Origin of the sequence: Gordonia asplenii (genome assembly GCF_012933505.1) — a bacterium.
GTDB classification, from domain to species: domain Bacteria; phylum Actinomycetota; class Actinomycetes; order Mycobacteriales; family Mycobacteriaceae; genus Gordonia; species Gordonia asplenii.
The window spans coordinates 54,888-112,558 of the sequence record NZ_JABBNB010000017.1 but is presented as its reverse complement, the minus strand read 5'-3'; the positions used below and the strand labels follow the sequence as shown (position 1 = coordinate 112,558).

General features: G+C 65.5%; 45 protein-coding genes and 1 pseudogene (2 of these 46 cut by a window edge). 21 read left to right on the top strand and 25 right to left on the bottom strand.

The features are described from left to right. The 3 genes in view from HH308_RS16895 to HH308_RS16885 are tightly spaced (at most 2 nt apart) and all read right to left on the bottom strand, a layout consistent with a single transcriptional unit that may run on beyond the window. On the bottom strand, positions 1 to 506 hold the beginning of the coding sequence (locus HH308_RS16895) for a glycoside hydrolase family 2 protein (protein ID WP_170195396.1). 1,906 nt of this gene lie to the left of the window's left edge; 506 of the gene's 2,412 nt are visible here — the first part of the coding sequence; its start codon is at positions 504 to 506; its stop codon lies off the left edge, out of view. 2 nt (positions 507 to 508) lie between these two features. After that, entirely contained in the window at positions 509 to 1,492 is a 984-nt protein-coding gene (locus tag HH308_RS16890; protein WP_170195395.1) for a DUF1839 family protein, read from the bottom strand. Next, positions 1,489 to 1,737, bottom strand: a complete 249-nt coding sequence (locus HH308_RS16885) for an acyl carrier protein (protein ID WP_170195394.1) — start codon at positions 1,735 to 1,737, stop codon at positions 1,489 to 1,491. The genes HH308_RS16890 and HH308_RS16885 overlap by 4 nt, the downstream gene beginning before the upstream one ends. Positions 1,738 to 1,856: 119 nt before the next feature. On the opposite strand from HH308_RS16885, the gene HH308_RS16880 reads away from it, so the two are divergent. The 3 genes from HH308_RS16880 to HH308_RS16870 are packed head-to-tail and all read left to right on the top strand — an operon-like array spanning position 1,857 to position 5,832. Beyond that, the gene (locus HH308_RS16880; RefSeq protein ID WP_170195393.1) at positions 1,857 to 3,047 is read left to right on the top strand and encodes an acyl-CoA dehydrogenase family protein; all 1,191 of its coding nucleotides are present in this window, start codon (positions 1,857 to 1,859) and stop codon (positions 3,045 to 3,047) included. Positions 3,048 to 3,100: 53 nt separating this feature from the next. After that, positions 3,101 to 4,078: an amino acid--[acyl-carrier-protein] ligase gene (locus tag HH308_RS16875; RefSeq protein ID WP_170195392.1), complete on the top strand. Its 978-nt coding sequence runs from the start codon at positions 3,101 to 3,103 to the stop codon at positions 4,076 to 4,078. Beyond that, positions 4,075 to 5,832 (top strand): alpha/beta hydrolase family protein, encoded by a 1,758-nt coding sequence (locus HH308_RS16870; RefSeq protein ID WP_170195391.1) that lies wholly within the window; start codon positions 4,075 to 4,077, stop codon positions 5,830 to 5,832. Before HH308_RS16875 ends, HH308_RS16870 begins: the two co-directional genes overlap by 4 nt. 795 nt (positions 5,833 to 6,627) lie before the next feature. On the opposite strand, the gene HH308_RS16865 is transcribed toward HH308_RS16870, so the two are convergent. Then, a complete protein-coding gene (locus HH308_RS16865) occupies positions 6,628 to 8,139 on the bottom strand; it encodes a sugar transferase (RefSeq protein WP_170195390.1) in 1,512 nt (503 codons plus the stop codon). Between the two features lie 240 nt (positions 8,140 to 8,379). Between HH308_RS16865 and HH308_RS16860 the strand changes: the two genes are divergently transcribed. Next, entirely contained in the window at positions 8,380 to 9,300 is a 921-nt protein-coding gene (locus tag HH308_RS16860) for a LysR family transcriptional regulator (protein ID WP_170195389.1), read from the top strand. A 104-nt stretch (positions 9,301 to 9,404) separates the two neighbouring features. On the opposite strand, the gene HH308_RS16855 is transcribed toward HH308_RS16860, so the two are convergent. The 5 genes from HH308_RS16855 to HH308_RS16835 all read right to left on the bottom strand — a co-directional run bounded on the left by HH308_RS16855 (position 9,405) and on the right by HH308_RS16835 (position 17,665). After that, entirely contained in the window at positions 9,405 to 10,655 is a 1,251-nt protein-coding gene (locus HH308_RS16855) for a pyridoxal phosphate-dependent aminotransferase (RefSeq protein WP_170195388.1), read from the bottom strand. After that, entirely contained in the window at positions 10,652 to 11,296 is a 645-nt protein-coding gene (locus tag HH308_RS16850; protein ID WP_170195387.1) for a nucleotidyltransferase domain-containing protein, read from the bottom strand. Before HH308_RS16850 ends, HH308_RS16855 begins: the two co-directional genes overlap by 4 nt. An 83-nt stretch (positions 11,297 to 11,379) precedes the next feature. Continuing rightward, on the bottom strand, positions 11,380 to 12,222 hold the full coding sequence (locus HH308_RS16845) for a type IV toxin-antitoxin system AbiEi family antitoxin (RefSeq protein ID WP_512698889.1): 843 nt from the start codon (positions 12,220 to 12,222) through the stop codon (positions 11,380 to 11,382). A gap of 148 nt (positions 12,223 to 12,370) precedes the next feature. Beyond that, entirely contained in the window at positions 12,371 to 16,039 is a 3,669-nt protein-coding gene (locus HH308_RS16840) for a (Fe-S)-binding protein (protein ID WP_170195385.1), read from the bottom strand. Positions 16,040 to 16,279: 240 nt separating this feature from the next. Further along, entirely contained in the window at positions 16,280 to 17,665 is a 1,386-nt protein-coding gene (locus HH308_RS16835) for a WS/DGAT/MGAT family O-acyltransferase (RefSeq protein ID WP_170195384.1), read from the bottom strand. Between the two features lie 115 nt (positions 17,666 to 17,780). Between HH308_RS16835 and HH308_RS16830 the strand changes: the two genes are divergently transcribed. Beyond that, entirely contained in the window at positions 17,781 to 18,452 is a 672-nt protein-coding gene (locus HH308_RS16830; protein WP_246284660.1) for a SanA/YdcF family protein, read from the top strand. Here HH308_RS16830 and HH308_RS16825 read toward each other — a convergent pair. Then, positions 18,419 to 19,630, bottom strand: a pseudogene (locus HH308_RS16825) (acyltransferase); the annotation flags it as partial. The gene HH308_RS16830 and the pseudogene HH308_RS16825 sit on opposite strands and share 34 nt — an antisense overlap. 151 nt (positions 19,631 to 19,781) lie before the next feature. Beyond that, positions 19,782 to 21,875 (bottom strand): acyltransferase family protein, encoded by a 2,094-nt coding sequence (locus HH308_RS16820; RefSeq protein WP_312870649.1) that lies wholly within the window; start codon positions 21,873 to 21,875, stop codon positions 19,782 to 19,784. 215 nt (positions 21,876 to 22,090) lie between these two features. Here HH308_RS16820 and HH308_RS16815 point away from each other — a divergent pair, with 215 nt between their 5' ends. The 4 genes from HH308_RS16815 (at position 22,091) to HH308_RS30215 (ending at position 27,588) form a co-directional block, all read left to right on the top strand. Beyond that, positions 22,091 to 23,449, top strand: a complete 1,359-nt coding sequence (locus tag HH308_RS16815; protein ID WP_170195382.1) for a styrene monooxygenase/indole monooxygenase family protein — start codon at positions 22,091 to 22,093, stop codon at positions 23,447 to 23,449. A gap of 44 nt (positions 23,450 to 23,493) precedes the next feature. Continuing rightward, positions 23,494 to 25,167, top strand: coding sequence for a sigma-54-dependent Fis family transcriptional regulator (locus HH308_RS30465; protein WP_170195381.1), 1,674 nt, complete (start codon positions 23,494 to 23,496; stop codon positions 25,165 to 25,167). Between the two features lie 521 nt (positions 25,168 to 25,688). Next, a complete protein-coding gene (locus tag HH308_RS16805) occupies positions 25,689 to 27,164 on the top strand; it encodes an aldehyde dehydrogenase (RefSeq protein WP_170195380.1) in 1,476 nt (491 codons plus the stop codon). A gap of 10 nt (positions 27,165 to 27,174) precedes the next feature. Further along, positions 27,175 to 27,588, top strand: coding sequence for a cupin domain-containing protein (locus HH308_RS30215; protein WP_170195379.1), 414 nt, complete (start codon positions 27,175 to 27,177; stop codon positions 27,586 to 27,588). Between the two features lie 84 nt (positions 27,589 to 27,672). Here the strand turns inward: HH308_RS30215 and HH308_RS16795 are convergent, their stop codons facing one another. The 8 genes from HH308_RS16795 to HH308_RS16760 form a co-directional block, all read right to left on the bottom strand. Beyond that, complete coding sequence (locus HH308_RS16795; RefSeq protein ID WP_170195378.1) at positions 27,673 to 28,482, bottom strand: CbtA family protein; 810 nt, start codon at positions 28,480 to 28,482, stop codon at positions 27,673 to 27,675. Between the two features lie 28 nt (positions 28,483 to 28,510). Next, complete coding sequence (locus HH308_RS16790) at positions 28,511 to 28,735, bottom strand: CbtB domain-containing protein (RefSeq protein WP_170195377.1); 225 nt, start codon at positions 28,733 to 28,735, stop codon at positions 28,511 to 28,513. 1 nt (position 28,736) lies between these two features. Then, positions 28,737 to 29,180 (bottom strand): nitrile hydratase accessory protein, encoded by a 444-nt coding sequence (locus tag HH308_RS16785; RefSeq protein WP_170195376.1) that lies wholly within the window; start codon positions 29,178 to 29,180, stop codon positions 28,737 to 28,739. Further along, entirely contained in the window at positions 29,177 to 29,776 is a 600-nt protein-coding gene (gene nthA / locus HH308_RS16780; protein WP_170195375.1) for a nitrile hydratase subunit alpha, read from the bottom strand. Before nthA ends, HH308_RS16785 begins: the two co-directional genes overlap by 4 nt. Further along, a complete protein-coding gene (nthB, locus tag HH308_RS16775; RefSeq protein WP_170195374.1) occupies positions 29,773 to 30,480 on the bottom strand; it encodes a nitrile hydratase subunit beta in 708 nt (235 codons plus the stop codon). Before nthB ends, nthA begins: the two co-directional genes overlap by 4 nt. Then, positions 30,477 to 32,021: an amidase gene (locus HH308_RS16770; protein ID WP_170195373.1), complete on the bottom strand. Its 1,545-nt coding sequence runs from the start codon at positions 32,019 to 32,021 to the stop codon at positions 30,477 to 30,479. The genes nthB and HH308_RS16770 overlap by 4 nt, the downstream gene beginning before the upstream one ends. A gap of 125 nt (positions 32,022 to 32,146) precedes the next feature. Then, positions 32,147 to 33,526 carry an ABC transporter substrate-binding protein gene (locus HH308_RS16765; protein WP_312870648.1) on the bottom strand — a complete coding sequence of 460 codons (1,380 nt, stop codon included), beginning with the start codon at positions 33,524 to 33,526 and terminating at the stop codon, positions 32,147 to 32,149. Between the two features lie 53 nt (positions 33,527 to 33,579). After that, the gene (locus HH308_RS16760; protein WP_170195371.1) at positions 33,580 to 33,948 is read right to left on the bottom strand and encodes an ArsR/SmtB family transcription factor; all 369 of its coding nucleotides are present in this window, start codon (positions 33,946 to 33,948) and stop codon (positions 33,580 to 33,582) included. 223 nt (positions 33,949 to 34,171) lie between these two features. Between HH308_RS16760 and HH308_RS16755 the strand changes: the two genes are divergently transcribed. The 5 genes from HH308_RS16755 to catA all read left to right on the top strand — a co-directional run bounded on the left by HH308_RS16755 (position 34,172) and on the right by catA (position 38,866). Beyond that, positions 34,172 to 35,125, top strand: a complete 954-nt coding sequence (locus HH308_RS16755; protein WP_170195370.1) for a helix-turn-helix domain-containing protein — start codon at positions 34,172 to 34,174, stop codon at positions 35,123 to 35,125. A gap of 111 nt (positions 35,126 to 35,236) precedes the next feature. After that, positions 35,237 to 36,289 carry an aliphatic aldoxime dehydratase gene (oxdA, locus tag HH308_RS16750; RefSeq protein WP_170195369.1) on the top strand — a complete coding sequence of 351 codons (1,053 nt, stop codon included), beginning with the start codon at positions 35,237 to 35,239 and terminating at the stop codon, positions 36,287 to 36,289. Positions 36,290 to 36,496: 207 nt separating this feature from the next. Next, a complete protein-coding gene (locus HH308_RS16745; RefSeq protein WP_170195368.1) occupies positions 36,497 to 37,600 on the top strand; it encodes a mandelate racemase/muconate lactonizing enzyme family protein in 1,104 nt (367 codons plus the stop codon). 28 nt (positions 37,601 to 37,628) lie between these two features. Then, a complete protein-coding gene (gene catC / locus HH308_RS16740) occupies positions 37,629 to 37,913 on the top strand; it encodes a muconolactone Delta-isomerase (RefSeq protein ID WP_170195367.1) in 285 nt (94 codons plus the stop codon). 77 nt (positions 37,914 to 37,990) lie between these two features. Beyond that, positions 37,991 to 38,866 carry a catechol 1,2-dioxygenase gene (gene catA, locus HH308_RS16735; RefSeq protein ID WP_170195366.1) on the top strand — a complete coding sequence of 292 codons (876 nt, stop codon included), beginning with the start codon at positions 37,991 to 37,993 and terminating at the stop codon, positions 38,864 to 38,866. Positions 38,867 to 39,408: 542 nt separating this feature from the next. Here the strand turns inward: catA and HH308_RS16730 are convergent. Together HH308_RS16730 and HH308_RS16725 are read right to left on the bottom strand one after the other, a co-directional pair. Next, positions 39,409 to 41,019, bottom strand: coding sequence for an AAA family ATPase (locus tag HH308_RS16730; RefSeq protein ID WP_170195365.1), 1,611 nt, complete (start codon positions 41,017 to 41,019; stop codon positions 39,409 to 39,411). Positions 41,020 to 41,047: 28 nt separating this feature from the next. Next, on the bottom strand, positions 41,048 to 41,950 hold the full coding sequence (locus HH308_RS16725; protein ID WP_170195364.1) for a LysR family transcriptional regulator: 903 nt from the start codon (positions 41,948 to 41,950) through the stop codon (positions 41,048 to 41,050). A 201-nt stretch (positions 41,951 to 42,151) separates the two neighbouring features. Between HH308_RS16725 and benA the strand changes: the two genes are divergently transcribed. The 4 genes from benA to HH308_RS16705 all read left to right on the top strand — a co-directional run bounded on the left by benA (position 42,152) and on the right by HH308_RS16705 (position 50,148). Continuing rightward, complete coding sequence (gene benA / locus HH308_RS16720) at positions 42,152 to 43,570, top strand: benzoate 1,2-dioxygenase large subunit (protein ID WP_170195363.1); 1,419 nt, start codon at positions 42,152 to 42,154, stop codon at positions 43,568 to 43,570. Between the two features lie 13 nt (positions 43,571 to 43,583). Next, a complete protein-coding gene (benB, locus tag HH308_RS16715; RefSeq protein WP_170195362.1) occupies positions 43,584 to 44,108 on the top strand; it encodes a benzoate 1,2-dioxygenase small subunit in 525 nt (174 codons plus the stop codon). A gap of 13 nt (positions 44,109 to 44,121) precedes the next feature. Continuing rightward, the gene (gene benC, locus HH308_RS16710; RefSeq protein WP_170195361.1) at positions 44,122 to 46,881 is read left to right on the top strand and encodes a benzoate 1,2-dioxygenase electron transfer component BenC; all 2,760 of its coding nucleotides are present in this window, start codon (positions 44,122 to 44,124) and stop codon (positions 46,879 to 46,881) included. Positions 46,882 to 47,484: 603 nt separating this feature from the next. After that, on the top strand, positions 47,485 to 50,148 hold the full coding sequence (locus tag HH308_RS16705) for a helix-turn-helix transcriptional regulator (protein ID WP_170195360.1): 2,664 nt from the start codon (positions 47,485 to 47,487) through the stop codon (positions 50,146 to 50,148). 931 nt (positions 50,149 to 51,079) lie between these two features. Here the strand turns inward: HH308_RS16705 and HH308_RS16700 are convergent. The 4 genes from HH308_RS16700 to HH308_RS16685 are packed head-to-tail and all read right to left on the bottom strand — an operon-like array spanning position 51,080 to position 54,504. Further along, entirely contained in the window at positions 51,080 to 51,709 is a 630-nt protein-coding gene (locus tag HH308_RS16700; RefSeq protein WP_170195359.1) for a CoA transferase subunit B, read from the bottom strand. Further along, positions 51,706 to 52,491 carry a CoA transferase subunit A gene (locus HH308_RS16695; RefSeq protein ID WP_170195358.1) on the bottom strand — a complete coding sequence of 262 codons (786 nt, stop codon included), beginning with the start codon at positions 52,489 to 52,491 and terminating at the stop codon, positions 51,706 to 51,708. Before HH308_RS16695 ends, HH308_RS16700 begins: the two co-directional genes overlap by 4 nt. Before the next feature lie 10 nt (positions 52,492 to 52,501). Further along, a complete protein-coding gene (gene pcaD, locus HH308_RS16690) occupies positions 52,502 to 53,284 on the bottom strand; it encodes a 3-oxoadipate enol-lactonase (RefSeq protein WP_170195357.1) in 783 nt (260 codons plus the stop codon). Continuing rightward, the gene (locus HH308_RS16685; RefSeq protein ID WP_170195356.1) at positions 53,281 to 54,504 is read right to left on the bottom strand and encodes an acetyl-CoA C-acetyltransferase; all 1,224 of its coding nucleotides are present in this window, start codon (positions 54,502 to 54,504) and stop codon (positions 53,281 to 53,283) included. The genes pcaD and HH308_RS16685 overlap by 4 nt, the downstream gene beginning before the upstream one ends. Before the next feature lie 77 nt (positions 54,505 to 54,581). On the opposite strand from HH308_RS16685, the gene HH308_RS16680 reads away from it, so the two are divergent. From HH308_RS16680 to HH308_RS16670, 3 genes are all read left to right on the top strand, one after another. After that, positions 54,582 to 55,655, top strand: a complete 1,074-nt coding sequence (locus HH308_RS16680; RefSeq protein ID WP_170195355.1) for a LysR family transcriptional regulator — start codon at positions 54,582 to 54,584, stop codon at positions 55,653 to 55,655. A gap of 107 nt (positions 55,656 to 55,762) precedes the next feature. Next, positions 55,763 to 56,881 carry an NDMA-dependent alcohol dehydrogenase gene (locus HH308_RS16675; RefSeq protein WP_170195354.1) on the top strand — a complete coding sequence of 373 codons (1,119 nt, stop codon included), beginning with the start codon at positions 55,763 to 55,765 and terminating at the stop codon, positions 56,879 to 56,881. Positions 56,882 to 57,017: 136 nt separating this feature from the next. Continuing rightward, positions 57,018 to 57,671 carry the 5' portion of an NDMA-dependent alcohol dehydrogenase gene (locus tag HH308_RS16670; protein ID WP_170195353.1) on the top strand. The gene runs 462 nt beyond the window's last position, so only the first 654 of its 1,116 coding nucleotides appear in the window; its start codon is at positions 57,018 to 57,020; its stop codon lies off the right edge, out of view.

Genomic DNA, 57,671 nt, shown 5'->3' with positions numbered 1-57,671 from the left:
CGCCACAGCCCGACGGGCGCTGGTAGGATGCCGCCGCCGTACACCGGCGCGCGGCCCAGCAGAGTCGTGCGTGCCCACCGGAGTCCTTGTGCGGCAACAAGAGTCGAGCGCCACCGGCCGCGGCCTCGACGCTTGCGCAGCCACTGGTTGAGTGCGGGACACCGGATGTGGAGGGTGTGCGAGCCGGCCGGCACGTCGACACCGACCGGCAGAAACATCGACACGACGTCGGCGATCGCGGCGCCATCGAGGAAAACCGTTGCGGGAAAAGTGATTCCGCCGAACGTCAGCCGCAGATCGGTCGATGATTCGACGGTCGCCGAGTACCACCAGTCGTGGTCGTCGAGCGACGACGCCGGCCACGGCGCGTCGTCGAGCAGAACGCCGATCGGAGCGGGCCCGGCGATCGGATGCCAGACCGCGCCGGAGTCGGCCATCTCGGCCGGACTGCCGAACGCGTCGGGAGCGGTCCGCGTGATCGTCCAGTCGGTGAGGCTCGCGCTCATGATCAGCGTTGTGGCACAGCGTGATCGACGCCGTCGATGCCGCGCTGCCAGGATTCGGTGAGGGTGCCCAGCAGGTCGTCGACGTCGACGTTGCGCCCGCGTGCGGCGCGCGCCATCTTGAACTGGACAGTCTTCGCCGTCGACGCCGCGACCCGGAACTCGGCGGCGGCGTCGGCGGTGGCGTATCCGTCGGCGGCGAGCCGGTCGGCGAGATCGGCCGCGATCTCCGCGGTCGCACCGAACTGGCGCAGCGTGGCGAAGGACCACAGATGAAAAGTCTCCATCCCGGCGTCGGCCAGCCATCCGACCGCGCCGCGGACCGAATCAGCCAGTCGCACAGCAGGATTGCCGGGCGCGCGCCGATCGAGATGGGCCCGCGCGGCGGCCACGACCGCGGCGGAGGAGATGGTTGCGCCGGGGTCGTCGCCGAGGCGCCGGACCTGTTCGACGTACGGCGGCAGTTCGGGCACGGCGAAGATGCCGGCGAAGTCGTCACCGGAGAGTTCGAAGACTCCGGCGTTGTGCACGTAGGTCATCGTGGCGGAGTCGGCGTCGACCGCGATGGGGACGATGGTGGTCTTCACGTGATTGGTCCGATAGTCGGTGCCCGCGGTGTCGGGCAGCCACCAGCTGTCGACCTCGACGGTGTGCAGCAGCCCGCGGCTCGGACCGCTGAGAACGGTGTCGAGTACGGGTCGCCAGAGGGTCTCCTCGGTGACCTCCAGACCGTACAGGCGTCGCAGGTCTTCGGGAGCGGGCTTGACGAACGTCCACTGCGCCCCGTCGTGGTCGGCAGACAGCGCGCACGCGAACGCGGGTACCGGGTCGTGGCCCAGGCCGTGCAGCAATTCGATCCACAAATCGAGATAGCAGTTGGTCTCCTGCCAGATCCGCTCCGGTGAATGTGTGCGATGCGAAAGATATTCCGCGGCGGTCACGTCGACGCTGAGCGCGACGCCGGGGCGCGCAGCTGAATCGGTGCTCATGCCGCGTCGTCGAGCAGTTTCGTGATGACTGCCGAAAGATTGTCAATCGAGGCGAAGGTGGCTTTCTTGAGGTCTTCGTCGGGGAATTCGATATCGAAATCGTCTTCGAGCGCCAGCATCACATTGACGCTCGCGTGCGAGGTCAGGCCCGCTTCGAATAGGTCTGCCGAGGTATCGATGGTCCAGGCGTCGACGGCGAGCTTGCCGTGTTGGGCGAGGGCATCACGAATCTTCTGAGTGTCCATCAACATTCTTTCGGTTCAGCGCTCCGGAATTCATTATGAACCCGTCGCAGTGCGTACATTAGTTGTAACTTACGGTTCAAGATACAGCAGATTATCCGAACAGAACCGAAGTGTAAAACATGACTTTCGTGCAGGACCGGCAGGAGTATTCGGTGATTGATGCGTCGCTCGAACGGGTCGAGTTGGAACATGGCGCGGCGGTGGCCGCGGCGGCGGAACATGCCGCCGACGTAGACGCCAAAGCGCGCTTCCCGCAGGAGGCGGTAGACGCGATGCGTGCGGCCGGGCTGCTCTCGGCGTCGCTGCCGCGCGCTCTCGGCGGGCGTGATGCGTCCATCACCGAACTCGCCGTGGTCGCTCGCGCGCTCGGTGCGGCGTGCAGTTCGGCGGCGATGGTGTTCGCGATGCATCACACCCAGGCGCTGAGTCTGCGCTTCCATGCCGACGCCGGTCCGATCGCCGACCTCACCCGGCACATCGCGGAGACCGAAGCGCTGTTGGCGTCGTCGACCACGGAGATCACCACCGGCGGCGACACCGGGTCGTCGACCTGCGCGGTGGTCCCCGACGGGGACGGCGTCGTGTTGGAGAAGAACGCGCCGGTGATCTCCTACGGCGCCTACGCCGACTACATCTGCACCACCGCCCGCCGGTCCCCGGACAGCCTGCCCACCGATCAGGTCCTCGTGGTGTGCCCCGCCGACGACACCCAACTCACCCAGACGTCGCAGTGGGACACCCTCGGCTTCCGCGGAACCTGCAGCCCGGGCTTTCAGCTGGCCGCGCGCACCGCGTCGACAAACGTTGTGCCGGTGGCCTATTCGTCGATCTCAGCGCACACCATGCTGCCCGCCTCGCACACGCTGTGGGCCTCGGTGTGGCTGGGTATGGCCGACGCCGCGATCGACAAGGCGCGGGGACAGGTGCGCTCGGCGGCCCGGCGCAGCGGCGGCGCGACGACCCCGCAGGCGGCCAAGTTCGCCGACCTGCTGGTGATCCACCAGCGCTTCGAATCGGCTGTGGCCACCGAGATCGCGCGATACGAGGAATTCCTGGCCTCCGGCGAGGACGAGCCGACCATCGGTTTCGCCATCGCGATGAACAACCTGAAACTCGACACCTCGATCGCCGTCGTCGATGTGGTCGCGGGCGCGCTGGCGATCTGCGGTATCAACGGCTATCGCGAAGATCACGCCGCATCCCTGGGGCGGCTGCTGCGTGACGCCTACGGCCCGCAGGTGATGGTCTCCAACGACCGGATCCGCGCCAACAACGCGCAACTGGTACTCGCTTACCGACCCGGCCGCTGAGCCGCTCGCCGCCCGAACAGACCACACTCGCAGCAGAATACGAGGAACTTCCCATGTCGAACACCACCGTGTCCGAGGCTCGGACCGAACTCGACGATCAGACCGAACTCGAGGCCCGGCGTCGGGAATTCGGTCGGCAGCTCATTGCCGCCGGCCTGTTGATCCCCACCGGCATCGACGGATTGTACGGCCGCGGAGGAGATTTCGAGGCCATCATCGACGGCATCGACTTCGCGGTGCGCGCCGCGGCCGCCGCAGCCTACGACACCGCGCCCCGCGTGCTGCGCTTCCCGCCGGTGTTCCCGCGAGCGAATTTCGAGAAGACCGACTACATCGCCTCGTTCCCCAACCTGACCGGTGCGATCAACACGTTCACCGGCGACAACAAGGCGCACCGTGCGCTACTCGCCGACCGGGAGAACGGCGTCGACTGGGACGGACATCTGGAGTCGGCCGGCACGATGCTCGTGTCGGCGGCCTGTCACCCCGCCTACGCGGGACTGACCGGAGTCCTCGACGAACCGGTCCTGCTCGACGTCTACGGGTACTGCTTCCGCCACGAGCCCTCCCTCGATCCCGCCCGCATGCAGGCCTTCCGGATGCACGAGTATGTGTACGTCGGCGACGCCGAAGGTGCTGCGCAACACCGTAACTCGTGGGTGCAACGAGGTTTGGATGTGCTCGCCGGCCTGGGCCTCGACGCTCAGGCGGTGGCGGCCAATGACCCGTTCTTCGGTCGGGCCGGCCGAATGCTGGCCGCCAATCAGCGTGAGGAGAACCTGAAGACCGAGCTCGTGGTGCCCCTCTACGGAGGGCTCGGTGAGCCGACGGCGATCGTTTCCGCCAATTGCCATCAGGAACACTTCGGTGAGAACTTCGCGATCACCGCGCCCGACGGCAGCGTCGCGCACAGCGCCTGCGTCGGGTTCGGAATGGAACGAATTGCGCTGGCGCTGTTGCGCACTCACGGACTCGTGATCAACGGATGGCCGTCGTCGGTGCGCGCTGCGCTCGGCATGCCGCAAGGATGACCGAGCTGGCCGCCGACCCGACGGTCAGCGCGCCGATCTTCTTCGGTCCCGCGGACCGGTCGCTGTTCGGGGTGCTCAGCACCCCGCAGGCCGCCGCGGTCCGGGGCGGGGTCGTCGTGTGTCCCTCCCTCGGCAAGGAACAGGCGGAAACCACGCGGTGGCTCAAACTTTTCGCCGAACGATTGGCGGCGCGCGGCTTCGCGGTGCTGCGCTTCGACTATCCCAACACCGGTGAATCCGCGGGAGCGCAGGACGCACCCGACGCCGCACACAACTGGACCGAGGGCATCGGCCAAGCAATCGACTATCTGCGGTCCGGCGGCGCCGAGCAGATCGTCGTCGTCGGCCATCGTGCCGGAGCCTTGCTGGCGTCGCAGGTGATCGCCGGGTCGGGCGTGCGATACGCGGTCGCCTGGGATCCCATTCGCAAAGGGCGACAATACCTTCGAACCAAGACCGTGCTCTACAACATGGTCAGCGAATACTCCGACGACGTCGCGGCGCGCGTCCCGGCGTCGGCGATCGCGGCGTCGACCGTCGACGAGCGCATCCATTCGGCGGGACAGACGCTGCACGCCGACGCGGCGTCGGAGCTGCGTTCCCTCACCCTGGACCCAGGCGCCTTCGACGGTGTGCGGACCCTGCTGCTCTCCGGCGACGACGGTCTGGTCACGTCGTTCGGCGACGTCGGGGCCGACGTCGTGCGGATCGACGATCAGGAATCCTATCTGGCGCCGAATCATCCTGCGCTGCTGGACTTTCCACTGACAGATATCGGAGTCGTCGTCGACTGGATCGACGGCGCCATCGGGCCCGAGCGGACCCCGTTCGACGTCGAGCGGCGCACGTCGGCCGTTGTCGCACATGCCGACGACGGGCGGCCGATCACCACCGATGTGTACCGCACATCGGCTGGAATCATGGTGTGGGACACCGCGATAGGTGATCGGCACGACGTCGGGAAGGTGTTCGTCGCGCACTCGCTCGGACAATATGTGCGGACCGGACCGTCGCGGCTGTGGTTCGAGATCGCCGTCGCCGTTGCGGCTCGCGGTGGCCGCGCGATCCGTTTCGACCGGATGGGTGTCGGCGAATCCGGCGTCGCCGACGCCGCCGATGGCCGACTGGCCCTGTACACCCACGACTACGTCGACGACGGCCTCGGGGTTCTCGCCGACCTGCGGCCGCGCGCCGGTGCGCGCATCGTGCATGCCGGAATCTGTGTGGGGTCCTGGATGGCGGCGCACGGAGCGCGGCGCACGGCACAGCTACCCGGAGTGAAATCCTCTGTGGTACTGGTGAATCCGCTGATGTGGCGGCTGCGTCCGCAACGTCGGTTCCGGGTCACCGACTACGGCTCCGACGTCGCAGTGGCGGGCACCGGCCGTACCGACGAAGTGGATACGTCGTTTCGCGGGCGGCTCCGTCGGAAGCTCATCTGGGTCGGTGGACGCAGCGCGCGACGGGTGCGTCGCCTGCCGCGGCGCTGGTGGTCGATCGTCGGGCGGATCCCCGCCATGTCGGTACCCGACTCGTTCTTCGCCGAGTTCGACGCCGCCGGTGTCGACGTCCACGTCGCATTCGCTCCCGGCGATTACGTGTACTTCGACGACGCGTCGGGAGCGGCCGACGCCGTCGCCGCCGCGGGCGACCACGTGCACGTCGTAGTGTCCGCCGCGGGCGACCACACGTCGTATCACGCGGCGATGCGGCAGGTCGTCGGAGACACCGTGCTGCGCGCTTTCGAAGGCTGAATCTGGGCAGGGGGTTTCGCGAACCTCCACCGCTCCCCGAGTGCCGAACCTGGATTCACCGACGGCAGGTCCTATCCGCTGGTTGAGCCGGCTGAGCCTGTATCCACCGGACGAACGCCCCTCTGCTGGTTGAGCCGGACGAGGCGCTAGCCGAGTCCGTGTCGAAACCTCTCAGCCACAACGACTTTCGACGGTCCGCGCCAATATCGTCGATGTCACCCGGCAAGTGAGGCGTGTGCACCCTACGGGTGCACACGCCTCGATGTTCGATTCACATCACAGTTCGACACGTGCGCTACCATCAAATGCATTGTGGTACAGGGGTTTCGACACGCTCGTCGCTAGCGCTCCTCGCGGCTCAACCAGCAGATGGAGTGTCCCCGACCGGCTCAACCAGCGAAATGGGTCCACCATCGGTGGATCCAGGCCGAGTGCCGAAGCGTTGGGTCTGGCGAGTCGAAAATCTTTCTGGGAAAAGGTCTTCGGGACGGAAAGCCTCCACCGTGCCGGCCCATCCGCACCGTTAGTCACAACGGATCGTTACCACGCGTCGTCGGCTGGATCGCCCGTGATCCGCATACAGCAGATTGCAATCGGCACCCTCATCGACGCCGAGGTGGATCATCCCTCGCCGAATCTCAAGTGCCAGTTTCGAATCCGACCACCGCCACCGTCGGCCAGACTCCGCCGGGCGACTTCAACAGGCCGGCCATCGTGCCAGATGCGGCGAAAGGCAAAGCGCCGCTGGGCGGGACGATTCACTGTCCCGCCCAGCGGCGCCGGTGGCCGAGTCGCTCAGTAGGCGCCGTCGCTGGAGGTGACGGCCTTGAGAGTCTTGGCGAGGATGTACATGTCGAGCAGGATGGACCAGTTCTCCACGTAGTAGAGGTCGAGGCCGATCGACTCGTCCCAGGACAGATCCGAGCGTCCGCTGACCTGCCACAGACCGGTCAGCCCCGGGCGAACCAGCATCCGACGTTCGCTCTCGGTGGTGTACAGCGCCACTTCCTGCTCCAGATGCGGGCGCGGTCCGACGAGGCTCATCTGACCGGCCAGGACGTTGAACAACTGGGGCAGCTCGTCGAGCGAGAACCGGCGGATGACCTTGCCGACGGCGGTGACCCGCGGATCATCGCGCATCTTGAACAGCGGGCCGTCGGCCTCGTTCTGGGCGGCGAGTTCGGTCTTGCGCTTGTCGGCGTCGACGTACATCGAGCGGAACTTGACCATCGGGAAGGCGATGCCCGATGCGCCGATGCGATCGGCGGTGTAGAAGATCGGACCGCGGCTGGTGAACTTGACGGCGGCGGCCACGGCGACCAGCACCGGAGCCAAGAAGATCAGCAGTGCGATTGCAGCGGTGCGGTCGAACGCGGTCTTGAGGACCGACGCGCTCTTGCGGTACTGCGGGCGTTCCACGTGAATCAACGACGTGCCGACCGTCGTGCTGGTGACGCGCAGACGGTTGTCGGCGATGTCGAGCAGGCCGGGGGCGAGGACCAGGCGGGTGTCGGTGCCGTCGAGCTCCCAGGTCAATTCCTTCAGGCGGCCGCTGTCGAGCGCTTCGGAGGCGGTGACTGCGACGACGTCGGCGCCGGTGGCGCGCACTGCCTCGACCAGTTGGGTCTCGTCGCCGAGGATCGGGATCTCGGTGGTGGACAGCCGCAAGGTGGCCCCCGGTGCGCCGAGATAGCCGGGGATGCAGGCTCCGACGACCTCCATGCCGGCGTGATGGTCGTGCGACAGGCTCTCGGCGAGGGCGATGGTCGCCGAGTCGGCGCCCAGCACGATGGTTCGGGTGGTGCTGTGGCCGGCAGCGCGGTGGCGCCACAGCGACCGGCGCCACGCATAGCGGCCGACGTTGATCAGCGCGAAACCGACCAGCAGTGCCAGCATCACGAAGATGCGGGCGAAGTCGGCCTTGAGCCACAACTCGGCGGCGGCGAACAGGAAGAACGGAAGGATCGACGCGTTGCGCACCCGACGGAACTCCTCAATACCCGAGCCGATGACAAACGGGTCACGCGAGTTGTTGGAGCCGAGTGCGACGAACCAGACGAAGCCGAGGCAGATGGTGAGGACGGCGCGGGCGACATCGTGCGGCACGCCGAAGCCGAAGCGCAGCAGGTGCGCCGACACCAGTGCCACCGTGATCGCTGCGGCGTCGGTGACGGCGATGTTGCGGGCGAGCCTGGCCTGCCACGAGACCACGCCGTCGCGTCCGACACCGGCTACGACGGCGGCCGGTGACGCGGGTACCGCGGGGGCGTTGGCGACGCGTACCGGGCTGCTGCTGAGAGGGCGCATCTAGTTAGTTCCTAACCCCCGACGGGCTCTGATTGTGGACTGGCGGTCACTGACGAGAAGGGATTTGTCAGCGGTGATGTTGTTTACGATCACAGCTGTTACCTGATTGAGGCAAGGGTGCCGATCAGGCCTTTCACGGGCAGGAATAACAATTCTTATAGCTCGCTCAGGAGCAGATATTCATGCTGGTAAATCGCATGTGGTGACAGCGCCTCAAAGTTCACCTGGCAGAATTGTGATGTGACCAACAGTCGTAAGCCGTCGCTCGATCAGCTCCGTACGTTCCTTGCGGTGTACCGCTCCGGTTCATTCAGCGACGCCGCGCGGCAGATCTCGATGTCGCAGCCGACCGTTACCAATCACATCGGCTCGCTGGAACGCTGGTTCGGCACCCCGCTGTTCATCCGGTCCGCGAACGGCGTGGAACCGACTCCATTCGCACACGAGACCGCCGCGACGCTGGGCGATCAACTCGATCGCATCGACCGCTTCATCTCCGGCGAGGTGGTGCCCGGCAAGCCGGTGCGGTCAGTGTCGATCGGCGGCCCGTTCGACTTCATGACCAGCTGCGTGATCCCGGCGCTCGGACCCGTCGCCGCCGACCTTCCACAGCTGTCGGTGGCGTTCGGCCAGTCGAGCCGGTTACTGGAAGACCTCGAGTCCGACAAGCTCGATCTGGCGATCTCAACCATTCGACCGCGCGGCCGCGACATCCGGGCGTGGCCGCTGGCCGACGAGGAATTCTGGCTCGTCGGCAGGCCCGGATCCGTGGATCGCCACGCATCCTTGTCGACCTTGTCGAAGGCGTCGTTCGTCGCATACAACCGCGAACTGTCGATCATCCGGCGCTACTGGAACACCGTGATGAACGCGGAACCGATCTTCGACGCGACGCTGCTGGTACCCGACCTGTTGTCGGTGAAAGCCGCCGTCCGCAGCGGATTCGGGATCAGCGTGCTGCCGAGCTACCTGGTGGCGAATGAGGTGGCAACCGGTGAACTCGTGAAGCTCGTCGATCCGCCCGAGCCGCCGATCAACACCGTGTTCCTGTGCGCGCAGTCACGTGCGCTGCGCTCCCGGGACCAGATCCACGAGCTGGCCGAACTCATCTTGAAGCAGGTCAAGGATCATATGCACCGGCAGCCGAGCCCGGTGTCCTGACTCGGCAACTACTCAGACGACGAGGGCGTGTCTCCCAATTCCCGGTTGAGATTGGGAGACACGCCCTCAAGCTGGACCGTCGCCCGTCGGTGCGACGATGCGCGTCACTGACGATATGACGCGAGGAAGTTGCCGATGCGTTCCACGGCGTCGATCAGATCGCGGGCATAGGGAAGCGTCACGATCCGGAAATGCCGATGGTCGGGCATGTTGAAGCCGGTTCCCTGCACGATCAGGATCTTCTCTTTCAGCAGGAGATCCTGCACGAAGAGTTCGTCGTTATGGATCTCGTGGACCTCGGGGTCGAGACTTGGGAACGCGTACAGCGCGCCCATCGGCTTCACGCAGTTGACGCCGGGGATCTCGTTGAGCTTCTCCCAAGTGACATTGCGCTGCTCGAGCAGCCGACCGCCGGGTTGCACCAGGGCGTCGATGCTCTGATACCCGCCGAGAGCCACCTGAATGGCGTGCTGGCCCGGAACGTTGGAGCACAGGCGCGTCGACGCGAGTATGTTGAGGCCCTCGATGAAACCCTTCGCGTGGTCCTTCGGCCCGGTGATCGCCAGCCAGCCCGCGCGGTACCCGCAGACGCGATACGCCTTCGACAGACCGTTGAACGTCAGACACAGCAGGTCCGGGGCGAGCGAGGCGATCGAGATGTGCTCGGCATCGTCGTAGAGGATCTTGTCGTAGATCTCGTCGGCGAGCAGCAGCAGCGAATGCTTGCGCGCCACCTCGGTGATCTTCTCCAACACCTCGCGCGAGTAGACGGCGCCGGTCGGATTGTTGGGGTTGATGACCAGCAGTGCCTTGGTGCGCGGAGTGATCTTGGCTTCGATATCGGCGACGTCGGGGTTCCAGTCGTTGGCCTCGTCGCAGTTGTAGTACACCGGCGTTCCGCCCGACAGCGTGGTCATGGCCGTCCACAGCGGATAGTCGGGCGCGGGAATCAGCACTTCGTCGCCGTCGTTGAGCAACGCCTGCATCGTCATGGTGATCAGCTCGGACACACCGTTGCCGAGCAATACGTCGTTGACGTCGAAGTAGGGGAAGTCGATGGTTTCGTAGCGTGTCACGACGGCGCGTCGAGCCGACAGCACGCCCGCCGAATCGCTGTACCCCTGCGAGTACGGCAGGGCGTGAATCATGTCGCGCATGATGACGTCGGGCGCCTCGAAGCCGAACAGGGCCGGGTTGCCGATATTCAGCTTCAGGATGCGATGCCCTTCGGCCTCCAACTGCGCCGCGTGTGCATGTACCGGTCCGCGGATCTCGTAGCAGACGTTCTGCAGCTTGAGGGACTGCTCCAACGGCTTGAGGTTCTGGTTCAGGTGCGATACATGCGGTCTACTCACGAGTTCAATTGTGACAGCCCGGGCAAATCTATTGTTCGGTGCTCTGGATTGCGGCGTATCCAGTCCCCGAGTCTGCGACGCTGGGTGCCCGACAGGTGGGGTAGGACTGCGGCGAAGTCCTGCCGATCCTTCGGGCGGGGCGCACGAGACTTGAACAGCAGCACCACTTCTGGTGTCGCGTAGGGGATGCCGTGGCGGGTGAATCGGATCAAGTCGTCGTACGGCAGCGTTATCGACGGGTCGAATCGGCAGATCCAGGTGTCGTCGTCATGTGGCTCGCGGAAAACGTCGAGGTGATAGGCGCCCGACGTCGGGTCGCATAACCACGTCTGATGCAGGCGCTCGTCGTCGCCGACCTCGTCGAACGACCAACGAAGTCCCGATCCGACGACGTCCCACCGAGCGTCGCCGAAGTGTGCGGCCAGCGCATCGAATTGTCCACGGGGAACGGCGATTTCGACGTCGTCGTGCGGTCGGGTGGACGCCCCGAGGAACATGTCGATCGCCCACCCGCCGACGACGCACCACGACGCGGCGCATCCGTCGAGGCGGGTGGCGATCTCGTTGGGAGTCCACGGCTGCCAGCGCCGGTCGCAGTCGTCGGGGTCGACGGGAATGCCGCCCGCGGGGAGATCGGTCACCGGTCCAGCGTCGCATCCGAAACTTTCTCGACGTTGTTGCGATTGTTCGACGGCGTGTCGGCGCAACAACGTCGATAAAGTTGCTAACCGGGCCACCCCCTGCGTCGCAATGCGTTGCGGACTCGGTGGAGAAGCTGATCACCGTGGTAGGCGATCGTCGTCTTGCACGCCGGGATCAGTTCCCAGTCAGCGTCTTGCTGGAGCGCGTTCCACCGGTCGATGTCGCGTGCGTGCTGGGGCCCATCGCGGTGGTGGGCGCCGTCGTACTCGACGGCGACGCGATACTCGCCGGCGCCCAGATCTACTCGAAATCGATCACCGAGTACGTGGATCTGCGGAACGAAGAGGTCTAAGCCGTTGCGGTGCAAGAGAAGTCGAGCATATGTCTCCCAGAATGATTCGGCTCGTCCGTCGACCTCGTCGAGGACATCATGGATCACCGCGCCGCGGTGAAAGTAGCGAGACTCGTCGACGAAGCGTCGAATCGCATCGACGGTCGTGACCTGACTGCCGTCGTGCAGGCGTCGAACACACTGGTCGACCGCGGCGATCGCCCGGTCTTTCGGCAGGTGCCAGGCGAGGTCGGCGGCCGTCCGTTCCGGCGAGGTGCACCGATAACCGCGGACGACGACGATGTCGCTGTCGGGTAACGCTTCGTGACGCATGACGACGTTGTCGCGAGGTCTCCGCCGAGGCAGGACGATCTCGGGTGGATGTCCGGCCGCATAGGGCACCCGATGCAGTCGCGCCGCGGTCCACCCTCCCACCACCGCGTCGGGGAAAAGCGTCAACAGCGCGTCGACGCGCTGTTTCAATTCGACGTCCAGACCCGCTGGTGCGCGAACACCGCGATAGATGGATGCGAATCGGGTTCGCACCTCGTACGGCGTGTATCCGCCGGCGAGGCTTTTCGACAGTTCGATCATCACCTTTGGACGCGACGACGTAGCGATCCGGTTCCACCGAGGACTTTCTCGACGTTATTGCGATTGTTCGACGGCGTGTCGGCGCAAGAACGTCGACAAAGTCGAAGCCCCGGACGCCGAGACGTCCGGGGCTTCGAGTGTTCGGGTGTCAGCGACCGCCGGGGCGCCTCTTGCCAGCGGCCATGCCGAAGCCCTTGGCCTTGGCGACTGTCGCCTCAGTTGTGACCTGGGTCGACGCCGGGGCCTCGACAGCGGGGGCCGCGGTCTCCGCAGCGGGGGTCGCAGGTGCGGCCTCCACAGCGGGGGTCGCAGGTTCGGCCTCCACAGCGGGGGCTGCGGCCTCGGGTTCCGACTCAGCGACTGCCGCAGGCGCGGCAGCAGCCGGTGCAGCACCAACCGGCGCGCCCGGTCCGCCGGGGCGCCTCTTGCCGGCGGCCATGCCGAAGCCCTTGGCCTTGGCGACTGTCGCCTCAGTTGTGACCTGGGTCGACGCCGGGGCCTCGACAGCGGGGGCTGCGGTCTCGGGTGCGGGGGTCGCAGGTTCGGCCTCGGCAACGGGAGCCGCGGTCTCCGCAGCGGGGGCTGCGACCTCGGGTTCCGGCTCAGCGACTGCCGCAGGTGCGGCAGCAGCCGGTGCAGCACCGACCGGCGCGCCCGGTCCGCCGGGGCGCCTCTTGCCCGCGGCCATGCCGAAGCCCTTGGCCTTGGCGGTGGTAGCCGTCGTCGTGGCGGCGGCAGGCGCGTCTGCCACTGCGACAGGCTCAGCTGCCGGAGCATCAGCGACTACGGGTTCGGCGACCGCGGGAGCCTCGGACGATGCAACTTCTGCGGCCGGAGCCGCAACGGCAGCACCGACCGGCGCGCCCGGTCCGCCGGGGCGCCTCTTGCCGGCGGCCATGCCGAAGCCCTTGGCCTTCGCCGGAGTGGCCTCGGTGGTCGATGCGGGAGCAGCAGCGGCGGCGGACGCTTCCGCCGGAGCCGCAGCAGCCGGAGCCGCAGCCGCAGCGGCGGGCTTCGTTCCCACACCGGGCTTCTTGCCGGCTGCCATGCCGAATCCCTTTGCGGCGGGCTTCTTTTCGGCCGGCGCAGCCTCGGCAGCGGGTGTGGCGGCTGCTGCTGCAGCGGCAGCGGCCGGAGCCGCAGCACCCGGCTTCTTACCGGCTGCCATGCCGAATCCCTTTGCGGCGGGCTTCTTTTCGACTGGCGCGGCGGCCGGTGCGGCCTCGCCTGCCGGCGCCGCGGCTGCAGCGCCGGGCTTCTTGCCGGCTGCCATGCCGAATCCCTTTGCGGCGGGCTTCTTCTCAGCCGGCGCAGCGGCCGGAGCCGGAGCTGCCGCGGCAGCGCCACCCGGCTTCTTCAAGCCGCCCTTCATCGCCAGCCCGACCTTCGGCTTGGGTGCGCCGCCCGACGCCGCCGGAGCCGCTGCGGCCGGAGCGGCCTTCTCCACAACCTCTTCGACGACGGCGGGCGCCGCGGCAACCGCGACCGACGCCGGTCCGAGGAACCGTCCACCACGCTTGACTTCGGTGGTCTGGCCGCGGCGTACGCCTTCGAGCAGCATCTGCGCGACGTCGATCACCTCGACCTTGTCTTCCAGCTCGGTACCGCTGGTCCTCGCGGTGACACCGTCGGTGAGCATCACGCGGCAGAACGGGCAGCCGGTCGCGATTTTGGTGCCCGCGGCGGCCTGGCCGCTCGCACCCGACGGTCCGCTCTGCGCCCCCAGGGTGTCGAGCGCCTCGTCCACGCGGTCGACGTTGATGCGCTTACCGATCTGCTCTTCCATCCACATGCGGGCGCCGCCGGCGCCACAGCACATCGACCGTTCGCCGTGGCGCGGCATCTCGGTGAGCGTCGAGCCCGACGCCTCCATCAGTTCACGCGGCGCGTCATAGACCTTGTTGTGGCGACCCAGGTAGCACGGGTCGTGGTAGGTGACCGTCTGCCCGTCGACGGGTGCGACCGGTACCAGGCGCTTCTCCCGAACGAGGCGGTTGAGCAACTGCGTGTGGTGCACGACCTCGAACTTGCCCCGCTCGGAGTCGACCTGCGGGTACTCATTGCTCAGCGCGTTGAAGCAGTGTGCGCAGGTCACGACGATCTTCTTGCGCTGCGCCGGAGCGGTGGAGAAGAGTTCGTCGAACTGTTCGATGTTCTGTTGCGCGAGCATCTGGAACAGGAACTCGTTGCCCGCGCGGCGGGCGGAGTCGCCGGTACACGTCTCGCCCTGACCGAGGACCAGGAAGTTGACCGCGGCGACGTCGAGCAGTTCGGCGACGGCCTTGGTGGTCTTCTTCGCGCGGTCCTCGTAGGCGCCGGCGCAGCCGACCCAGAAGAGGTACTCGAAGCCCTCGAAGGACTCGACGTCCTTGCCGTAGACCGGGATCTCGATGTCCATCTCATCGATCCACGCGGTGCGCGCCGACGGCGACTGCCCCCACGGGTTGCCCTTGTTCTCCAGGTTCTTGAACAGACCGGCGAGTTCCGACGGGAAGTCGGACTCGATCAGCACCTGGTAGCGACGCATGTCGACGATGTGGTCGACGTGCTCGATGTCGACCGGGCACTGCTCGACGCAGGCGCCGCACGTGGTGCAGCTCCACAGGGTCTCGGTATCGATGACCGCGCCCAGCGCGTCGTCGACGATGCCGGAGCCGGCGCTCGCGCCGACGAGTTTGCGCTCGGCTTCGGCGCGAGCGGCAGCGGGAATGGCGTCGAGCTTGTCCTGCAAGACGTTGCCGTCGGCGTCGACGAGACCGATCTCGTCGCCGCCCAAGTCCTTGCTGCCGCCGGCGATCAGGTACGGCGCCTTGGCCTGAGCGTGATCGCGCAGCGACATGATCAGCAGCTTGGGCGACAGCGGCTTTCCGGTGTTCCATGCGGGGCACTGACTCTGGCAGCGGCCGCATTCGGTGCAGGTGGTGAAGTCCAGCCAGCCCTTCCAGGAGAAGTCTTCGACCTTGCCTGCACCGAAGGCGTCGACGTCGGGGTCGGCGGTGTCCATCTCCAGGACTTTGCCCTGGCTTTCCATGGGCTTGAGCGCACCCAGCGCGACGCCGCCGTCGGCCTCACGCTTGAGATAGATGTTGAAGAACGCGGCGAAGCGGTGCCAGGCGACGCCCCAGTCGATGTTGCGTCCGACGACGGCCAGCCAGATCATGCCGCTCATCAGCTTCACGACGGCGGCCGCGGTGACCCAGTACTCCGACGATCCGTCGAAGAGCTGAGCGAAGTAGTGAGTGAAGAACGACGTCCAGATCGGCGGATTCTCCAGCCCGCTAGAGATCTTGAAGGTCTTCACGAAGATCATGCCGAGACCCTCGACCAGCACCACGGCCTCGACGAAGTAGGCGGCGTTGAAGCGCGAGCCGGAGAAGCGCGACAGTCGCTCGGGAACGCGCGGATGGTTGAGCTGGCGAATGACGATCAGCGCGACGATGCCGATCACGGTCGCCAAACCGAGCACTTCGTCGGCGAAGATGTAGATGCTCCAGGCGCCGATGATCGGCCAGTGGAACTCCGGATCGAAGATCTGTCCGTACGCCTCGAACCAGAAGACGAAGCCGATCAGGAAGCCGAACATGACCAGCCAGTGCGCCCAGCCGACCGAGCGGAATTTCACCATGCGGGTGTGCCCGACGAATTCTTTGAGCATCGTCATCATGCGCGGCAGCACGGGCCAGTATCGACTGCCGTCGGTCTTCTGACCCTGCGCGATGGCGCGGACCATGTTCCAGACTCCGCTGAGGAACAATGCCCAGCAGCCGAGGCTGATGAGGGCAGCTATGGAGCCAATGGTGATCGTCGTGGCGTTCACTTCGGTCTACCCGGCCTTTCTGTTCGGTCCTGAGGTGTCGAGGTCGACCGTCCGCGAGCTGGTCGGATCGGTCGTCGAATCCTCGACGCCACGTTGCTACGACGCAACGTCGTCACAGGTAACCGTAAGGCCTAGCGCGAGTTCGGCGCTGCCAAGGTTGACCTAACTTCACCCGTGAACAGGCGATGCGTTACATAGGTCACCTTACCCGCGGGTAACTTGTTGGCGGCAATGCTGCCGCTATGTGATCTCCGCGACTTTCTCCAGTTCACCGAGTGCGGTGTCGAGGTGCGTGAGCAGCCGCTGCAGGCTCGGTACCTCGGCGCGAGCTCCGATCAGACCGAAGCCCATGTACTTGGCGGCGGAGGTGATGGTGATGTTGAGCGCACACCCGGAACTGGGGATCGACACCGGGTACAGGCCGTCGAGCTGGGCGCCGTTCCAGTAGAGGTCGTGCTGGGGACCGGGCACGTTGGAGATGATGATGTTGAACTGCGACGGCGCGAACTCGACGACGCCGGGAATGGTCATGAACGCCATCGAGCTCGCGTTCGCCGCGCCCAGCGCCAGCGCTTGCAGTGGGCTGAGTCCGCGGATGACCTCTTTGCTCGCCTTGGTCGACGCCGTGAGCTGCGCGAGGCGTTTGGTCGGATCCGGTTGGTCGGTCGCGAGATTGGCGAGGATCGCCGACACTGCATTGCCGTCCTTGCCGTCGCCGGTGTGCATCGACACCGGCACCGCCGCGAGCAGCGGGGCGTCGGGCAGCGCGTCCTGCTCGATCAGATAGTTGCGCAGTGCGCCACCGCACATCGCGAGCACGACGTCGTTCAGTGTGATGTCGAGCGCCTTGGCGACGGCCTGCAGGCGGGCGGTCTCCCACTGCTGGGCGGCGAAGCGCCGGGCGCTGCCGATCGGGACGTCGAGGATCGTCTTGGGTGCGCCGTGGGTTGGGGAGAGGTAGTTGGGGTCGGTGACCGCGCGCAACGCGATGCGCGCGCTGGCCGGTGCCATCCCGACGACCTGGTTGGCGACGTCGGCGACGCCGCTGATCGCACCCGTGATCTGCTGTGCCACACCGGATTTGGGCTTCGGTGGACGTTTCTTCTTGAGTGCGGCGTCCCAGAACGCCTTTCCATTGCGATCCTCAGGATCCGCCGACAGGGTCCGCCCGAGGATGCGCAGCGCCGTCACGCCGTCGACGACGGAGTGGTGGATCTTGGTGTACAGCGCGAGCCGACCGTCGGCGAGCCCCTCGATCAGGTGAGCCTCCCACATCGGCTTGTTGCGGTCGAGCAGCGTCGAATGGTTGAGCGAGACGTAGTGCAGCAGTTCGCGGACGCGGCCGGGTTTGGGTAGGGCGATGCGCCGGACGTGGTAGTCGAAGTCGATCTCGTCGTCGTACGACCACGACACCGAGCCCAACAGGCTGAAGGGTTTCGTCGGCCGTTTGCGGAAGTCCGACTGGATATCGGTGGCGAGCGCGAACGCATCCATCATGTCGTCGGCCAGCTCGCCCGCGGTCTGGCCCTCACGAGGGATGAACAACTGCAGACCGCCGACATGCATCGGCTGTTCGCGGGTCTCGCCGATGAGGAACATCGATGCGGTGATAGGCATGTACTGCATGAACTGGGCCCTCCCAGGGTGCTGCGGAGCTGTGCGAGGATCTAACCCTACGTCGGGGGTGTGACACAGGGTGCAACTCGGCGAGATCGGCACCGGCGCGGGTACCGTCCGCCCCATGTCGTCGCCGCTGCTGATCCGCCCGACGATGGCGGTGTTCATCGGCGTCGAACTCGTCATCACCGTGGCGCTCACCTGGGTCGGTGTCGCCGCGAGCGGCCGCGTCGTGCACGCCGATCGGCTCACCGCCGCGCCGCGGACGGCTCTGGTATTGGGTTCCCTCGTCTCCGACGGTGTGCCCGGCGACTATGTGCGCGGTCGGCTGGACACTACCGTCGACCTCTGGAGACGCGGAGCTCTGCGTCGAATCATCTTGTCCGGCAACGGCTCTGCGGCAGCGGGCAACGAGCCCGCAGTGATGCGCGGGTACTTGCTGGAGCGGGGACTGCCGCCCTCGGCGATGCTCGACGACCCGGCCGGCTTCGACACCGTGGCCAGCTGCCGGCGGGCGCGGGAGGTCTTCGGCGCCGACACGGTGCTGGTCGTCACCCAGGACTTCCACCTCGATCGAGCGATCGCGCTATGCCGTGCGATGGGCGTCGACGCGACCGGTGTCGTCGCGCGTTGCGACTGCCCGGTATGGACAGTCGTACGCAATCATGGGCGCGAGCTGGTGCTGGCCAATCCGCGTGCACTCTGGTCGGCGGTGACGTCCGCGGCGGGCGCCGATGTGCGGCGCAACAGCGCTCGCAGCGACGGCAGTGGCATCCGCGGACGGCCGGTCAGATAGATCGATCCGGGCAGTCGGCGCAGCACTTCGACGACGATCAGTGACCCGACGAGGGTCAGCGCGTAGGTGGCGAAGGTCGCGAACGGCTGCGGGACATGGGCCAGCATCCACGGTCCGCCCGACGCCGCGACCGGTCGCAGGATGAGGAACAGCACCAGGACGTGCGCGAGGAACACGCCGAACGAACGGTTCGACGCCCACGACACCGCCTTGGCGAACCGAGGTGTGCCCCCGCGCCATCGGTTGTTCCAGTGCAGCGCCACCGCATACAGGCAGGCGATTGCGACGACGAGGAACGGAATCAGCGTCGGCTGGAAGGCGCTCGACGCCTCCAGCGGTTTCTGGTCGTCGACGAAGACCCGGATGAGGTAGGTGGCCAGTGCCAGCGACGCGGTGATCAGCAGTGCCGACGCGAGGATCCATCCCCGTCCGCGCAGCCACTCGCCGATGCGCTCGCGATGCACCGCGGCGATCGCCCCGTAGACGACGAAGAACTGGTAGGGCAGGAAGGTCGCGTAGTTGTGCCACCACACGGTGCCCAGCGCGCCGGTCGGCTGCCAGTGCGTGAAGGCGGACACCAGGACCACCTGCAGTGCCGCGCTGATCGCGAGGACCGCCCCGTGATGTCCGGTTGTCTTGCGAATCACCCACAGCAGCGCCGGGAACAGCAAGTACACCTGCAGCATCACGAACAAGAAGTACATCTGGAAGCCGGCCAGGCCCCAGGACAGATTCCATACGTATTCGCGCAGGCTGAAGGGCAGGTCGGCGATGCGGCCCTGCGCCCACATCACGGTCACCACGAAGTACACCGTCGACCAGATCACGTACGGGAAGATGACGAGTTTGATGCGCCGGCGCCAGAAGTCGAGCGTGCTGAAGTCCCGCTTCTCGTAATTCTGGTACATCAGTACAAAGCCGGTGAGGGCGAAGAACGTGTTGCGGGTGAAGTGCAGCAGCAACGACGTCGCGTTGATACCGACGCTCAGTTCCTCATTGGTGGTCTGAGTCAGGCAATGGACGAAGATGACCAGCGAGAACGTCGTCGCGCGGATCAGATCGAGGTGATGAAGGTAGGCCTTGCGGGCACCCGTGCGCACAGCTGTCGTCGGGCTCGGCTTCACGGACGCAGCGTCGTCGGGTTGCGGCGAGGTGTGATCGGGCGCAACTAACGTCATAACTTCTGGGTAATCACTTCCAAGTCGGCGGTGGGTGCCTGCACGGCAGGTCAGACCCGCGTAACACTTTGCCACGCTATCAGTCCTGTCTGGCAGGTGCCTGTGCATGGCATTTCTGTGGGATGTCCCACTAAATGTCGCAGGGCGGCGCCTACCACCACGCGAGGATTCGTCGCAGGTCCCGGTCGATCGTCGGAGTCAGCGATCGGACGAACGTCGCGGTGAGGTGGTGGTAGTCGTGCCACAGCAGTATGTTGCCGACGATGGCCGAGCAGTACGTCGGTGAGCACATCCCGTCGGTGTAGTCGAGAAAAGACATGTTGGGAAAGGCCGCGGCGATCGCCTTCGATGGGTCGACGGCGGCCATCGCCTGATCGCGTGGTACGCCGCACACCTGCGGCTTACGTCCTTGTGCGAGGCATTCCGGCGGCTTGCGTCGACCGGTCGACCACGGATTGTCGCGGATCGCGACCACGCGCTGTCCGCGGTCGCGGAACTCGCCGAAGATGTCGAGGTAGTCCTGCGGGACGAAGTCGCCCCGACCCTGATCCTCGACCGGGCGGGTGCTGTTGGTGAACACGACGTCGGGTCGGTCGACGGCGAGGCGGTCCATCACCCGCTTCGACCACGCATTGCACTGGTAATACTTCTCGCCGAACCAGATGAACACGTGGCTGGTGGTGAGCGCGCAGCCGACCTTCAGATACGTCGTCACGCGGAAGCCGCGTTGCTTCCCGACGGCGTCGAGCGCGGTGATCCATTGCTCGGCGTGCGAGCCGCCGACCAGTGCGATGGTGCGCTGGGCCGCCGTGTCGCCGTAGACGCCGACCTTGATCGATTCGTCGCGCCATCCGCTGATCGCCGAATCGCGGGTGGTGATCGGCCAGTCCTTCTCAGCGACGTCGGGGCTGGGCTGCGGGGCCAGATGCGGCACCGGGGCGTCGTACAGCAGTGCGCGTGCGCCGGGGAACAGTCGTGGATCCAGATCAGCCGTGTTCACGGTGGCGCGCGCCGAGTTGTACTTCCAGACAGCGACGGTGGTGGCGGCGACGGCGGTCGCCGCGGCCAGCACGACGACGAGCGTCACCCGGTAGGCGCGGGAGAACGACGACCGCCCGGCACGCAACGGAATCTCGACGAATGTCGTTGTGGCCCAGGCCAAGAGCAGTGAGATCGCTAGAATGGCGGTGCCCTCGACGAACGACGTCTCGTCCTGATAGCGCCAAGTCAGATAGAAGATGAGCAACGGCCAGTGAATGAGGTACAACGCGTAGGCGACCGACCCCAGCCACACGATCGACGGATGAGCGAGCAGCGCGTCGACGTCGAACGGTCGCGGCTCGTCGGACCCGGCTCCCGACGACCCGATCCAGATGAGGAGCAGAGTCGATCCGACGGGCACCAGCGCGAGTGCGCCCGGGTACTGCAGTACCCCCGCAATGAACCAGCCCGAACACGTGATGAGGGCGAGTGCGACCACCCCGAGCGCATTCCGCAGCCACCGCGGTAGCGCCACATGTGGCATCCACACCGCGAGCAGGCCGCCGGCAAGCGGTTCCCACAACCGGGCGAGGGTGTCGTAATAGTTGAACGGCTGATTCACCGCGTGCCGGTAGTCGGCCCACACGAACGACGCCACCGCCACGACCGTCAGCGCCCCGCCGACGATGCCGCGCACGACCGTCGGGTTGCGGAATACTGCGAACCTTGTCGAGAGCAGCTTCAGCATTCCGCCGAGCGCCAACCCGCAGATCAGCGTCGCGACGAAGAACTGACCTTGCGTCGACATCGACCACAGATGCTGCATCGGACTGTTCGCCGATCCCGCCGCCGAATACTCCTGCGACGCGAACGCCAACTCGTAGTTCTGGTAGTACAGCGCACTGGCGATGACCTCCGACGCCAGCGAACCCCACCGGGTCGTGGGCATCACGACGACGATCAGCCCGACGATGACCACCAACACCAGCAGCAATGCGGGCAGCAGCCGGCGCGCGAGTCGCCACAACCGTGGGCCGGGATTGATCGCCAGACTCCACGACGCCGCCGGGGTCTGCGTCGCCAGCACATGTTTGAGCAGCGACGCGACGAAGAAGTAGCCCGACAGCGTCAGGAACACGTCCACACCGCCGGACACCCGGCCGAACCACACGTGAAAGATCGCGACCAACGCGATCGCGATGCCCCGCAGACCGTCGAGGTCGAGTCGGTACTCGGACGACGTGACCGGTGCGGAGGAACTCACGCCCTGCAGCGTACTTTGACGCTTTCAGCCGATTAGTACGCCCTGCGAAGAATATGGCGAGCGCGACGATTGACCGTTCGCCGGACCGGGCGGGGTTTCGTTCACGGCGATTCGTTCGCGCTGCTCGTAACTCTTCTCGCCGACGACATGTCCGGGCAGTCTCTCGGGCAGCACATCGCAACGCCCCGACTGTCCACCACTGCGAAGGATCATTCATGTCCCAGACCCCCCAATCGATCGCGATCGTCGGCGCCGGCATCGCCGGAGCCACCGCCGCACTCGGCCTGCGCGACGCCGGATTCGACGTCACGCTCTACAGCGACAAGCCCCGCGCGGCCCTGCGCGACGAGGTCCCGCCGACCGGCGTGGCCGTGCTCTTCGGGCGGTCCCGCGACTTCGACGCCGACATCATCGAAGACCTCTATTCGGTCGGCAACACGACCGGCATCAGCACGCGCCTGTACTCCGGCGAAGGCGATGAGCGGGCCCGCGTCCTCGAGTTCAACCCCGACTACAACTACGTCTCGCAGTCGGTCGACGTCCGACTGCGCGCCGACGACCGCATCGGCCGCTTCCTCGACCGCGGTGGGAAGTTCGAGGTCACCACCGTCGACGTCGAGGCGCTCGACGGCATCGCCGCGGGTCACGACGCCACGTTCGTCGCCACCGGCAAGGGCGGGCTGGCCTCGCTGTTCGACGTCGACACCGAACGCACCCACTACGACGAGCCGCAGCGCCGACTGCTGCAGGTCACGCTGCAGGGCGTCGACCACACCGGCGACGCCTTCGCCTACCGCAACCGCGACGGTGCGCAGAACGCCATCTTCAATCTGGACGCGCAAAACGGTGAGATCTACCTCGGGCCGTTTCTGCACAAGGACGTCGGCCCGACGTGGTCGTTCATCGTGTTCGCCAAGCCCGACGGGGCCTGGGCGTCGAAGTTCGACGCGGTCGACGACGCGGCGTCCGCCCGGGCGGCCCTCCTCGAGATCTTCACCGAGTTCTTCCCGGAGGACGCTCCGGCCGTCGAGGCGCTGCAGAACATCGAGGCAGATCCGTTCTCCTGGCTGAAGGGCGCGGTGACGCCGACCGTCCGCAAGCCCGTCGCCACCACCCGGGGCGGACACGTGGTCGCCGGACTGGGCGACACCGTCATCTCCGTCGACCCGGTCGCCGGACAGGGTGCCCAGGGGGCTCTCATTCAGGCGTCTGAACTCGTCAAGGCCGCGAAAGAGCATGCGGGGCAACCTTTTACCGCGGAGTGGCTCACCGAACAGTTCGAGAAGTACTGGGAGTTGCGCGGCCGCGCGGCCGTCGAGGTGACACGTCTGTACCTCGGCGACCCGGACTACGCGACGCACCTGGAACTGTCGTTCCCGGCTGCCGCGGTCAACGCCGACGTCGCCTCGGCGCTGTTCGGACTGCTGTCGGATCCCAACCCGCTGCTGACGTTGGAGAGCCGCGACGACGTCCTCGGCTTCATCGGCGCGGTCGCGGGCGAACCGGCCGACGACGTCCTGGGGCGTTTCGAGCCGGCGGGTACGTTCAGCTCCGCCGAGAAGGTCGGCGTTTAGGACTTGATCGGGTAGGAGTCGATCGAGGTCACGCGTACTCTCGTGTGATCGACAGTGCAGCGCAACCGCCCCTGCGTCCCGAGATCGACGTCTCGTGGCGCAGGTCGGTTGTGTCTGGGCTGGCCCCCGACCAGATGCCCGACTTCACCGTCGACGAGGACCTCGGCAATCGGGAGGCATTGCTGCGAGCGGCGCGACCGGTATTCGACGTCGCCGCCACTGAACTCGCCGATTCCGACACCGCGCTCATCCTCACCGACAACGATTCGCGGATCATCACGCTGAGCTATGGCGGAGTGCAGGTCGAGCGCAATCTGGCGACCATCGGCGCGGTGCGCGGATCGATGATGGGGGAGGACGTCATCGGCACGACGGCGCTGGGAACGCCGGTCGAGACCAGGTCGTCGTTGACCGTCAACGGTACCGAGCACTACCTGGAGATCTATAAGCATCTCAGCTGTTTCGGGCGGCCGATCGTGCACCCGACAACCCATCGGCTCGAGGGAATCCTGTGCATGACGGCGGTCAGCGAGCAGACTCACCCGTTGTTCGCGCCGATGGTCAACCGGCTGGTCGCCGACATCCAAGCACGGCTGCTCGACGCCGCGCAGTCGTCGCATCGGTTGGTACTCAACGCTTTTCATGCTGTCGCGCATCGACGCGGAGTCGCTGTGGTCGCGATCGGCGACGATCTGCTGCTCACCAACACCACGGCGTCGAATCTGCTCGACTCGGCGGATATCGGTGCCCTGCGGGCGATTACGAGTGATCCGAGCGGTTTGATTCCGGCGTCGATGATGATGATGTTGTCGTCGGGGCTGATCGTGTCGATCTCGGGGGAGCGGATCAACGGCGCTCACGCGGCGGCGGTATTCGTCGTCGCACCCGCGGCGGCGAAGCGCGACCCGATCCCACGTGGTGCCGGACTTTCCGCAGAGCTGTTCCCCAGCAACGACTTTCAGGTCGTCGCAGCGGGCAGCGCGCGGTCGCTGGCGGTGCTCGGCGAACCGGGGTCGGGACGCTCGGCGCAGGCGTCCGATGCCGTCGGAGATGCGGCCGCGTACCGCATCGACGTATCCGGCCGGATCGCCGCGGGTGGCGAAATCCAGGTGGCCGCAGCGGTGTCGACGGCGGCGGCGTCGGACGGGGTGCTCGTCGTAGACGGTGCGGAACTGTTGGGAGACAACGACATCGCCCTGCTCAGGCGGGTGATCACCGAACGTCGCGTGCCGGTGGTGCTCACCGGTCCGCCGGTGGCCGAGTTGCGGCCGGCCGTCGCTTCGGTGGTGGCGATGTGCGACGAGCAGATCGCGACGACGCCGTTGCGCAACCAGCCGCATCGCATCGCGACGCTCGCTCAACACTTCCTCACCCGGCACGCCGACAAGGCGAAGTTGGGTGCCGGCGTGGTGGACGCCCTTGCGGCGCACGAGTGGCCGGCGAATCTCACCGAACTCGATCGGGTGATCGCAGCGGCGGTCGACAGCGCGAGTTCACGTGGATCGCGACTGCTGGAGGTGTCCGACCTGCCGGCTCGCTACCGCACCAGTAGCCGGTCGGCGTCGTTGACCGTGCTCGAGCGAATGGAACGGCAGGGGATCGTCGACGCGCTTGGCGAGTGCCGGGGAAACAAGGCGCACGCCGCGAAGCTGTTGGGAATCAGCCGCAGCACGCTTTACGTGCGGTTGAAGGCGCTGGGAATCGAGCCTCCCGGGTGAGCTAGTGCCGTCGTGCGAGGCGCCGTGCTGAGCGAGGAACGAGTCGAAGTATACGAGCTCGCCGGTATATCGAGATCCAGTGCGACGGATGCTCGGCGTGGCCGAATGTGGTGGTTCGGTGTGGAGTTCGGGTCGCCGGCCCCTCGTTACACCGAAGCTCGTGCCTCGCTTCGGCACTCGGGGAGCGGAAGTTGCCGGCCCCTGTAAGGAAGATGCCATGTCTCCGCAGTTCAGAGGTTTGACTGGACATGGCATCTTGCATTATCGCGTCCACCAGCGAAGCGGTGTCGAGGCTCGTTACACCGAAGCTCGTGCCTCGCTTCGGCACTCGGGGAGCGGAGGTCGACTGCCCTCGTTCACCGAAGCTCATGCCTCGCTTCGGCACTCGGGGAGCGCAGGTCGCCGCCGCGCAGTGATCGCAAACAACACTGTCCGACATCCGGACAGTTACCGCACACTTCCGGCGGCCACTATTGACGCACCATCCAGTGACGTCAATCACATCAAAGGAGTCGTTCATCATGACTGCGACGACAGCAGCTCCCACCGCGTCGAACAACATCACGCATAACGCGTTCTTCATTGGCGGCCAATGGCGCGCGCCGGAGGGCTCCGGCCGGATCAGTGTGATCTCGCCGAACTCGGGTCAGCAGATCGGCGAGGTGCCCGACGGCGTCGAAGCCGACATCGATGCCGCGGTTGCGGCTGCGCGTGCGGCGTTCGACGATCCGTCGGCATGGTCGGGACTGCCGGCGTCGGAGCGGGCTGCCGCGCTGATTCGTCTGGCCGACGAAATCGATTCGCGCAAGGAACAATTCGCGGCTCTGGTATCGGCGCAGAACGGTATGCCGATCACCGTGGCGAGCCAGTTGGAGGCGGTGTATCCGGCGACGCTGCTGCGTTACTACGCGGGTTTGATCGCGGCGCAGACCGACGACATTCGCGAAGGAATGTTCGGCGGCGTGGTCGAGGTCAGGCGTGAGCCGATCGGTGTCGTCGGCGCGATCGTGCCGTGGAACTTCCCGCAGACGCTGGCGGCGTTCAAGTATGCGCCGGCGCTCGCCGCGGGATGCACGCTGGTGATCAAGCCGTCGCCGGAGACGGTTCTCGACGCATATCTGCTGGCTGAGGCAGTGGAGGCGGCGGGACTGCCGGCAGGCGTCGTCAACATCGTTCCGGGCGGTCGGGAGACCGGTGCCCACCTGGTGTCGCACCCGAACATCGACAAGGTCGCCTTCACCGGGTCGACCGCGGCCGGTCAGAAGATCGCCGAGACGTGCGGGCGCCTGCTGCGTCCGGTGACGCTGGAATTGGGCGGAAAGTCGGCGACCATCGTTCTCGACGACGCCGAGCTCGACCTCGCCACCATCGGCAACGACCTGTTCGTCGCGACACTCGCCAACAACGGCCAGACCTGTTTCCTCGGCACCCGAGTGCTTGCGCCGAAGTCTCGCTATGACGAGGTCGTCGATGTGCTGTCGGCGTTCGCCGGCTCGATGGCGATCGGCGATTCGCTCGATCCGGGCACCCAGATCGGCCCGATGTCGAGTGCGCGACACCGTGAGCGCGTCGAGGGCTACATCGCCAAGGGGCGCGCCGAAGGCGGCCGGATCACCGTCGGCGGCGGTCGCCCGGACGGCCTCGACGACGGGTGGTTCGTACAGCCCACCGTCTTCGCCGGTATCGACAACAACGCGACCATCGCCCGCGAGGAGATCTTCGGGCCGGTGCTCTCGGTGATCAGCTACGACAGCGACGCCGACGCAGTCGCCATCGCCAACGATTCCGACTTCGGTCTCGGTGGCACGGTGTGGAGTTCCGATGCCGATCGTGCGCGCTCGGTGGCGTCGCGGGTCCGTACCGGAACCATCGGCATCAACCGCTACATTCCGGACCCGGTCGCCCCGTTCGGTGGGGTGAAGCAGTCGGGCATGGGCCGTGAACTCGGTCCGGAAGGCCTTGCGGCATACCAGAATCTCAAGTCGGTCTACCGGTAGGGCGAGCGACGTGAGCACTCCGACCAATCTCGTCACCGTCTCGGCCACCGACACCAGTCGACTCGGCTGGCAGGCGTTTCCGCTGCCGCAGATCAACGGTGAGATCTCCATCAAGCCGGTGTTCGACGACCCGGACACCGGAATGCAAGTGATGATGCTGCGCTACCCCGCGGGATTCACCAACACCTGGCACACGCATCCGTGCGCTCACGGAATGTACGTACTCGACGGCGTCCTCAAGACGCACGAGGGTGAATACGGACCCGGCAACTTCGTCTGGTTCGCCGAGGGCGGGTGGATGGAACACGGTGCCACCGCGGACAACGATGTGACCTGTCTGTTCGTGACGAACAAGCCGTTCGCCATCTGCTACGAGATCGACGCGGACCATCCGTACCCGATGGAGGTGTCGGCGGCAGGTTGAGCTGAACCGAACGGGAGTACGAACCGGGGCCACGACGCGTGTCGTCGTGGCCCCGGTGGGCACCCGAGGGGGATTGTCTTACATTCAGATCCGCGACAACGCCGATTCGGGTGCCGCCGAACCGCGGACCGTCGTGAATCGTCGGAGCGCCGCCGCGAACACGATCGCGATGACCGTCCACAGCAGTGCCTGATTCATCACCGAGTACGTTCGGAAGAGCGCCAGGGTCTGGGCCGGAAACCCTTGATAGACAATGGATCCGGACTGATCGAGCAGAGCCCGCGGGACCTCGTCGAAACGCGGCAGGAACTGCACCACGATACCGATGCCCGCCAGATAGCCGATGGCACCCAGCGTTGCCGACGCCAGTCCGCCGATCCGCGGCCGCAACCACAGGGCGACGGCTACGGCGACGATCATCAGCGCGAGCGACGCCAGCGTCAGGACCAAGTACGACGCCGAGCGAGATCCGATGGTGTCGGCCTCGCCGACGGCGGGTGGATTCGCCGGATATATGAACTGCGGCACCGCACATATCGCGACGAATGCGGCGGCGGCAGTGCCTGCCGCGACCCATCGTGGGTCGGTCGACGGGTACCGACGACCGAGATATGCCCACAGAACGGTGAACGCGACCGCGAACATCGCGCCGAGGGCGATCGCGAACGCCAACGAGCCGACACCTGCGCCGATGTTTTCCTGCACCGAGCGCGTGAACATCTCGTGTTCGTGTTCGTGCCCGCCGCTGAGGGCGAGTTCCGCGTGAGAGCGGCCCTGTTCGTAGGAGATCGCGGTCTGTACCTGCGGCTCGATGAACACGCGCGCAAACACGAACGAAATGACTCCCGCGAGCAGGCCGGACACCAGACCGAATCCGATGAACCTCTTCTCCATGATCTTCTCCCGTCTTCTCTAGAGCGTCTCAGTGGCAGGGGAATCCGAGGAAATGGCGAGCGTCGTGGACGAACTCGTGCACATGGGTGTCCGAGCCGAACAAGGAGACGGCGCCCTGGTCGTAGCCGACGAAGTAGTACACCAGCGCGGCTAGCGCAACGGTGAGCGCGAGAGTCAGCGCGACGCTCGCGACGCGGACGTCGGGCACGGCCCAGATGCGCGGTGTTGTCGCCGCGGTCGATGTGTAGGTCATGTCAGGCTCCTGGGTTCACTGGTTGTGCGGGATCGATGGCCACCGGCTCTAATACGGCGTGGTGGTGGTTGCGGTTGGGGGGAGTGGCCAATACTTCGTCGGTGCGCTCGCGCAGTGTGGCCGGATCGATCGAATCCGATTGTGCGAGAACTGTTTCCAACGCGTGCACCCAATGCTCGTAGTATGACCAGTCGGGGTCGGCGAGCATCGGCGCCGCGGTGGAGTGGTTCGCCTCCCACCGGGCGATATCGTCGATCAGAGCCGACTGAAACGTCGTCCAGTCGTAGTGCCCGGCCTGATGCCCCGCCACGGCGAGAGCGAATGCTCTTATCTCCCAGGGCTTTTCAAACGACTGTTCACCTGGTCGGCCACCGGGAAGCGTGCACACGAGGTCTTGTACCCAGTCACTGGTCGTCGAGTCGACGACGGTCACGAATCCACTCATGACACTGCTCCCACCGGTCCGACACCGATCATCGAATCGCGTGTCACGAGTGCGGCGAGCCGTTCCTCACTCCACCCCTCGGTGCCTGCCGGCCGCTGTGGCAGCACCCAGTAGCGCATTTCGGAACTCGAATCCCAGACGCGTATCTCGGTGCTCTCCGGAATCCGGTAGCCGAACTCCTCGGCCAGCACGCGGCGCGGCTCACGCACGATCTGCGCACGATATTGGGGCTCCTTGTACCAGTTCGGCGGCAGTCCGAGGACCGGCCACGGATAGCACGAACACAGGGTGCAGACGATCGCATGGTGCACGTCGTCGGTGTCTTCGAGCACCACCATGTCTTCTCCCTGAAGTCCGCTGGCGCCGAGTTCTTTACACGCCTCGGTGGCGTCTTCCAGCAGACGTGCGCGATATGCGGGGTCGGTCCATGCCTTCGCGACGATCTTCGCTCCCAGTTGGGGCCCCACCTCGTGTTCGTAGATCTCGACCAGACGGTCGATCATCGAGGTGGTCATCACCCCCTTCTCGATCAGGATCGATTCCAGCGCCTTCACGCGAGCGGCGATCTGTTCGGCAGTGGTCGGTTGCTCGGTCATGCGTGTGCTCCTTCGGATGTGGTGGCGAGTTCGATGTAGGGATCCCAGACGTCGAAGTAGACCGAGCCGTTCGGGTCCGCGGTCTGCGCGCCCCAGAGTTCGGCGCTGGTGAACTTCATCGTGTAGACGTGCTCGGGGTCTTCGCCCAGACCGTTACCGGCGGTGTCCGGGTAGATGAACGAACCTCGATGTGCCACAACAGTTCCCACCCGTCCGCGGGTGTAACGGGCGCGACGGGTGTGACCGAAGGGGCTGTCGCTGCGCACGCGGACGACGTCGCCGACGGCGAATCGGGGCGTCTTGTCGCACTCTCGCTGCGCAGGCGCACCGGCCGGGATGACGGCGTTCACGAAGTCGATGAGTTCGGCGGACTGTTCGTGTTCGGGCAGCGGAGCGTCGGGGTTGTCGAGAAAGTGTTGCGTGCGTCGATCGAGTTCGGCTGGATCGATGCCGCCGCGCTGTACCCCGTAGTGCTCGAACGCGTGCAGCCAGTGCTCGTAATACGGTGCCTTGAGGTACACGGCGGGATCCATCTGCTCGATGGCATGCCGGAACTCGTCGATGCCGAAATATCCTGCGCGGAAGCACGCGGAGAACATCGTGAAGACGGGCTTCTCCCATTCGGCACGGAAGACCGGCTCGGTGGCAGGCGGATTGATCGGGCCGAGGCCGTCGGTCCCACCGAGATCGAATACTCCATTCATGCGTTACTCCTTGCTACGGTCGGCACGGGGAAGGTGCCGATCTGGGTTTCCAGGGACTGCGCCACTCGAAGCACGGTGGCGTCGTCGAATCTCCTGCCGACGACCATGGCGCCCACCGGGAGTCCGTCGACCAGACCGGCGGGAACACTGCAGGCGGGATGGCCGGTGACGTCGAACGGCGCGGTGTTGGCGATCATCCCGAGCGCCTTCGCGAGGTAGGTCGGGCGGTCGATACTCGGCGCGGGAAGCTCGGTGGCGGTGTAGGGCAGGGTCGGCATGAGCAACGCGTCATAGCGGTCGAGGACCGCGTCGTAGGCCGCCCGCGCGGTGGGGACCAGGTTGCGGGCCCTGCCGTAGCCGGCACCGCCGAGTGCGGCCAGTCCGTGACGGCCGCACAACGCGACGAGTTTGACGGTCTCCGACAGTTCGTCGGCATGAGTCATCCGGCCCTTGGCGAAATACGCCATCTGCTCGGGGTCGTAGAGGCCGTCGACGTTCATGCCGTAACCGTTGCCGTCGAGCATCTGATAGGCGCCGCCGTCGGTTGCGATGACATTCCAGACGTGGAACGCGTGCAGGTGCCACGGGATGCTGACCTCTTCGACAATCGCTCCGGCGGCGCTGAGTTCACCCGCGGCCGCTCGGACGACCTCGTCGACGCGGGGATCGGACGCGTCGTGGCCGAAACCCTCTGTGACAAGCCCGATTCGAGTGCCGGCAACGCCGACGTCGAGCGAGCCCAGATAGTCGTCGACGGCCAGATCGGCGGGCTGACGAGGATCGTTTCCGTCGGCGCCTGCCAGAACGGTCAGCATGAGCGCGGCGTCGGCGACGGTCGCCGCGATGGGGCCGAGATGGTCGATGGTGCGTTCGATGGGGAAGGCACCGGTGTAGGGCACGAGCCCGAAAGTCGGTTTGTGTCCGACGATTCCGCAGAACGATGCGGGAATCCGGATCGACCCTCCCTGATCGCCGCCGATTGCCATGTCGACGTCGCCGTTGGCTACCAGGGCGGCGCTGCCGCCCGATGAACCGCCCGCTTCGCGGGTGGGATCCCAGGGGTTGTGCACCGGGCCGCTCGCGGGGGTGAAGCTCGATCCGGAGAAGCACAGATCCTCACACACGGCCTTGCCCGCGACGGTGGCGCCGGCGTCGAGCAGGCGGCTCACCACCGTCGCGTCTGTGCTGGGAACATAGCCTTCGACCGATCGCGACCCGTTCATCATCGGGACGCCGGCGACTGCGACGTTGTCTTTGATGGCCACTCGGCGGCCGGCAAGGGCGCCGTCGGCGGTTTCCGTCGAGATATCGGTAGTGACATACCATGCGCCCAAAGGGTTTTCGCTCGGCGAGGGCGTATTGTGCTGTCGCTTCGGTGCAGCGGGTGCAATCGCGGCGTACAACTCTTCGACGACGTCGTAGGAGCCCAGTGCGCCGTCGACGAGGCCGGTGAACTCCCGAGTTGTCGCGGCGTCGAAATGAAGTCCGAAATGTGTTGCGGCGGAGGCGATGTCCTCCGCAGTCGGGCGTCTTACCGTCATGGTCGCTCCTCGTTTGGGGGTACTGCGCTGGCTACGATTCACAACACTAGAAGCTCCGCGAAGTTACGTCAATACGTATCGACATATCGACTTATAGACGTCGACTGCTCGCCGGACCGGGATGGCTAAAGCGCGCGAAGTAGGCCGCCGCGTGACTCCGCGAGCAGGATCGGGCGCCGAACCGGAGGCGAATCTTCTTTTCGGACAAACATATTCGTGATCATTCGGTCGCGAATCGCGCTGCGGTCATCGGTGCCCGGTGTCGCACGCGCGTACGCCCAGATCGCCGCATACGTCGTCTGGGACAGCGAACTCAGCGGTGGAGCCGGACCGACGACGCTGGCCCGGTAACGGTTGCGTAGACCTTCGTCGCCGCTCAGATCCTGGAAGTAGCCGAACGCCGCCCACACGCCGTCGGCGTGCGAACTGCCGATGAGCTGTTGGGTCGCTTCGTCGAAGACGAGGGCGAATGTTCTTGTACGCGAGCGTAATCCCTGCTGAGCGCAGCTTCGCTCGAACAGTACCTCGTCGTGGCCGACGAGGGAGGACAGGATCAGATCGGCACCGGATCTCTCGATCGCCTCAACGGTCGCCGAGAAGTCGGTGCTGCCCATCGGAAGGTAGCTGTCGCCGGCGACCGATCCACCGCATTCGGCGATCACTCGTCGGGCAGCCCAGTGTGCGCCGTACGACCACGAGTAGCGGTGGCCGACGAAAAACCAGTTCCGCGAACCCGTTTCCATCATCAGGGCGGGAATCCCGGCGCGCACTTGTTCCAGCGGCCGTTCGCCGAGGCGGAGAAGTCGCGGGTCGGGTCGACCACCCTCGTTGAGGACGGTGTGGATCAACAGGACGTCGGTTCCGCGCAGCGCCGCTGCGGCAGCGTTGAACGTCGCCGACGTGACGCACGCGAAGATGGTGCGACAGCCGCTCCGCATCAGCCGCAAGGCCGCCGCCGCTCCGGTGACGACGTCCGACGAATCATCGCCGACCAGCAGTTCCGTCGGTGTTCCGCCGATCCCGCCGTCAGCGTTGATCTCGGCGACGGCGAGGGCGGCGACCGACTCGGTGGCCTGCGCAAAGACCGCGGCCGATCCGGATTTACTGACCAGCAGTCCGATTCGGTGGCGGTCGTTCGCCGGGAGCTCCGGGGGTGCGTAGCCGCGCTTCTGGGCGAGCCAGTTCACCCCGTCGTGGTCGATGCTCGACTCGAGAACCACGCGCGTGCCGCCATCGTCGGGATAGAACCGGATCGTCAGTCGTCCCCGCCAGGGCTGATGGTGGACGATGTGCACCGAGCGGTCCGGCTTGATCGCCCCGACGTAACCGAGGAGCGTGATCGGGCTTCCGGCGGGCCCCTGTGCTGATGCGTCGCCTACCGGCAGCGCGACCGAGACCGCGGCGCCGGGGACCAGACGCTCACACTCCAGATCGAGGAGTCGGCCCTGCGCGAGGGCGGTGAAAGCGGCGGCGGGCGGTCCCGCCGTGGTTATCTGTGCGGTCACCGAGAATGCGACCATGTCTACCGCCCGCCTGTGGATGAGAGGGTTGCGCGGGGCTACGCGTTACGACGCCCCGCGGCGTCGTCGACGGTGGCGCCCGGAGGCGCTTGTTCGACTCGTGATTCGGTACCTGCGCTCAACGCACGTTCCAGTACGCCGTGGAGGAATTGCAATGCGTCATTCGCGGGCCCGGCGGGGTCGATGGAGAAGAGCCGATTGCGGCCCTCGCGGCGCTCGACGATAACGCCCGACAGGCGAAGCGCTTTGAGGTGGGTGGACACCGTGGTGCGTCCGACGCTGGTGATCTGATCGCTGATGAAACCGGCACTGCATTCGCCGTGCGTGGCGAGAGTGTCGAGAATCTGTCGTCGGACTTGATCGGCCAGTGCCGCGAAGGCCAGCTCCTGGTTTCGCTGCGTCGTCACGGTTGTCGCCTAACCCTTTCGTGCGATCGTCGCACCTGATATGTCGATATGTGTCAACATATCGTAAGCAGGGCGCTGAAGCCAAGGTCGGAACCTCCTGTCGTCAGTCGCGTCGAACGTCTGGGTATATCGTCGGTCGTCCACGACGGGCGTTCTTGTCGCTGCGCGCCAAACAGTTGATCGTCAGCGCCGTGTACGGTCGACCAGGTCAGTGAGGTACACCATGCTCGTTCGATCCGGATTCGCGCTCCCCACGCGTACCACCAGAACCGCCGACTGGGCGGAGATGCTGCGCGAGCACTTCGTGTCGCTCGACGTCTCGGACGTCGTCGAAGCGCCCCGGTTCAGCGGAGCTGTCCGAACATCGCAGTACGCCCACCTCAAGGTGTCCACCGTGACCGCGACGGAACAGCGAATAGCGCGCAGTGACAACCTGATTCGGTCTGACACGAGCGCATACCTGCAGCTCGGAATGGTACGACGAGGCAGGGCCGTCGTGCGTCAGCACGGCCGAGAGTGCGTGTTGGATGCGGGTGACTTCACCCTGTACGACACGACGAGTCCGTTCGACTGGTGTCTTGCCGGGCACCCCGACGACGCATCGTGGGGACTGGAGGTGTTTACCTGGCCACGAGCCGCGCTGTCCTTCACCGATTCCGACATTCGCGACTTGACCGCCGTCGCGTTCGACGGACGGGCCGGTGCCAGCGGGCTGCTGGCCCGGTTCCTGCACGACATCGTCGTATCCCGGCCGGTGGCCGACGTCGACGGGCCCGGTCAGGCGGTCGTCGAGGAAGTCGGGGATCTGGTCCATGCCATCCTGCGGGGTGCGGTTGGACAGTCGACTCCCCACTCGAGTCTCTACCGTGCGGCGGTGGAGTGGATCGATGACAACCTGGCCGATGACACGCTCGCTCCGCCGGGTGTTGCCGCAGGAGTGATGGTGTCCACTCGGCAGTTGCACCGCGCGTTCGCCGAACAGGGCACGACGGTGGCGCGAACCATCCGTGCCCGACGACTGGAGCGATGCCGCCGTGACATCGTCAGTTCGGGAAACGGCAGGTCTCTGCAGGAGATCTCAGCCGACTGGGGGTTTCGTGATCTCGCGGTGTTCAGTCGTGCCTTCAAGCAGGAATACGGTCTGAGCCCGCGCGATTACCGCGCGGCCGTCAGGTGAGGCGTGGGTGGGCACGGATCGTCAATTTCTCGTCGCTGTCCATCAAATAGCTTGTCGCACAACGTCGTAACTTCAAGGTGCTCAGCCCGCACACCGTTGAAGGAGTACCTCGTGGAATCAGCTATCGACACCCATCTCACCTGTCCGCGCACCTTGACCCGACGAGTTCCCGATGACTACCGACCACCGTTTCCGATGTGGGTGGGTCGTGCGGACGAGTCGCTGACCGACGTCGTCATGGCCTATCTCGGGGTGCAGTACCGCGACCCGGACCGCAAGCGGGCCGCGCTCGACGTCGTCGCGCTCATCGTCGCGAGCTTCGACGGAGAACACCGTCCCGATCACCACGACGTGACGTGGCACGTCGACGCAGACGGGTTCGACAATCTGATCGTCGTGGGTTACTGGCGAGATCCAGCCCAGCACTGCGAATGGCTGCGCAGTGCGGCGGTCGTCGATTGGTGGGATTCGCCCGAACGCCTCTCCGACGGCCTCGGGTACTTTCGCGAGACCATCGCTCCGCGCGCGGAGCAGTTCGAGACGCTCTACGCATTCACCGACGATCTACCCGGGGTGGGCGCGGTCATGGACGGTATCAGCGGCGAGATCGAGGAGCACGGGTACTGGGGATCGATGCGTGACAGATTTCCGATCTCCCAGCATGACTGGATGTCGGCGGCGGGGGAGTTGCGTATCGTCGCGGGCGATCCCGACGTGGGTGGCCGCGTAGTCGTCGCCGGACACGACAACATCGCGCTCATCCGATCGGGACAGGAGTGGCGCGCGGCGCAAGCCGAGGAGCGTTCGCTCTACCTCGACGAGATCCTTCCGACGCTGACGGCGGGGATGGACTTCTTGCGCGACAACGGCGCGGCGGTCGGCTGCTACAGCAATCGATTCGTGCAGAGCATCGATGCCGACGGCAACCTCGAAGACGAGAGTTACAACATCGGGCACTGGCGGTCACTCGATCGGCTGGAACGCTGGGCCGAATCCCATCCGACCCACCTTCGGATCTTCACCACCTTCTTCAAGGTGGCCGAAGGGCTGGACAAACTCCGCCTCTACCACGAAGTGTCGGTCGCCGACGCGAAGAATCAGGTGTTTGAGTACATCAACTGCCATCCGCGAACCGGCATGATGCGTGATGCGATTCGGAGTTGAGTGGAGATCTCACTCGCAGGCCGACGGACCCGACGATTTCGTCGGGTCCGTTGGCTTTCCCGCTCCTATTGATAAATACTGCTGCTCAATAACCCGAATTTAGGTTCTTGTTCTGTATGGATCTCGGTTCTACGCTTGTCTCTAGTGGCCCATATCACAGGGGCCTGGGCATCGAAATCGACTGATTCTCCGGAGGATGAGCACGCAATGAAGATCACTGCGGTAGAGGCCATACCCTTCGCCATCCCGTACCTGAAACCACTGCGCTTCGCCTCCGGTGAAGTCCACGTCGCCGAACATGTGCTCGTCCGCATCCATACCGAAGACGGCATCGTCGGCGTCGCCGAAGCTCCCCCGCGCCCGTTCACCTACGGCGAGACGCAGAAGGGCATCGTCGCTGTCGTCGAGGACATCTTCGCCCCCGACGTCGTCGGGCTGACGCTCCTCGAACGCGAAGTGGTGCGCGCCCGACTGGACCGCACCGTGGGTAACCCGACGGCTAAATCCGCTGTGGACATGGCGATTTGGGACGCTCTCGGCAAGACCCTCGACCTGGCGGTCACCGACCTGCTCGGCGGGTACACCGATCGACTTCGGGTTTCGCACATGCTCGGATTCGCCGAGCCGGCCAAGATGGTCGCCGAGGCCGAACGCATGCGTGAGCGCTACGGCATCAGCACCTTCAAGGTGAAAGTGGGGCGTCGTCCGATCAACCTCGACGTCGACGTCGTGCGCGCGTTGCGGGAGCGGTTCGGCGAAGATATCGATCTGTACGTCGACGGCAATCGCGGTTGGACCGCGGCCGAGTCGGCCCGCGCGATGCGGCAGATGGACGACCTCGGGCTGCTGTTCGCCGAGGAGCTCTGCCCCGCCGACGACGTGCTGGGCCGACGCTGGCTCGTCGAACAGGTCGACGTCCCGTTCATCGCCGACGAATCGGTGCCCACGCCGGCCAACGTCGCCCGTGAGGTTCTCGCCGGCGCCGCGACCGCGGTCAGCATCAAGACCGCCCGCACCGGGTTCACCGTGTCGCAGCGAGTGCACCATCTCGCCGAGAGTCTCGGCCTCGACATCGTGATGGGCAACCAGATCGACGGCCAGGTCGGCACTGCGGCGACCCTCGCGTTCGGCGCCGCGTACGAGCGCACCGCGCGCCACGCGGGCGAACTGTCGAACTTCCTCGACATGAGCGACGACTTGCTCACCCGTCCACTGCAGATCGTCGACGGCTATCTGCATCGGCTGTCCGGCGTCGGACTGGGGATCGAGATCGACGACGAGAAACTCGCCCGCTACCGGACCGACAAGTGAACGTCTCCACGAGAAGGATTTGACCGCAATGCTTTTCCACGTTCGGATGGATGTCTCCATCCCCCACGACCTCGACCCGGACACCCGGGCCGACACCGTCGCCCGCGAGAAGGCCTACTCGCAGGAACTGCAACGCGCGGGCAAATGGCCGCATATCTGGCGGATCGTCGGTGAGTACTCGAACTTCTCCATCTTCGACGTCGCCGACAACGACGAGTTGCACGCCATCCTCTCCGGATTGCCGTTGTTCGCCTATATGGACATCAAGGTGACGCCGCTGGCCACGCACCCATCCGACATCGCCGCAAGCTGAGTACCACCCCGGAAAGGCAGCCCCTTTCCGGTCAACACAGAAACAACACAGCAGAACGAGAAACAAGGGAGTTCGACATGACCGACACCAGCTTTGATTCCGAAGTCAGCGCGAAGGCGGCCGATTCCGGCGCAAACGCCTCGGCCCAGTTCCAGGAGCGGATGGCCGCCGCGGGCGGACGTTCCGGCGTCATCGACACCCAGCGCGTGAGCTATCTCGCCGGCAAGGTGATCAAGGCCATCAACGACACCGTCCTCGACGACAAGGTCAGCTACGAGGAGTACAACGCACTCAAGGCATGGCTGATCAAGGTCGGCGAAGACGGCGAGTGGCCGCTGTTCCTCGACGTCTGGCTGGAGCACTCGGTCGAAGAGGTCGCCAATGCCGACCGCGAGGGCTCGAAGGGCACCATCGAAGGCCCGTACTACATCGGCGGCTCGCCCGAATTGTCTTGGAACGGAACGATTCCCATGCGCGACGGCGAGCCGGGAACCCCGCTCGTGTTCGCCGGCCAGGTCCGGTCGGTCGACGGCCGTCCGCTGGCCGGAGCCAAGCTCGAGTTGTGGCACGCCGACGATCTCGGCTTCTACTCGCAGTTCGCTCCCGGCCTGCCCGAATGGAACCTCCGCGGCACGTGGATCGCCAACGACGACGGCAGGTTCGAGATCCACACGCTGCGTCCCGCGCCGTACCAGATCCCGACGGAGGGCGCCTGCGGCCAGTTGATCGAGGCCGCCGGATGGCACGCCTGGCGCCCGGCTCACCTGCATTTCAAGGTCAGCGCACCCGACCATCAGCTCATCACCACGCAGCTGTACTTCCCGGGCGACCCGCATAACTCGGACGACATCGCGTCGGCCGTCAAGCCCGAACTGATGCTCGACCCGCAGGACAACCCCGACGCCGAGGGCGAGATCACCTACTACGACTTCGTGATGGCCCCCGAACAGTAGGTCCCGCAACAGTCACCGGCCCGGCGTCGCATTCGACGCCGGGCCTGTTCGTGGAGCGGTGGTTACTTGCTCCGTGAGCGCCCGGCTCCCCGAGTGCCGAAGCGAGGAACCGCTCCGCACAACCACCCCGCTCCCAACCCGGTAATGTCGGCGCGCAAAACCACCCCGCTCCCCGAGTGCCGAAGCGAGGAACGAGCTTCGGTGTATCGAGGGGTCGGCGAGACAGCAATCCACGTCGGGGACGAATCACTATCCGCAGGGCAGATGACACCGACCGGACGCACCATCCTGCCGCCATGAAGACTTCCGATGGCTCGTCTGCTCACACACGTTCGCAATCGTCGCTTTTCGGTCGCACAGGTAGTCACTTCGCGAGTTCGTCTCACCAGACCCCTCGTTACACCGAAGCTCGTTCCTCGCTTCGGCACTCGGGGAGCGGGTGTGATCGCACAACGAGCTCGCGAGTTTTCGGTGTAATGAAGGGGCGGCGAGATGTCATGCCAACGCAACCAGCCGCGGTACTCCCGGTCCGCTGGTAAGCCCTACCGGTCCTCCGACCGCACGTAATGCAGCCCGCGGAATCGGGCACTGCTTTCGAACACCGACGCGTCCAACTCGACGTCCCGATGCGCTGCCATCCGCAATGCCAAGCGCAGCAACATCTTTATGTCTCGTGGTGTGATGTCGGGGAAGCCGCCGACGAGGTCGTCGAGCAGCGTGTCGTCGAGCACCACATCGTTTCCGGCGGCGAGAATCGTCCACACCTGGCGGGCGTCGTCGGGACCGGGCGGCTGATACTCGATGACGGCGGCGCACCGCGCGAGGATCGCCTCGTCGACGCCGTCGATCCGGTTGGTGGTCAAGAACAGGAGACCGTCGAAGTACTCGAGCGTGCGCAGGAATTCGGCGACGATCGCGTTCTGTCCCAAGTCCATTCCGCGTTCCATCACGAACACGTCGGCCTCGTCGAGCAGCAATACCGCATCCCAACGTTTAGCGCGGTCGAAGATCACCTCGAGGTTCTTGCGCACCAGCTCGGCGGTGATGCCCAACGACCCCGAATGAATCGAATACAGCGGCCGCCCAGTCACTTCCGCGTATACCTCGGCGGTCAGCGTCTTTCCGACGCCGGGTCGCCCCATCGCCAGAATCACATTGCCCGCGGCCTTGCCGTCGATGATGTCGCCGGTGAACACCGAGATGTCGGTGGTGAGAATGTTGAGCAACTCGCGCTGGTCGTCGGGCAGCACCAACTTGTCCTGCAGATGTGGATCGTACTGGTAGGGAACAAGATCCCCGGTGTTCACGTCCAGAAAATCCTGTGCTCCGAGGTCGAAGACCCGCACCGCGGTGATCACCGGAACCGTGCCGAAACCACCAGCGCCGTTGCCGTGCGGTTCGGCGGCGACGTCGGCGAACAACACCGACGGTGCCACCATCCGAAGTGCCGCAATCTCATTGGGCGCGACGTCGTGCACGACCTTCCGGTTCTCCCGGCGGTTGGGGGACCGGTAGTCGTCGGTCCGGATGGCTCGGCCGGAGAACCGGTATTGCGCCCCGAATCCGTCGTCGATGATGCGCGCGAACTCGTCGCGTCGAGCCTGATACTCGGCCTTCAGCTCGGCTGTCTCCTTGTAGGCGCCGCCGGCGAGCAGTACGTCGGCGGGGGTCTTCCCGGCGATCTCGGTCTCCTCGAAGTACAGCAATCGTGGTGCGCGAGAAGGACGTTTGACAGTCGGGTTGTCGGCCTCCATGGTGAATTTGATCCGCGGGCCCCGGGTCCGGTCGGCATGCTCCATGGTGATGTTCATGACCAAGTACGGATGCAGGTACCCGTCGGATTCACGGACATAGAGCCAGCCGTCGATGATGTCGTGCCGAAGGAAGGAGCGGAAGATCTCCGTGGCGGCGTCGATGTGCGGGATCACGGGGAAGTCGCCGGATCGGGCCGATCGGATCGCCGATACCGCCCGCGCGAACGAGGCGTCGGAAACCGTTGTGGCCGTGGACGCGAGGTCGGCGAGCGCGACATCGGTGAGGTCGTGATCGGCGATGCTCATCTCCGGTGACCGCCATGACTTCGCCTGACGCCGGGCCGCGGCGAGATCGTCCGACGCCGTCGCCGCGACGAGTTCGGTGGGAGCTATCAGCATGATGGTCCTTTCCTCGGAGCCACGTGACTCAGTGGCCTGCCGACGCCGCGTCGGCGGCGTACAGCGACTCGATCAGCCTGCCGACCGCCTCGACGAGCGGGTGGTCGTTGCTACGCCGCCAGGCGAGCGCCAGCTCCACTTCACCGGCATCGGGCAGATCGCGAATTACCAAGCCGTCCAATGGAAGTGACCGAACCGATGCCGGCACCACGCCGACGCCGAGTCCAGCGGTGACCAGGGCGAGCAGGACCGCGGTGCCCGGAGCCTCGTGCTCTCGATGCGGAGTGAAGCCGGCCTGCCGACACGACCGCAACAGCACCGACGTCACCGCCGACTCGCGGTTGCCATACATCACGAACGGCTCCGATCGCAGATCGGCAAGTGACACGACGGGTTCGGACGCGAGGCGGTGTTCGGCCGACACGGCGAGCACCAGCGGCTCGTGAGCGATGGTGCGCAGTTCGATGTCCTCGCCGATCGCCGGCGGCCGCAGAATGCCCAGTTCCATTGTGCCGCTGCGTAATCCATTGCACTGTTCGGGCGTCAGCATGTCGGTCTGAATCTGCAGGGCGACGCCCGGCAGCTCTTGCTGCATGGTCCGCGCGATCTGCGGGAGGTGGGAGAAGGCGGCTGTGCCGGTGAGGCCCAATCGGATCAGGCCGCTGCGACCGTCGGCCAGGCGTCGAACACCGTGCACCGCGTTGTCGACGGACGCCAGGATCCGCTCCACCTCGTCGCGGAAGTATTCGCCGGCCGGCGTCAGCGCGACCTGGCGGGTTGTGCGGGTGAACAGCGCAACGTCGAGCTCGGCTTCGAGCTGCCGGATCGCGTACGACAGTGCGGGCTGGGCCACGTGTAGGCGTTTCGCCGCTTGGCCGAAGTGGCACGTGTCGGCGACCGCGGCGAAGTAGCGGAGATGGCGTAGTTCCATCGGTCCTCCCTCGAAGCTGTCCGACACTCTTTGTAGCGTACGTCGCATCATAAATAAAGGAGAAGTACTTTGATTGCTCGGTTTCATAATCAGCATCGATCAATTTCACCCTGGTGTAGGCCTAGGGTTTTGCCTAGTGTGACGACCCCCACAAGGTGACAGTGTCGAAGTCAGCCCACCTCGACAGCCTTGGAGGTTTTGATGACCGCAACCGTCCCCACCACCCCCCTTCCCACTCACCACGAGCATCTGGCATCGGTGCTGGCCGACGCCGTGATCGACGATCGCGCCGCGGGCGTGTACCGCGCCAACCGCAGGATCTTCACCGACGAGGAAATCTTCGAGCTCGAGATGAAGCACATCTTCGAGGGCAACTGGATCTACCTGGCCCACGAAAGCCAACTGCCTGATCCCGGCGACTACTTCACCGCCTACATCGGCCGCCAGCCCATCGTGATCACCCGCGACAAAGACGGCGAACTGCACTGCCTGATCAACGCGTGCGCCCATCGCGGAGCGATGATCTGCCGCAAGAAGACCGACAATCGCACCACGCTCACCTGCCCGTTCCATGGCTGGACGTTCCGCAACGACGGCACCCTGCTCAAGGTCAAAGACCCCGACGACGCCGGCTATCCAGAGACCTTCAACGTCAATGGCAGCCACAACCTCACCAATGTCGCACGCTTCGAGAGCTACCGCGGATTCCTCTTCGGCAGCCTCAACCCCGACGTCGTCTCGCTCGGCGAGCATCTCGGTGACACCACCAAGGTCATCGACATGCTCGTCGACCAGTCGCCCGACGGCCTGGAAGTGCTGCGCGGATCGTCGACCTACACTTACGACGGCAACTGGAAAGTCCAGGCGGAGAACGGCGCCGACGGCTATCACGTCACCGCGACGCACTGGAACTATGCCGCGACCACCTCGCGCCGCAACAGTGGCGAGTCGGCCAACAGCACCAAGACGCTCGATGCGGGCAGTTGGGGCAAGGCGGGCGGCGGTTATTGGTCCTACCCCAACGGCCACCTCTGCCTGTGGACGTGGGCTGCCAATCCGCAGGACCGTCCGCTGTGGGATCGCGAAGAGGAATTGAAGGAGAAGTTCGGAGATGCCAAGGGCGAGTTCATGGTTCGCGGATCGCGCAACCTGTGCCTGTACCCGAACGTGTATCTGATGGACCAGTTCTCCACGCAGATCCGCCACTTCCGCCCGATTGCGCCGGACAAGACCGAAGTCACCATCTATTGCATCGCACCCAAGGGGGAGAGCGACGAATCGCGCGCATGGCGAATCCGGCAGTACGAGGACTTCTTCAACGCTTCGGGCATGGCCACTCCCGACGACCTCGAGGAGTTCCGCTCCTGCCAGCTCACCTTCCGCGCCGAAGCCGCACCGTGGAACGACATGAGCCGCGGCGCGGAGCACTGGCTGACCGGGCCCGACGAGGTAGCCAAGAAGCTCGACATGAACGGTGTCATCTCTGCCGGATTGAAGAACGAGGACGAAGGGCTCTACCCGGTGCAGCACGGCTATTGGCTCTCGGCGATGCGCAACGCGCTCGACGTCGAAGAGCAAGCCACAGCGGGTGCCCCGCATGCGGGCAACGCGACGGCCTGAGAGGAACACGACAATGACTACGACCGAACGCACTCAGACCAGTCAGAAGCTCATCACGCAGAACATGATCGAGCAGTTCCTCTACCGAGAGGCACGCTACCTCGACGACCGCGAGTTCGAGAAGTGGCTCGACTGCTACGCCGACGACGTCGTCTACTGGATGCCCTCCTGGGACGACAACGACGACCTCATCGAGAATCCGCAGCGCGAGATCTCGCTGATCTACTACCCCAACAAGGGCGGACTGGAGGATCGGGTGTTCCGCATCCGCACCGAGCGGTCGTCGGCGACGTCGATTCCAGAACCGCGGACCAGCCACAACATCACCAACGTCGAGGTGATCAGCCGCGACGGTGATCTGGTCGATGTCCGATTCAATTGGCACACAATGTATTTCCGATACAAGACAGTCGACCCGTACTACGGCACCTCGTTCTACACCATCGACTTCTCCGGTGATCAGCCGCTGATCCGGCGCAAGACCGTCGTGTTGAAGAACGACTACATCCACCACGTCGTCGACGTGTACCACTTCTGAGCGGACCATCGAGATGACTGTCACCACCGACCGGACGTCGGGGGCCGTCGACGCCCCCGTCACGCACCAGGTGGCGCTCGCCTTCGAGGACGGCGTCACCCGGTTCATCACCTGCCGCGCCGACCAAACCGTCGCCGACGCCTCCTACCGGCAGCGCATCAACATTCCGCTGGACTGCCGCGACGGCGCCTGTGGAACGTGCAAGGCGTTCTGCGAATCCGGCGACTACGACGGCGGCACCTACATCGACGACGCCCTCTCCGAAGGAGAGGCCGCCGACGGTTACGCCCTGCCGTGCTGCATGAAGCCGCGCTCGGATCTGGTGCTGCAGATCGCCGCGACGTCGGACATCGCCAAGACGCAAGCTGCGACCTTCACCGGCAAAGTCGTTGACCTGGTTCGTCTTTCGGCGTCGACGGTCAAGCTCGCGGTCCGGATTCCCAATCGCGGCGATCTCGCCTTCCTACCCGGCCAGTACGTCAACATCACCGTGCCCGGCGCGACCGACCGGGACACCGGCGAACCGGTCACCCGCTCGTATTCGTTCTCCAACGGCCCGCACGAGGAAGTGCTGACCTTCCTGGTCAAACTCACCGCGGGCGGCGCGATGTCGACCTACCTCGACGAGCGGGCGTCAGTCGGCGACGAACTCACCTTCACCGGGCCGCACGGATCCTTCTTCCTGCGCGACTCCGCGCGCCCGGTGCTGCTGCTCGCCGGTGGCACCGGGCTCGCCCCGATCTTGTCGATACTTCGCAAGCTGCACGACGACAAAACGCCGCGCAAAGCGCACCTCATCTTGGGGGTGAGCAACGACGAGGACCTCGTCGCGTTCGACGAAATCGAGTACTTCGCACGGGAATTGCCCGGTTTCACCTGGGATCATTGCGTCTCGTCGCCGGACACGACCGCCAAGAACCGGGGCTACGTCACCAGTTTGATCGCCCCGCAACACCTGTACAACGGCGACGTCGCCATCTACCTGTGCGGACCGCCGCCGATGGTCGAGTCCGTGCGCACGCACGTCGTCGACGCCGGGATCGAGCCGACGGGTTTCTACTACGAGAAGTTCGCCCTGGCCGGCGCACGTGGTGCTGCCACCGAACCCGTCGAAGTCACCCCGCCGGCCCAGACATCGATTGCCGCAACGGTTCTCGATGACGAAGAGATCGTCGTCGTCGACGGAGCGCGGTCGATCGGAGGGCAACAGATTCTGCCCGCGTCGACGATCGCGGCATGGACCGGAGCGCGGCCGACGAGCGTCGACGGCGATTCGCCGCGTCAGATCGCCAGGCAGCAGATCTGGCCGGCCCGGGAGTCGACCGGAGAGCTCGACGCCGACGACGGCTCACTCGTCGAATCGTCGGCCCGCGCCGTCGCGGGGCAGGAAGTGTTCGGCGCAGTCGCGACAGCTCCGTTGGTCGTCGCTGAACAGACCAGTCCCACAACGGTTTCCGAACCCGAGCCAGAGTTGGAAGAGCCGGCCGTCGGTGCGCAGGGCTACCAGATCGGTGAGGAGCACCCGGGCGTCCACGAATCGGATGCGATCTTCGAGGCGCGTACCGCACTCGAGCTCGGCGCGCTGGAACTCACCTTCGGGCGACTGAGCACGCAGCAACTCGCCGGTTATCGGTTGCTCGCCGACGCCACGCTGCCCTACGTCGACGCCGACAAGGCGGAGTTCGTCGACGCCGCCGAGTACACCGAGACCAATGCGGCGTTCCACGACTACCTCTTCACACAGACCCGCAATGAGCATCTGCTGCAGGCCTATTCGGCGCTGGGCGTCAAGGGACGCATGGGTGAGGTGCTCCGCAACGCCACCTGGTGCCACCCGTTGTGCGCCCTCGACCACGTGGACATCGTCGAGGCCTTCGAGTCCGGCGACAAGGCCGCCGCGATGAAGCTCATCAGCGCCCACGGTGACCGGTCGAAACAGACCATGCGCCGGGCGATGGCCGACGAAATGGCCTCGCGCAAACCGAAATTCGTGACCCCGGGACGATTCGCCGGCAAGGTCGTGGTGGTCACCGGTGCGGCGCAGGGCATCGGCGAACAAGTCGCGCGGAGGATCAGCGCCGAAGGTGGCGCAGTGGTGCTCGCCGACCGGTCCGAACTCGTCAACGAACTCGCCGACGACCTGCGCGTCGACGGTCGCGCGTCGGCGGTGACCGCCGATCTGGAGTCCTACGACGGCGCTCAGCAGGTGGTGCGACAGGCGCTTTCGGCCTTCGGTCGGATCGACGTGCTGGTCAACAACGTCGGCGGCGCGATCAACTTCAAGCCGTTCGTCGAGTTCACCGACGCCGAGATCCGCGCGGAGATCGACCGCTCGCTGCTGACCACCCTGTACGCCACCCGAGCCGTTCTTCCCGGCATGGTCGAGCAGGGCGGCGGTGTGATCGTCAACGTGTCGTCGGCGGCCACCCGGGGCATCAACCGGATTCCGTACTCGGCGGCCAAGGGCGGTATCAACGCGATCACCGCGTCGCTCGCCGTCGAGTACGCCGACGACGGAATTCGTGTTGTGGCAACGGCTCCCGGTGGAACCGAAGCGCCGCCGCGCCGTATCTCCCGGGGCACCCCGACCGCCACGACCGACCAACAGAAACAGTGGTATCAGGCGCACATCGACCAGACGCTCGACTCGTCGCTGATGCACCGCTACGGCACCCTCGATGAGCAGGCAGCGGCAATCTGCTTCCTCGCGTCGGACGAGGCGTCGTACATCACCGGGACGGTGTTGCCGGTGGCCGGTGGGGACGTGGGCTGACCCACCGTGGGGATCGGAAGGCCGACGTGCGAGGTTTGGTGTATCCCCGCACTCGAGTGCCGAAACTAGGGACGGCCGCTCAGCTCCGTGGGGAACCCCCGATTGTCCGTTGCGCGGAACCACCCCGCTCCCCGAGTGCCGAAGCGAGGAACGAGCTACGGTGTAACGAGGGTTGGCGACACGGCGGACTCAACTTGGCCCGAGAACTGTCGTGGCCTGTCCTGGCATTGCGCCGTCGGTAATCTCGGACAGTCGCGCCCACGATTACGAGTAGCGCGGTACCAGCATGTTGTTCGTAGCCCGCCGCCCCACCTGCCCCTGCAGTTGCAACGAACCGCTTGCGCACCGAATGCCGTTCCTGGCTTAGTCTTTCGTCTCGCCCACCCCTCGTTACACCGAAGCTCGTTCCTCGCTTCGGCACTCGGGGAGCAGTGGGTGCGTTTGTCGAGTGCCTTCTTTGCGCGGCTCTTCCCTGTAGTCGCCTGGCACGGCGTTCTGGGGTGCCACCAACTCATGCTCTTCAGTCGTCGGGGGGTCGGCTCGCTGCGCTCGCGCCCGCGAACGGTCCTGAACATCCAGTCCGTCACCATAGAATGGATTTTCATGACCGGTCCGTCGGAGCTCGTGGGACGCGCGGAAGTCCTCGCGGAGTTGGCCCGGCTCATCGACGCCGCGACCGACGGCGCACGGGTCATCACGCTCGTCGGCGCGGGCGGTGCCGGCCGGTCGAGCGTCGCACGCGCCGTCGCCGCCGGCTATTCGCGAACAGTGCTGTGGGCGCAGGGCTTTCCGTGGGAAACGCAGCGGCCCGCAGCGGTGCTGGGGCAACTGCTGCAAGACGATTCGGACGTCTCGTGCGATGATGCGGTCGCTCGACTCGGCGACATGGGCGAGGCCGGGCCGGTACTCATCGTCGTCGACGATGCGGACCTCGGCGACGCCGCGTCGATGCAGGCGCTGACAAGTCTCCTCGCGCACCGGCGGACGCTGCCGATCGCGGTGCTCCTGACGGCTGAACCCGGTGACGTGGTCGTAGATATACGCGAGTCCGTCGTCGTCGAACTTCCCGGACTGTCGGCATCGGCAGTGGCCGATCTCGCCGCGCGCAGTGGCGTCGTGCCGCGGCCCGCCGTCATCGATCGGCTTACTCGGCACACCGGCGGCAATCCGCGTGCTGTCCTCGCGATCCTCGCCCAGACACCGGCCGCCGCGTGGAATCGCCCCGAGTTCGATCTACCCGCACCCGATTATCTTGTGACAGAGACGAAAATGCTGATGGAGTCGGCGACGCCGCAGGCACGGGCGTTGACCGAAGCATTGGCCGTCCTCGCTGCGGGCTATCCCGACAGCGGGGAAATCCTTTCGACGGCAAGCCAATTGGCGGGCATCGACGATCCGTTGGCGGCGCTGGATGACGCGCTGGCCGTCGGATTACTCACCGTCACAGGCGGATTGCGTCCAGCCGAGGCGACTCCGACGCTGGGCGGCCCGATGAAGGCGGCCGCCGTCACCGCCGTGATGGGGTTGGCGGCCACCAGCCGGGCACATCGACGAGCCGCGGAATTGGCAACCGATCCGGTGCGCCGACTGCAGCATCTCGTCGCGGCGACGCCGGTCGCCGACGACGAACTGGCAAATCGGCTCGACGCACTGGCCGGCGAGCGCGGCGGTGACGGCGCGTGGAGTGATGCCGCGCGATTGTTCCGCCAGTCGTCGAGGCTCACGGTGAATCCGGCTGCGCGCGACGAGCGGCTCACCCGCGCTGTCGACGCGCTGCTCGCCGCCGGTGACTGCGTAGCCGCGACAGCGCTCGTTCCGGCCGTCGAGAGCCTGCGGGAGACACCGTTGCGTGAAGTCACTCTGGCGTATCTCGCCATACTGCGGGGCCGGTCCGCCGAGGCGGACATGAGGCTGGAGCGAGCCTGGTCGATCTGCAATGTCGGGCGTGAGCCGGATACCGCGGGGATGATCGCGCAGCGTCGAGTGCTTCATTCGTTGGTCCGTTGTCAGGGAACAGAGCTGGTCCAGTGGGCGGACACCGCCATCGGCATGTCGGGAGCGGAGTCGTCGGCAGGGATCGAGGCCTCGGTGATCAAGGGGCTCGGACTGGCCTGGTCTGGTGAGAACGATGCTGCAAAGGTTCTCTACGCGGATCTCACGGCATCCATTCGGCATGGAGCGCAGGCGCAACGCGTCACGATGGGGCGCGGCTGGCTGGAGCTCGGCATCGACGACGTCGACGCCGCACGCAGCAGCCTGGAGACAGCCGTGTCGATGGCCGAACTCGGTGGGTCGACCCGAATCACGTTGTGGGCGTTGGGATGGCTGTCGCGAGTCCAATTCGTCACCGGCGATTGGAATCTGGCGTTGGAGACCGTTCGGCGTGGTCGGGCGCTCGCCCGCAGCAGCGGCATCGCGTTGGCCACCCCACTACTGGAATGGACTGCCGCGCAGGTCTATTCGTTGCGCGGCGACTGGGGATCGGCGAGTGAAGCGGTGGCCAACTCCGTGGTCGGGGAGGGGAGCTACGAGATCATGGCCGTACCGATGTGCTTGGCGCGCGCTGCGCGGGCGGAGGCAGGTGCCGACTATGCCAAAGTGCGCGAAGCGCTTTCGCCGGTGGCGCGGCTCGCGCAGGGTGCGCAGGGTCTCAACGAACCCGGCTTCTGGCCGTGGGTGGACGTGCTTGCGAACGCGCTCGTCGTCGAAGGCCAGCTCGACGACGCCGACAAACTCCTCGCGCCCCACGAAGAGCGGGCGCTGGCGCGTGGGCGACGCTCGGCGCGGGCACGGCTCGGCTATGCACGGGGCCGGTTGTCGGGTGCGCTGGGCGACTTGCCGTCGGCGCGGCGCTCCTTCGAAGAGTCCCTGGAGAACCTGGAGGGTTTGCCGCTGCGTTACGATCTCGCCCGGGTGAACTTCACCTACGGTCAGACGTTGCGTCGGGCCGGGAAGCGACGCGCCGCCGACGCCGTGATCACTCGCGCACGCGATCTCTACGAGTCGCTCGGGGCCCAGACGTACGTGCAGCGCTGCGATCGCGAGCTGCGCGCGGGAGGACTCAACGCGCCCCGCGGGTCCCGCGACGGCGTCGAACTGACACCGCAGGAAGAGGCCGTGTCAGCCCTTGTGGTGCAAGGACTTTCCAACCGCGAAGTGGCCGCGGAACTGTACATCTCCCCGAAGACGGTGCAATACCACCTGACTCGGATCTTCGGGAAGATGGGCGTGCGGTCACGGTCGGAGCTGACCGCGCGATTGAAATAGGACGGGTCGTGCGACCCCCGCTCCGAGCCCGGATTGACCGTCGGCAGGTCCTATCCGCTGGTTGAGCCTGGGTTCACCGTTCCGGGCACTGCATCTGCTGGTTGAGCCGCGAGGAGCGCTAGCGACGAGCGTGTCGAAACCCCTGTACCACAATGCATTTGATGGTGGCGCACGTGTCGAGGTGTGATGGTATCGAACATCGAGGCGTGTGCACCCGTAGGGTGCACACGCGTCACTTGCCGGGTGGCGTCGCCGATGTTGGCGCGGACCGTCGAAAGTCGTTGTGGCTGAGAGGTTTCGACACGGACTCGGCTAGCGCTACTTCGACTCGGCGAGCGAGGAACGAGTCGAAGCAAACGAGCTTCGGTGTAACGAGGGGCAGGCGAGAGGGCAATATTCCTAGTCAGAACTCACGCAGCTTCGCAGCCTTGGCCTTTCGGGTCCGTTCGACGTGGTCGCCTGGCGAGTTCGTCTCGCCGCCCCTCGTTACACCGAAGCTCGCGAGCTCGCTTCGGCACTCGGGGAGCGGAGGGGCTTGCTGGTTGCGCTCGCTTCAGCACTCGGGGTCCGTTCGAGGTGCTCGCCTGGCGAGTTCGTCTCGCCGCCCCTGTAAGGAAGATGCCATGTCTCCGCAGTTCAGAGGTTTGACTGGACATGGCATCTTGCATTATCGCGTCCACCAGCGAAGCGGTGTCGCCCCTCGTTACACCGAAGCTCGCGAGCTCGCTTCGGCACTCGGGGAGCGGAGGGGCTTGCTGGTTGCGCTCGCTTCGGCAGTCGGGGAGCGGAGGGGCTTGCTGGTTGCGCTCGCTTCGGCAGTCGGGGAGCGGAGGGGCTTGCTGGTTGCGCTCGCTTCGGCAGTCGGGGAGCGGAGGGGCTTGCTTCGGAGTGGGTGGTTGCGAACGTTCCGTTCGGGGCGGGGCCGCCGAAACTAGCCTTCTACCTCGCTGCCCGTCTTCGCGCGCACGTCGTCGAGTGTCACGTCGGGCGCCAACTCGACGACGGTGAACTTGTCGCCGGAGACGTCGAATACGCCGAGGTCGGTGATCACGCGACTGACGACCGACTTGCCGGTCAGCGGCAGGGAACACGAGGACACGAGCTTCGCCTCGCCCTTCTTGTTGACATGCTCCATCAGGACGATGACTTTGCCCGCGCCGTTGACGAGGTCCATCGCTCCGCCGATGCCCTTGACCATCGCGCCCGGGACCATCCAGTTGGCGAGATCGCCATTGGTGGCGACCTGCATTCCACCGAGGACGGCGACGTCGACGTGGCCACCCCGGATCATGGAAAAGCTTGCGGCAGAGTCGAAGAACGATGCTCCGGGCACCACCGAGACAGTCTGCTTGCCGGCGTTGATGAGGTCGGGGTCCACTTCGTCGTCGTAGGGGAACGGCCCGACGCCGAGAATGCCGTTCTCCGCGTGCAGCGTGACCGTCGACCCGGCGGGCAGGTAGTCGGGGATGAGGGTGGGCAGGCCGATACCGAGGTTGACGTAGTCGCCGTCGGTCAGTTCCCGTGCGGCACGGGCGGCCATCTGATTGCGGGTCCAGCTCATGACTGCGCGTCTCCTGATTCGCGGGTGCGGGTGGTGCGCTGTTCGATCGACTTTCGGGTTGCCTGTTCGGGGGTCAATTCGACGATGCGCTGAATGAAGATGCCGGGTAGGTGGATGTCGTCCGGGGCCAGTTCACCGACCTCGACGACGCGTTCCGCCTCGACGACGGTGATTCGGCCCGACATCGCCGCCGGCGGATTGAAATTCCTTGCCGCAGCATGGAATCGGCAGTTACCCGCCTTGTCGGCGACGGCGGCGCGCACGAGTGCGTAGTCGGTGACGATCGACTCTTCGAGGACCATTTCCTGACCGCCGAACACCCGGACTTCCTTCGGCGGCGACGCTAGTGCGACCGAGCCGTCGGAGTTGTACCGCCATGGGAGGCCGCCTTCGGCGACGAGCGTGCCGACCCCGGTGGGCGTGAAGAATGCTCCGATGCCGCTTCCGCCGGACCGCAGGCGTTCGGCGAGGGTGCCCTGCGGCGTGAGCTCGACGGTCACCTCGCCGGCAAGGAACTGCCGGCCGAATTCCTTGTTCTCGCCGATGTACGACGCGATCACCTTACGAATTCGACGCTGTTCCAACAGAAGTCCGAGTCCGGCGCCGTCGACGCCGCAGTTGTTGGAGGCGATCTCGAGTTCGTCGGCGCCTTGGTCGAGGAGTGCCTCGATGAGGAACCAGGGGATGCCGGCCAGGCCGAATCCGCCGACGGCGATGCTCGCGCCGGACGGGATGTCGGCGACCGCGTCGGCCGCGGAGGCGACGACTTTGTTGAGTGTCATGAGGTGTTCCTTAGGCTCGCTCGAAGTGGCGGAGATGGTTGACGATTGCGGGTGTGATCGTCTGCGGCTGTTGGTTGTTCGCGAGGTGACAGGCCTGGGGTACCACCAGCAGAGTGCCGTCGGCGACGGTGTCGGCGATGGTGGCCAGCATTTCGGGGGGTGTGGCGACGTCGTCGGCGCCGGCGATCACCAATGTCGGCGCGCTGATGTGCGGGAGGTCGTCGGTGATGTCCATCGCGGCGAGCAGTTCGCAGCATCCGGCGTAGCCCTCGGCGGGGGTCTCGGCGACCATCTGCTCGAAGTAACTGCGTCGATCAGGATGCGCCGCAAGGTAATCAGCTGTGAACCAGCGGCTCACAACGCCCTGTGCGACGGCGGCGGTGCCCTCGGCGCGAACCTGCGCGGCCCGTTCGACGTACGCCTGCCGCGCGGCCGGCAGCGCAGCCGACGTGCACAATACAGCGAGGCGATCGACGCGCTCGGGGTTGCGCGCCGCGGCCCGCATCATCGTCATGCCGCCGAGTGACAATCCGACGAAATGTGCTGTGGTGACATCGAATCGGTCGAGTAGGGCGATCAGATCGTCGGTGACGTCATCGATCGAATACGGTCCGTCGGGCACCGGCGACGCGCCGTGGCCGCGAGTGTCGTAGCGGATGACGCGGAAGTGCTCCTCCAGCGCGGCGAGTTGTGGATCCCACATCCGGTGGTCGGAGCCAAGAGAATTGGAGAGTACGACGGTCGGTGCGTCGGGCCGTCCGCTGAGGACGGCGTGCACCTCGACGGCGCTCATCGTACGGTCTCGAAGATCGCGGCGAGGCCCTGGCCGCCGCCGATGCACATCGTCTCCAGCACGTAGCGAGCGTCGCGACGCTGCGCCTCGTAGGCGGCGGTCGCCAGAATGCGTGCGCCGGTAGCGCCGACCGGATGACCCAGCGAGATACCCGAGCCGTTCGGGTTGACGCGCTCGTCGTCGGCGCCGACGCCCCACTCGGCGAGCACCGAAAGAACCTGTGCGGCAAAGGCTTCGTTCAGTTCGATGAGGTCGATGTCGGCGAGCGTCAGTCCCGCGCGGGAGAGTGCCGCGGCAGTCGCCGACACCGGCCCGAGACCCATGGTCTCCGGTTCGCAGCCGGTCACGGCCCAGGATCGCAGCGCCAGCAGCGGGGTGAGCCCCTTCGCTTCGGCGGTCGCGGCGGTGGTGACCACGGCCATCGCCGCGCCGTCGTTCTGCCCGGATGCGTTGCCCGCGGTCACCGTAGAATCGGGATCGACCCGCAGCCGAACCGGACGTAGTTTCGCCAGGGCCGCGGCGTCGATGTCGGCGCGTGGATGCTCGTCGCGATCCACGACGACGTCGGACTTGCCGCGACGGCCCGGAATGGTCAGTGGCACAAGCTCTTGCGCGAACTTGCCCGCCTCGTGGGCGGCGACCGCGCGCTGATGCGATGCAACGGCCAGAGCGTCCTGCGCCGGACGGGTCAGGCCGTACCGGGCGCGCAACGTCTCAGCGGTCTCGATCATGCCGCCGGCGACCGGATGCGATGTTCCACCCGCAGTGGCACGCGCGCGGTCGAGGCGGTCCATCAGCTCGACGCCACCCTGCTTTATCCCCGAACGCAACCCGAGGGCGTAATGCTCGACGTTGGACATCGACTCGACGCCGCCGGCGATCACCAGCGAGGCGCCTCCGGTGGCCACGGCAGCAGCGCCGCTGAGAATCGCCTGCAGTCCCGAACCGCACCGGCGATCGACCTGCATTCCCGGAACGCCGATGCCGAGCCCGGCGTCGAGTGCCGCGAAGCGCCCGATGGCCGGTGCCTCACCGTTCGGTGAACCTTGACCGAGGATGACGTCGTCGACGTCGCCTTCGGATAAACCGGTACGGGCGACCAGTTCGCGTAGCGTCGCGGTGGCCAGGTCGCCGGCCGACAGGGACGCGAGCACGCCACCCATCCGGCCGACCGGAGTGCGGATCGGCGAGCAGATGACGACGTCAGACGGTGAGTTCATGCTGTCCACCCTATGAACCGGAAGATATATTGAGAAGTACATAAATCACGTTTATTGAGATGCAGGAGGTCTTAGTCGTGGAACTGCGTCACCTCCGCTATTTCCGGGCGGTCGCCGAAGAATTGCACTTCGGTCGAGCTGCACAGCGACTGCACATCGCGCAACCGCCGCTGTCGCAACAGATTCGGCAACTCGAAACCGAACTTGGAGTGGAGCTCCTGGTGCGCTCGACGCGGCGCGTCGAACTGACCGCGGCGGGAGAGGACTATCTGCGTCGAGTCGTCGAGATACTCGACGCTGTCGACGCCGCGGGTCGTCACGCCGCGCGGATCGCCGACGGAACCAGGGGACACCTGGCGATCGGGTGTGTCGGATCGGCGACGTACTCGCTGCTGCCGAGGTTGGTCCGCACGCTCGGCGAGCGGTTGCCCGGCGTCGACGTCGAGATCCGCGGCGAGATGCTCGCTCCGGCGCAGATCGTCGGACTGCGTTCCGGAGAGCTGGACCTCGCGGTGTTGCGACCGACGGTGCCCTACGACGACCTGACGGTGGAGACGCTGCGGACCGATCGATTGATCGTCGCGGTGCCGGAAGGGCATCGGTTGGCTGAGTTGGGGTCCCCTCGATACACCGAAGCTCGTTCCTCGCTTCGGCACTCGGGGAGCGGGGAGGGTGACGCTGGGTCTTCGCTTCGGCACTCGGGGAGCGGGGACGGTTCGGACAGCGGGGTGGGTTCGGGGAGCGGGGAGGGCGGGAACGGGGAAGGTCGGTCTCGAAGCCGGGTTGTCGAGGAGCATGGGACCGCCGTCACTCTCGCGCAATTGCGGGACGAGGAGTTCGTCATGCACGCGGGCCATGGCATGTCCGTGATGTACGACGTAGTGGTGTCACTGTGTGCCAGAGCGGGTTTCGTGCCGAAGGTCCGCCACGAGATCGCCGAGACGTCGACGCTGGTCACCTTCGTCGCGGCCGGGCTGGGTGTGGCGGTGGTTCCGGAGCCGACGGCGGCGCTGGACATCGCCGGTGTACGTTATCTACCGCTCGCCGATGCGACGGGACAGCTGGATCTGGCTGCGGCGTACCTGACATCGGCGCGCTCGCCCGTCGTCGACCAGGTGCTGACCGTCCTGCGTGAAACGGCGTCGGATTGACGGGGCGTTGTGCTTGCGACAGAGTACGCGGCGCCGATCGTGGTGCCCGAGCACAACATTCGCCGTATAGCCCCACGTGCATGTGAGCGGGCGCACAATCGGGAACCATGAAGATGAAAGCTGCGGTTCTGTACGGCGTCAATGAAGAGTGGAAGATCGAGGAAGTCGAGCTCGGTGATCCGGTGGCCGGCGAGGTTCAGGTGAAGCTGACCAGCTCGGGGCTGTGCCACTCCGACCATCACCTGCGCACCGGCCAGAGTCCCGTCCCGTTCCCGGTTGTGGGTGGGCATGAGGGTGCGGGTGTGGTGACCAAGGTCGGTGAGGGGGTGACGCGGTTTGCCGAGGGTGATCATGTCGTCACCGCGTTCATTCCGGCGTGCGGTGTGTGTGAGCCGTGTTCGAAGGGCGCGCAGAACCTCTGCGACGAAGGTGCGGGTCTGCTGACGGGATTGTCGATCGCGGACAAGACTCACCGCGTCACCAATGCCGAGGGCACCGGACTCACTCAGATGTGTTTGTTGGGGACGTTTGCGCCGTATATCACGGTGAATCAGGCGTCGTTGGTGAAGATTGAGGGTGATATTCCGTTGCGGGAGGCGGCGTTGTTGGGGTGTGGTGTGGCGACGGGGTGGGGTTCGGCGGTGGAGATCGGTGATACGGAGCCGGGCGATACGGTTGTGGTGATTGGTATCGGTGGGGTGGGTATTAATTCGGTGCAGGGGGCGAAGGCGGCGGGTGCTCGGTATGTGGTGGCGATTGATCCGGTGAAGTTCAAGTTGGATATGGCTGAGAAGTTGGGTGCGACGCATACTTTTGATTCGGTTGAGGCTGCGGCGCCGGTGATCAATGAGATCACGTGGGGGCGGATGGCTAATGTTGTGGTGTTGACTCATGGTGAGATGAAGGGTGAGTACATTGCGGAGGGGTTGTCGTTGACGGGTAAGGGCGGCAAGGTGATTGTCACCGGTATGGGTGATTATGCTGCGATGGATGTGAAGATGAATTTGTTTGAGTTGACGTTGTTGCAGAAGCGTGTGCAGGGTGCCATTTTCGGTGGGGCGGGTCCGCGTACGCAGATTCCCAAGCTGACTGATGCTTATCGGGCGGGGAAGCTCAATCTGGCCGACTTGGTGACCCAGACCTACAAGTTGGAGGACATCAACAAGGCTTACGACGACATGATGGAAGGCAACAACATTCGCGGCATGATCGTCTACGACGACTGATCGGCATCGTAGATCGACGACTGAATCGGGTTCGCGGAGAAACCTTCTCGGCGGACCCGATTCATTTCTGTTGTGCTGCAACGTGATCGGTGGTTGATGTCGTGAATTGTCCGGCGGGCGAACACAATGGGGGACCATGAGGATCAAAGCTGCGGTTCTGTACGGCGTCAATGAAGAGTGGAAGATCGAGGAAGTCGAGCTCGGTGATCCGGTGGCCGGTGAGGTTCAGGTGAAGCTGACCAGCTCGGGGTTGTGCCACTCCGATCACCATATGCGGACCGGTCAGAGCCCGGTTCGGTTTCCGGTTGTGGGTGGGCATGAGGGTGCGGGTGTGGTGACCAAGGTCGGTGAGGGGGTGACGCGGTTTGCCGAGGGTGATCATGTCGTCACCGCGTTCATTCCGGCGTGCGGTGTGTGCGAGCCGTGTTCGAAAGGTGCGCAGAACCTCTGCGATGAGGGCGCCGCCCTGATGTCGGGCCGGTCCATCGCCGACAAAACGAATAGGGTGACGACGCCCGACGGCGGCCCGATCTCGCAGATGTGTTTGTTGGGGACGTTTGCGCCGTATATCACGGTGAATCAGGCGTCGTTGGTGAAGATTGAGGGTGATATTCCGTTGCGGGAGGCGGCGTTGTTGGGGTGTGGTGTGGCGACGGGGTGGGGTTCGGCGGTGGAGATCGGTGATACGGAGCCGGGCGATACGGTTGTGGTGATTGGTATCGGTGGGGTGGGTATTAATTCGGTGCAGGGGGCGAAGGCGGCGGGTGCTCGGTATGTGGTGGCGATTGAT

What these genes read in the sequence shown, in the direction of transcription:
- HH308_RS16685 (WP_170195356.1), bottom strand. Translation starts at nt 54,504, where the DNA reads ATGAACTCACCGTCTGACGTCGTCATCTGCTCGCCGATCCGCACTCCG.
- HH308_RS16815 (WP_170195382.1), top strand. Translation starts at nt 22,091, where the DNA reads ATGTCCCAGACCCCCCAATCGATCGCGATCGTCGGCGCCGGCATCGCC.
- nthB (WP_170195374.1), bottom strand. Translation starts at nt 30,480, where the DNA reads ATGAATGGAGTATTCGATCTCGGTGGGACCGACGGCCTCGGCCCGATC.
- HH308_RS16830 (WP_246284660.1), top strand. Translation starts at nt 17,781, where the DNA reads ATGTCGTCGCCGCTGCTGATCCGCCCGACGATGGCGGTGTTCATCGGC.
- HH308_RS16790 (WP_170195377.1), bottom strand. Translation starts at nt 28,735, where the DNA reads ATGACCTACACATCGACCGCGGCGACAACACCGCGCATCTGGGCCGTG.
- HH308_RS16745 (WP_170195368.1), top strand. Translation starts at nt 36,497, where the DNA reads ATGAAGATCACTGCGGTAGAGGCCATACCCTTCGCCATCCCGTACCTG.
- HH308_RS16730 (WP_170195365.1), bottom strand. Translation starts at nt 41,019, where the DNA reads ATGCTGATAGCTCCCACCGAACTCGTCGCGGCGACGGCGTCGGACGAT.
- pcaD (WP_170195357.1), bottom strand. Translation starts at nt 53,284, where the DNA reads ATGAGCGCCGTCGAGGTGCACGCCGTCCTCAGCGGACGGCCCGACGCA.
- HH308_RS16705 (WP_170195360.1), top strand. Translation starts at nt 47,485, where the DNA reads ATGACCGGTCCGTCGGAGCTCGTGGGACGCGCGGAAGTCCTCGCGGAG.
- benB (WP_170195362.1), top strand. Translation starts at nt 43,584, where the DNA reads ATGACTACGACCGAACGCACTCAGACCAGTCAGAAGCTCATCACGCAG.
- HH308_RS16770 (WP_170195373.1), bottom strand. Translation starts at nt 32,021, where the DNA reads ATGACGGTAAGACGCCCGACTGCGGAGGACATCGCCTCCGCCGCAACA.
- HH308_RS16875 (WP_170195392.1), top strand. Translation starts at nt 3,101, where the DNA reads ATGTCGAACACCACCGTGTCCGAGGCTCGGACCGAACTCGACGATCAG.
- catC (WP_170195367.1), top strand. Translation starts at nt 37,629, where the DNA reads ATGCTTTTCCACGTTCGGATGGATGTCTCCATCCCCCACGACCTCGAC.
- HH308_RS16675 (WP_170195354.1), top strand. Translation starts at nt 55,763, where the DNA reads ATGAAGATGAAAGCTGCGGTTCTGTACGGCGTCAATGAAGAGTGGAAG.
- HH308_RS16885 (WP_170195394.1), bottom strand. Translation starts at nt 1,737, where the DNA reads ATGGACACTCAGAAGATTCGTGATGCCCTCGCCCAACACGGCAAGCTC.
- HH308_RS16695 (WP_170195358.1), bottom strand. Translation starts at nt 52,491, where the DNA reads ATGACACTCAACAAAGTCGTCGCCTCCGCGGCCGACGCGGTCGCCGAC.
- HH308_RS16890 (WP_170195395.1), bottom strand. Translation starts at nt 1,492, where the DNA reads ATGAGCACCGATTCAGCTGCGCGCCCCGGCGTCGCGCTCAGCGTCGAC.
- HH308_RS16785 (WP_170195376.1), bottom strand. Translation starts at nt 29,180, where the DNA reads ATGAGTGGATTCGTGACCGTCGTCGACTCGACGACCAGTGACTGGGTA.
- HH308_RS16755 (WP_170195370.1), top strand. Translation starts at nt 34,172, where the DNA reads ATGCTCGTTCGATCCGGATTCGCGCTCCCCACGCGTACCACCAGAACC.
- HH308_RS16725 (WP_170195364.1), bottom strand. Translation starts at nt 41,950, where the DNA reads ATGGAACTACGCCATCTCCGCTACTTCGCCGCGGTCGCCGACACGTGC.
- HH308_RS16845 (WP_512698889.1), bottom strand. Translation starts at nt 12,222, where the DNA reads ATGATCGAACTGTCGAAAAGCCTCGCCGGCGGATACACGCCGTACGAG.
- HH308_RS16805 (WP_170195380.1), top strand. Translation starts at nt 25,689, where the DNA reads ATGACTGCGACGACAGCAGCTCCCACCGCGTCGAACAACATCACGCAT.
- benC (WP_170195361.1), top strand. Translation starts at nt 44,122, where the DNA reads ATGACTGTCACCACCGACCGGACGTCGGGGGCCGTCGACGCCCCCGTC.
- HH308_RS16795 (WP_170195378.1), bottom strand. Translation starts at nt 28,482, where the DNA reads ATGGAGAAGAGGTTCATCGGATTCGGTCTGGTGTCCGGCCTGCTCGCG.
- HH308_RS16700 (WP_170195359.1), bottom strand. Translation starts at nt 51,709, where the DNA reads ATGAGCTGGACCCGCAATCAGATGGCCGCCCGTGCCGCACGGGAACTG.
- HH308_RS16865 (WP_170195390.1), bottom strand. Translation starts at nt 8,139, where the DNA reads ATGCGCCCTCTCAGCAGCAGCCCGGTACGCGTCGCCAACGCCCCCGCG.
- HH308_RS16870 (WP_170195391.1), top strand. Translation starts at nt 4,075, where the DNA reads ATGACCGAGCTGGCCGCCGACCCGACGGTCAGCGCGCCGATCTTCTTC.
- benA (WP_170195363.1), top strand. Translation starts at nt 42,152, where the DNA reads ATGACCGCAACCGTCCCCACCACCCCCCTTCCCACTCACCACGAGCAT.
- catA (WP_170195366.1), top strand. Translation starts at nt 37,991, where the DNA reads ATGACCGACACCAGCTTTGATTCCGAAGTCAGCGCGAAGGCGGCCGAT.
- HH308_RS16880 (WP_170195393.1), top strand. Translation starts at nt 1,857, where the DNA reads ATGACTTTCGTGCAGGACCGGCAGGAGTATTCGGTGATTGATGCGTCG.
- nthA (WP_170195375.1), bottom strand. Translation starts at nt 29,776, where the DNA reads ATGACCGAGCAACCGACCACTGCCGAACAGATCGCCGCTCGCGTGAAG.
- HH308_RS16835 (WP_170195384.1), bottom strand. Translation starts at nt 17,665, where the DNA reads ATGCAGTACATGCCTATCACCGCATCGATGTTCCTCATCGGCGAGACC.